This is a genomic window from Acetobacter sp. DsW_54 (assembly GCF_002153575.1).
Taxonomy (GTDB): domain Bacteria; phylum Pseudomonadota; class Alphaproteobacteria; order Acetobacterales; family Acetobacteraceae; genus Acetobacter; species Acetobacter fabarum.
This window is the reverse complement of sequence record NZ_JOPD01000007.1, coordinates 113,417-169,762: the sequence shown is the minus strand read 5'-3', so window position 1 is coordinate 169,762 and position 56,346 is coordinate 113,417. Positions and strand designations below refer to the sequence as shown.

General features: G+C 57.6%; 60 protein-coding genes and 2 pseudogenes (2 of these 62 only partly in view). 27 read left to right on the top strand and 35 right to left on the bottom strand.

What is annotated here, in order from left to right; genetic code table 11:
* The 3 genes from HK20_RS04930 to HK20_RS04920 form a co-directional block, all read left to right on the top strand.
* Positions 1–50 carry the final stretch of a BolA/IbaG family iron-sulfur metabolism protein gene (locus HK20_RS04930; protein ID WP_025825210.1) on the top strand. Its footprint begins 181 nt before the window's first position, so the window shows 50 of its 231 coding nt (coding positions 182–231); its start codon lies beyond the left edge, outside the window; the stop codon is at positions 48–50.
* Between the two features lie 39 nt (positions 51–89).
* Positions 90–428, top strand: a complete 339-nt coding sequence (gene grxD, locus HK20_RS04925) for a Grx4 family monothiol glutaredoxin (RefSeq protein WP_086645961.1) — start codon at positions 90–92, stop codon at positions 426–428.
* Between the two features lie 70 nt (positions 429–498).
* Complete coding sequence (locus HK20_RS04920; protein WP_086645960.1) at positions 499–816, top strand: hypothetical protein; 318 nt, start codon at positions 499–501, stop codon at positions 814–816.
* A 56-nt stretch (positions 817–872) separates the two neighbouring features.
* On the opposite strand, the gene HK20_RS04915 is transcribed toward HK20_RS04920, so the two are convergent.
* On the bottom strand, positions 873–1,325 hold the full coding sequence (locus tag HK20_RS04915) for a YraN family protein (RefSeq protein WP_086645959.1): 453 nt from the start codon (positions 1,323–1,325) through the stop codon (positions 873–875).
* Between HK20_RS04915 and cls the strand changes: the two genes are divergently transcribed.
* Positions 1,324–2,751, top strand: a complete 1,428-nt coding sequence (gene cls, locus HK20_RS04910) for a cardiolipin synthase (RefSeq protein ID WP_086645958.1) — start codon at positions 1,324–1,326, stop codon at positions 2,749–2,751. The two genes, HK20_RS04915 and cls, sit on opposite strands and share 2 nt — an antisense overlap.
* On the opposite strand, the gene HK20_RS04905 is transcribed toward cls, so the two are convergent.
* Entirely contained in the window at positions 2,742–3,449 is a 708-nt protein-coding gene (locus HK20_RS04905) for an endonuclease/exonuclease/phosphatase family protein (protein WP_086645957.1), read from the bottom strand. The two genes, cls and HK20_RS04905, sit on opposite strands and share 10 nt — an antisense overlap.
* Positions 3,446–4,534, bottom strand: coding sequence for an AI-2E family transporter (locus HK20_RS04900; protein WP_086645956.1), 1,089 nt, complete (start codon positions 4,532–4,534; stop codon positions 3,446–3,448). Before HK20_RS04900 ends, HK20_RS04905 begins: the two co-directional genes overlap by 4 nt.
* On the opposite strand from HK20_RS04900, the gene HK20_RS13065 reads away from it, so the two are divergent.
* Genes HK20_RS13065 through metC form a run of 3 tightly spaced genes read left to right on the top strand, consistent with a single transcriptional unit; the run spans position 4,468 to position 6,806 of the window.
* The gene (locus HK20_RS13065; RefSeq protein WP_198943885.1) at positions 4,468–4,725 is read left to right on the top strand and encodes a hypothetical protein; all 258 of its coding nucleotides are present in this window, start codon (positions 4,468–4,470) and stop codon (positions 4,723–4,725) included. The genes HK20_RS04900 and HK20_RS13065 overlap by 67 nt on opposite strands.
* A gap of 24 nt (positions 4,726–4,749) precedes the next feature.
* Positions 4,750–5,598, top strand: a complete 849-nt coding sequence (locus HK20_RS04895) for a sulfurtransferase (protein WP_143296449.1) — start codon at positions 4,750–4,752, stop codon at positions 5,596–5,598.
* Positions 5,595–6,806, top strand: coding sequence for a cystathionine beta-lyase (gene metC / locus HK20_RS04890; protein WP_086645955.1), 1,212 nt, complete (start codon positions 5,595–5,597; stop codon positions 6,804–6,806). The genes HK20_RS04895 and metC overlap by 4 nt, the downstream gene beginning before the upstream one ends.
* A gap of 3 nt (positions 6,807–6,809) precedes the next feature.
* Here the strand turns inward: metC and HK20_RS04885 are convergent.
* The 4 genes and pseudogenes from HK20_RS04885 to HK20_RS04870 all read right to left on the bottom strand — a co-directional run bounded on the left by HK20_RS04885 (position 6,810) and on the right by HK20_RS04870 (position 10,998).
* Positions 6,810–8,302, bottom strand: a pseudogene (locus tag HK20_RS04885) (YifB family Mg chelatase-like AAA ATPase).
* A gap of 22 nt (positions 8,303–8,324) precedes the next feature.
* Complete coding sequence (gene serA, locus HK20_RS04880) at positions 8,325–9,584, bottom strand: phosphoglycerate dehydrogenase (RefSeq protein WP_086645954.1); 1,260 nt, start codon at positions 9,582–9,584, stop codon at positions 8,325–8,327.
* Between the two features lie 107 nt (positions 9,585–9,691).
* A complete protein-coding gene (locus HK20_RS04875; protein ID WP_086645953.1) occupies positions 9,692–10,483 on the bottom strand; it encodes an inositol monophosphatase family protein in 792 nt (263 codons plus the stop codon).
* Positions 10,483–10,998, bottom strand: a complete 516-nt coding sequence (locus HK20_RS04870) for a cytochrome c family protein (protein ID WP_086645952.1) — start codon at positions 10,996–10,998, stop codon at positions 10,483–10,485. Before HK20_RS04870 ends, HK20_RS04875 begins: the two co-directional genes overlap by 1 nt.
* A gap of 108 nt (positions 10,999–11,106) precedes the next feature.
* Here HK20_RS04870 and HK20_RS04865 point away from each other — a divergent pair, with 108 nt between their 5' ends.
* From HK20_RS04865 to smpB, 4 genes are read left to right on the top strand one after another with little or no spacing between them, the layout of a single operon-like run.
* Positions 11,107–11,841 (top strand): 3-deoxy-manno-octulosonate cytidylyltransferase, encoded by a 735-nt coding sequence (locus HK20_RS04865; protein WP_198943884.1) that lies wholly within the window; start codon positions 11,107–11,109, stop codon positions 11,839–11,841.
* Positions 11,842–11,846: 5 nt separating this feature from the next.
* Positions 11,847–12,743, top strand: a complete 897-nt coding sequence (locus tag HK20_RS04860; protein ID WP_086645950.1) for a prephenate dehydratase — start codon at positions 11,847–11,849, stop codon at positions 12,741–12,743.
* Positions 12,744–12,754: 11 nt separating this feature from the next.
* Positions 12,755–13,645, top strand: coding sequence for a 4-hydroxy-tetrahydrodipicolinate synthase (dapA, locus tag HK20_RS04855; RefSeq protein ID WP_086645949.1), 891 nt, complete (start codon positions 12,755–12,757; stop codon positions 13,643–13,645).
* Between the two features lie 2 nt (positions 13,646–13,647).
* Positions 13,648–14,145, top strand: a complete 498-nt coding sequence (gene smpB / locus HK20_RS04850; RefSeq protein ID WP_086645948.1) for an SsrA-binding protein SmpB — start codon at positions 13,648–13,650, stop codon at positions 14,143–14,145.
* Positions 14,146–14,266: 121 nt separating this feature from the next.
* On the opposite strand, the gene HK20_RS13320 is transcribed toward smpB, so the two are convergent.
* On the bottom strand, positions 14,267–14,956 hold the full coding sequence (locus HK20_RS13320; protein ID WP_086645947.1) for a cold-shock protein: 690 nt from the start codon (positions 14,954–14,956) through the stop codon (positions 14,267–14,269).
* 810 nt (positions 14,957–15,766) lie between these two features.
* On the opposite strand from HK20_RS13320, the gene HK20_RS04840 reads away from it, so the two are divergent.
* The 8 genes from HK20_RS04840 to mltG all read left to right on the top strand — a co-directional run bounded on the left by HK20_RS04840 (position 15,767) and on the right by mltG (position 23,351).
* Complete coding sequence (locus HK20_RS04840; protein WP_086645946.1) at positions 15,767–16,123, top strand: hypothetical protein; 357 nt, start codon at positions 15,767–15,769, stop codon at positions 16,121–16,123.
* A gap of 194 nt (positions 16,124–16,317) precedes the next feature.
* A complete protein-coding gene (locus tag HK20_RS04835; protein ID WP_086645945.1) occupies positions 16,318–17,067 on the top strand; it encodes a glycine betaine ABC transporter substrate-binding protein in 750 nt (249 codons plus the stop codon).
* A 14-nt stretch (positions 17,068–17,081) separates the two neighbouring features.
* Positions 17,082–18,341: a bifunctional 2-polyprenyl-6-hydroxyphenol methylase/3-demethylubiquinol 3-O-methyltransferase UbiG gene (locus tag HK20_RS04830; RefSeq protein ID WP_086645944.1), complete on the top strand. Its 1,260-nt coding sequence runs from the start codon at positions 17,082–17,084 to the stop codon at positions 18,339–18,341.
* 381 nt (positions 18,342–18,722) lie between these two features.
* The gene (fabD, locus tag HK20_RS04825) at positions 18,723–19,667 is read left to right on the top strand and encodes an ACP S-malonyltransferase (RefSeq protein ID WP_086646063.1); all 945 of its coding nucleotides are present in this window, start codon (positions 18,723–18,725) and stop codon (positions 19,665–19,667) included.
* Positions 19,668–19,683: 16 nt separating this feature from the next.
* The gene (fabG, locus tag HK20_RS04820; protein ID WP_086645943.1) at positions 19,684–20,424 is read left to right on the top strand and encodes a 3-oxoacyl-[acyl-carrier-protein] reductase; all 741 of its coding nucleotides are present in this window, start codon (positions 19,684–19,686) and stop codon (positions 20,422–20,424) included.
* 289 nt (positions 20,425–20,713) lie between these two features.
* Entirely contained in the window at positions 20,714–20,953 is a 240-nt protein-coding gene (locus HK20_RS04815) for an acyl carrier protein (protein ID WP_025825175.1), read from the top strand.
* Positions 20,954–21,058: 105 nt separating this feature from the next.
* Positions 21,059–22,327: a beta-ketoacyl-ACP synthase II gene (gene fabF, locus HK20_RS04810; RefSeq protein WP_086645942.1), complete on the top strand. Its 1,269-nt coding sequence runs from the start codon at positions 21,059–21,061 to the stop codon at positions 22,325–22,327.
* Positions 22,317–23,351 (top strand): endolytic transglycosylase MltG, encoded by a 1,035-nt coding sequence (gene mltG / locus HK20_RS04805; RefSeq protein WP_086645941.1) that lies wholly within the window; start codon positions 22,317–22,319, stop codon positions 23,349–23,351. Before fabF ends, mltG begins: the two co-directional genes overlap by 11 nt.
* A 46-nt stretch (positions 23,352–23,397) precedes the next feature.
* Here the strand turns inward: mltG and HK20_RS04800 are convergent, their stop codons facing one another.
* From HK20_RS04800 to HK20_RS04715, 18 genes and pseudogenes are all read right to left on the bottom strand, one after another.
* Complete coding sequence (locus HK20_RS04800) at positions 23,398–24,234, bottom strand: lipid-binding SYLF domain-containing protein (RefSeq protein ID WP_086645940.1); 837 nt, start codon at positions 24,232–24,234, stop codon at positions 23,398–23,400.
* 88 nt (positions 24,235–24,322) lie between these two features.
* The gene (locus HK20_RS04795; protein WP_086645939.1) at positions 24,323–25,123 is read right to left on the bottom strand and encodes an inositol monophosphatase; all 801 of its coding nucleotides are present in this window, start codon (positions 25,121–25,123) and stop codon (positions 24,323–24,325) included.
* A gap of 176 nt (positions 25,124–25,299) precedes the next feature.
* Entirely contained in the window at positions 25,300–26,211 is a 912-nt protein-coding gene (locus HK20_RS04790) for a lysophospholipid acyltransferase family protein (RefSeq protein ID WP_086645938.1), read from the bottom strand.
* Positions 26,208–27,185: a tetraacyldisaccharide 4'-kinase gene (gene lpxK, locus HK20_RS04785; RefSeq protein ID WP_369823027.1), complete on the bottom strand. Its 978-nt coding sequence runs from the start codon at positions 27,183–27,185 to the stop codon at positions 26,208–26,210. Before lpxK ends, HK20_RS04790 begins: the two co-directional genes overlap by 4 nt.
* Before the next feature lie 2 nt (positions 27,186–27,187).
* Positions 27,188–29,179: a glycosyltransferase N-terminal domain-containing protein gene (locus HK20_RS04780; protein ID WP_086645936.1), complete on the bottom strand. Its 1,992-nt coding sequence runs from the start codon at positions 29,177–29,179 to the stop codon at positions 27,188–27,190.
* Positions 29,180–29,183: 4 nt separating this feature from the next.
* Entirely contained in the window at positions 29,184–29,675 is a 492-nt protein-coding gene (locus HK20_RS04775; protein ID WP_086645935.1) for a DUF934 domain-containing protein, read from the bottom strand.
* Complete coding sequence (locus HK20_RS04770) at positions 29,662–31,353, bottom strand: nitrite/sulfite reductase (protein WP_086645934.1); 1,692 nt, start codon at positions 31,351–31,353, stop codon at positions 29,662–29,664. The genes HK20_RS04775 and HK20_RS04770 overlap by 14 nt, the downstream gene beginning before the upstream one ends.
* Before the next feature lie 23 nt (positions 31,354–31,376).
* Positions 31,377–31,724: a DUF2849 domain-containing protein gene (locus HK20_RS04765; protein WP_086646062.1), complete on the bottom strand. Its 348-nt coding sequence runs from the start codon at positions 31,722–31,724 to the stop codon at positions 31,377–31,379.
* Between the two features lie 81 nt (positions 31,725–31,805).
* Complete coding sequence (locus HK20_RS04760; RefSeq protein WP_086645933.1) at positions 31,806–32,870, bottom strand: sulfate/molybdate ABC transporter ATP-binding protein; 1,065 nt, start codon at positions 32,868–32,870, stop codon at positions 31,806–31,808.
* A complete protein-coding gene (locus HK20_RS04755; RefSeq protein ID WP_086645932.1) occupies positions 32,867–33,670 on the bottom strand; it encodes a sulfate ABC transporter permease in 804 nt (267 codons plus the stop codon). Before HK20_RS04755 ends, HK20_RS04760 begins: the two co-directional genes overlap by 4 nt.
* Positions 33,667–34,518, bottom strand: a complete 852-nt coding sequence (cysT, locus tag HK20_RS04750) for a sulfate ABC transporter permease subunit CysT (RefSeq protein WP_086645931.1) — start codon at positions 34,516–34,518, stop codon at positions 33,667–33,669. Before cysT ends, HK20_RS04755 begins: the two co-directional genes overlap by 4 nt.
* Positions 34,519–34,639: 121 nt before the next feature.
* Positions 34,640–36,520, bottom strand: coding sequence for an adenylyl-sulfate kinase (cysC, locus tag HK20_RS04745; protein ID WP_086645930.1), 1,881 nt, complete (start codon positions 36,518–36,520; stop codon positions 34,640–34,642).
* A 26-nt stretch (positions 36,521–36,546) separates the two neighbouring features.
* Complete coding sequence (gene cysD / locus HK20_RS04740; protein WP_048853880.1) at positions 36,547–37,341, bottom strand: sulfate adenylyltransferase subunit CysD; 795 nt, start codon at positions 37,339–37,341, stop codon at positions 36,547–36,549.
* A 60-nt stretch (positions 37,342–37,401) separates the two neighbouring features.
* The gene (locus HK20_RS04735; protein ID WP_086645929.1) at positions 37,402–38,100 is read right to left on the bottom strand and encodes a phosphoadenylyl-sulfate reductase; all 699 of its coding nucleotides are present in this window, start codon (positions 38,098–38,100) and stop codon (positions 37,402–37,404) included.
* 837 nt (positions 38,101–38,937) lie between these two features.
* On the bottom strand, positions 38,938–39,273 hold the full coding sequence (locus HK20_RS13335) for an RNase A-like domain-containing protein (RefSeq protein ID WP_369823026.1): 336 nt from the start codon (positions 39,271–39,273) through the stop codon (positions 38,938–38,940).
* Between the two features lie 36 nt (positions 39,274–39,309).
* Positions 39,310–39,639: pseudogene (locus HK20_RS13330) on the bottom strand (hypothetical protein); the annotation flags it as partial.
* Between the two features lie 86 nt (positions 39,640–39,725).
* Positions 39,726–40,685, bottom strand: coding sequence for a threo-3-hydroxy-L-aspartate ammonia-lyase (locus HK20_RS04720; RefSeq protein WP_086646061.1), 960 nt, complete (start codon positions 40,683–40,685; stop codon positions 39,726–39,728).
* A gap of 148 nt (positions 40,686–40,833) precedes the next feature.
* Positions 40,834–41,718: a LysR family transcriptional regulator gene (locus HK20_RS04715; RefSeq protein ID WP_086646060.1), complete on the bottom strand. Its 885-nt coding sequence runs from the start codon at positions 41,716–41,718 to the stop codon at positions 40,834–40,836.
* A gap of 113 nt (positions 41,719–41,831) precedes the next feature.
* On the opposite strand from HK20_RS04715, the gene HK20_RS04710 reads away from it, so the two are divergent.
* Positions 41,832–42,896 (top strand): YeiH family protein, encoded by a 1,065-nt coding sequence (locus HK20_RS04710; protein ID WP_086645927.1) that lies wholly within the window; start codon positions 41,832–41,834, stop codon positions 42,894–42,896.
* Between the two features lie 32 nt (positions 42,897–42,928).
* Here HK20_RS04710 and HK20_RS04705 read toward each other — a convergent pair whose 3' ends face one another.
* Together HK20_RS04705 and HK20_RS04700 are read right to left on the bottom strand one after the other, a co-directional pair.
* Entirely contained in the window at positions 42,929–43,393 is a 465-nt protein-coding gene (locus HK20_RS04705) for a nuclear transport factor 2 family protein (RefSeq protein ID WP_086645926.1), read from the bottom strand.
* Between the two features lie 16 nt (positions 43,394–43,409).
* The gene (locus HK20_RS04700) at positions 43,410–43,688 is read right to left on the bottom strand and encodes a DUF333 domain-containing protein (RefSeq protein ID WP_086645925.1); all 279 of its coding nucleotides are present in this window, start codon (positions 43,686–43,688) and stop codon (positions 43,410–43,412) included.
* Between the two features lie 195 nt (positions 43,689–43,883).
* On the opposite strand from HK20_RS04700, the gene bioB reads away from it, so the two are divergent.
* From bioB to HK20_RS04680, 4 genes are read left to right on the top strand one after another with little or no spacing between them, the layout of a single operon-like run.
* Complete coding sequence (gene bioB / locus HK20_RS04695) at positions 43,884–44,882, top strand: biotin synthase BioB (RefSeq protein ID WP_086645924.1); 999 nt, start codon at positions 43,884–43,886, stop codon at positions 44,880–44,882.
* 10 nt (positions 44,883–44,892) lie between these two features.
* A complete protein-coding gene (gene queE / locus HK20_RS04690) occupies positions 44,893–45,531 on the top strand; it encodes a 7-carboxy-7-deazaguanine synthase (protein ID WP_086645923.1) in 639 nt (212 codons plus the stop codon).
* Positions 45,532–45,533: 2 nt separating this feature from the next.
* Complete coding sequence (gene queC / locus HK20_RS04685) at positions 45,534–46,262, top strand: 7-cyano-7-deazaguanine synthase QueC (RefSeq protein ID WP_086645922.1); 729 nt, start codon at positions 45,534–45,536, stop codon at positions 46,260–46,262.
* The gene (locus HK20_RS04680) at positions 46,255–46,776 is read left to right on the top strand and encodes a 6-carboxytetrahydropterin synthase (protein ID WP_086645921.1); all 522 of its coding nucleotides are present in this window, start codon (positions 46,255–46,257) and stop codon (positions 46,774–46,776) included. The genes queC and HK20_RS04680 overlap by 8 nt, the downstream gene beginning before the upstream one ends.
* Positions 46,777–46,836: 60 nt before the next feature.
* Here HK20_RS04680 and HK20_RS04675 read toward each other — a convergent pair whose 3' ends face one another.
* Positions 46,837–48,336, bottom strand: a complete 1,500-nt coding sequence (locus HK20_RS04675; protein ID WP_255375215.1) for a malate:quinone oxidoreductase — start codon at positions 48,334–48,336, stop codon at positions 46,837–46,839.
* A gap of 279 nt (positions 48,337–48,615) precedes the next feature.
* On the opposite strand from HK20_RS04675, the gene HK20_RS04670 reads away from it, so the two are divergent.
* On the top strand, positions 48,616–49,050 hold the full coding sequence (locus HK20_RS04670) for an OsmC family protein (RefSeq protein WP_086645920.1): 435 nt from the start codon (positions 48,616–48,618) through the stop codon (positions 49,048–49,050).
* 6 nt (positions 49,051–49,056) lie between these two features.
* Here the strand turns inward: HK20_RS04670 and aroC are convergent, their stop codons facing one another.
* Positions 49,057–50,130 carry a chorismate synthase gene (gene aroC / locus HK20_RS04665; protein WP_086645919.1) on the bottom strand — a complete coding sequence of 358 codons (1,074 nt, stop codon included), beginning with the start codon at positions 50,128–50,130 and terminating at the stop codon, positions 49,057–49,059.
* Positions 50,131–50,138: 8 nt separating this feature from the next.
* Entirely contained in the window at positions 50,139–50,978 is an 840-nt protein-coding gene (gene fabI, locus HK20_RS04660) for an enoyl-ACP reductase FabI (RefSeq protein WP_086645918.1), read from the bottom strand.
* 190 nt (positions 50,979–51,168) lie between these two features.
* Here fabI and pdxH point away from each other — a divergent pair, with 190 nt between their 5' ends.
* Complete coding sequence (gene pdxH / locus HK20_RS04655; protein ID WP_086645917.1) at positions 51,169–51,807, top strand: pyridoxamine 5'-phosphate oxidase; 639 nt, start codon at positions 51,169–51,171, stop codon at positions 51,805–51,807.
* A gap of 66 nt (positions 51,808–51,873) precedes the next feature.
* Positions 51,874–52,752: a universal stress protein gene (locus HK20_RS04650; RefSeq protein ID WP_086645916.1), complete on the top strand. Its 879-nt coding sequence runs from the start codon at positions 51,874–51,876 to the stop codon at positions 52,750–52,752.
* A 30-nt stretch (positions 52,753–52,782) separates the two neighbouring features.
* On the opposite strand, the gene HK20_RS04645 is transcribed toward HK20_RS04650, so the two are convergent.
* The 4 genes in view from HK20_RS04645 to HK20_RS04630 are tightly spaced (at most 18 nt apart) and all read right to left on the bottom strand, a layout consistent with a single transcriptional unit that may run on beyond the window.
* Entirely contained in the window at positions 52,783–53,589 is an 807-nt protein-coding gene (locus tag HK20_RS04645) for an MBL fold metallo-hydrolase (protein WP_086645915.1), read from the bottom strand.
* Positions 53,590–53,607: 18 nt separating this feature from the next.
* Complete coding sequence (locus tag HK20_RS04640; protein WP_086646058.1) at positions 53,608–54,396, bottom strand: TatD family hydrolase; 789 nt, start codon at positions 54,394–54,396, stop codon at positions 53,608–53,610.
* Between the two features lie 11 nt (positions 54,397–54,407).
* Positions 54,408–55,946, bottom strand: coding sequence for a methionine--tRNA ligase (metG, locus tag HK20_RS04635; RefSeq protein ID WP_086645914.1), 1,539 nt, complete (start codon positions 55,944–55,946; stop codon positions 54,408–54,410).
* A protein-coding gene (locus HK20_RS04630; protein ID WP_086645913.1) for a DNA polymerase III subunit delta' crosses the window boundary here: on the bottom strand, positions 55,943–56,346 show its 3' end. 556 nt of this gene lie beyond the right edge of the window; 404 of the gene's 960 nt are visible here — the last part of the coding sequence; its start codon lies off the right edge, out of view; its stop codon occupies positions 55,943–55,945. Before HK20_RS04630 ends, metG begins: the two co-directional genes overlap by 4 nt.

Here is a 56,346-nt window from a genome sequence, read left to right as displayed (position 1 = left end):
ACATGGGGGGCAAGCTGCATGCGCTGGCCCTCCGTACATCTGCTCCCTGACCAGAACCCGGCTTCCATACGACCAAGGACAACAGACAGATGACTGATTCCATCAAACAGACCATCCAGCAGGATATTGATTCCAACCCTGTCATGCTTTTCATGAAGGGGGATGCCGATTTCCCACAGTGTGGCTTTTCTGCCCGTGTAGTGCAGATTCTGCAGCAGATTGGTGTGCCGTTCAAAGCCGCCAATGTTCTGGCAGATTCCGCACTGCGTCAGGGCATTAAGGACTATTCCAACTGGCCCACCATTCCCCAGCTTTACGTCAAAGGTGAATTTGTTGGTGGGTGCGACATTGTGACCGAAATGTACCAGACCGGTGAACTGCAAAAACTGCTGCAGGAAAAAAACATCGCCTGTAACGCATCCGCCTGAATTATAGGTTGTCAGCCTGCAATTGCTTTGTATAGTTTCAGGCAGACATAAGATCAGGGGGCTAAGGTTAATGACGCGAGTTCCGTTTGTACGCGGGCTTTTTGCTCTGGCCGGTATCGGTCTGAGTGTAATGGCCACCAGTTCTTCAGTGCATGCGGAACGCGTTCTTTCCGATCTGGAAGCCAGCAAGTTAACCTTTGCCTCCCTGACTGCTCCCCCTCCTGTTGTGCATGTTCGCCATGTTGTGCGCCATGCGGCCACAACAAACCATGCCTCGCACAAGGTCATTCTGGCCTCTGCCCCACATGGTAAAATGGTGCATCTGGTTAGCTACCACCCTAGCGCGCATACCGTGGTACACAGCAACAAGCACCACCACCGTACCTGATTACAGTCTGGCTTTATGCGGGTTCTGCCCTTTGGGCAGAGTAACCTGTTCCTGACTTACATCTGACGGATAATATCTTCCAGCCACTCCATCTGGCCTTGTGCGTCCAGCATAAACAGGTCAAAGCGTAGGTTTTCATACTGCCAATAGGGGTGGCTCTGTAGCAGGCACTCCGCAGCCCTGTACAACCGCCGGGACTGTGTTACGGAAAGACATTCCGCAGCCCCCCGCAATGTCTGCCGTTGTTTAACCTCAACAAAACAGATGGTTGCACCATTTTGGGCAACAATATCTATCTCGCCCCTGCGTGTTTTTGCTCTTTGGAGCAGAATGTTCCAGCCTGCTGCCCGCAGCCTTTGACAGACAGCATCCTCCGCCGCCAGACCTCTCTTATAAGACTCATACCCTCTGGCCCGCTTTGTGGCAGAGGCAGGCACCTGTTGTGCAGAACACTTATTCGCTATGTTGTGGACGTCAGCCGCTTGTTGTGAAAGCCTTCTCTCCACCATGTTTTTTGATCTCCAGTTTTCCACAACAGCCTTTATTGTTGCGTGTATGCGCCTGAGCCTTGTTACGGGCGTAAGTTTGCATATTCTGCTTACAAAACGGAATACAGCATCTGCCATCGGGTGGATTGGCGTATGTGTTCTCATGCCGTTTCTGGGGACAGCTCTCTACCTCATGTTCGGGATCAACCGTGTCACCCGCCTTGCCAAAAAGCTGGTGGGGGACCGAACGGCACACAGACCGGATGGTGCGGACCTTTCCTCATGGAACAGGGAACTTGATGGCCAGTTTGCACCTCTGGCACTGATGGTGGGCAAACTGACAACCCGTCCCGTTGTGGGCAATAACAGTATTACCTGCCTGCATGATGGCGACGGTGCGTACCCGCATATGCTGGACGCCATAGAAAAAGCGACCAGAAGCATTCTGCTTTGTTCGTATATTTTCCGGCATGATGCCAGTGGCCAGTTATTTGCAGACAGGCTGATTGCCGCACATAAAAGGGGCGTCAATGTCCGTGTACTGGTGGACGGTATTGGCAGCGGGTATTTTTTATCCCCCATCTACCGTTACCTGAAAAAGGAAGGAGTCCCCTGTGCACGCTTCATGCATTCGCTCCTTCCATGGCGGATGCCGTTCCTTAATTTGCGGAACCACCGGAAAATTCTGGTTGTGGATGGCAGCGTGGGGTTTATGGGGGGGCTCAACATTGCCGATAACAATCTGGTCGCGCGCAAACCCCGGCACCCTGTGTCCGATACGCATTTCCGGATTGAAGGGCCTGTTGTGCACCAATTGGCACAGGTTGCAGCATGGGACTGGTATTTTACAACCGGGGAACAGCTGAACCGGGATCTCTTTTTACAGGAACATGCCAGTAAGGGGAGCTCTCTGGCCCGGATTGTCACAGCAGGCCCGGACACGGATCTGGAAAAAATTGAATACACCATGCTGCAGGCCATTACGCTTTCTCGCAAAAGCATACGGCTGATGACCCCCTATTTTTTACCGGGAGCGCGCTTTTTATCCGAACTTGGGCTGGCAGCCTTACGCGGCGTGCAGGTGGATATTATTATCCCGCTCCGCAGCAACCACCGTCCGCTGGACTGGGCCTGTGCGGCCAATATCTCCCCTCTGCTGGATACGGGGGCACGGGTCTGGCACGCCAACCCGCCCTTTAATCATTCCAAACTCATGGTGGTGGATAAGGCGTGGTCTTTTGTTGGTAGTTCCAACCTTGATATTCGCAGCCTGCGCCTGAACTTTGAGATCAATATGGAGACATATGACGTCACCATGGCGGAAATCATGGATGACTTCATATGCCAGCACCGTAACCACCGGCTAACGCATTATGATCTGGACAACCGGAACTTCCCCACCCGCATAAGGGATTCCTTTGCCAGACTGTTCATGCCTTACCTGTAAGCACTTGCCAGTGTGCGCCGGCCAATTTCTGGCTGGAGAGTGACCGCTATTGGCCGATGATCAGAGGCAAAAACAGGCAGGACCTGTGCGTCAGAACACACCATGCCTTCTACCAGGCAGCGGTCCAGACGAATGGGAAGCAGGTCAACCATACGGTGCGTTGGGGCTTTAGGCCCTACATCGGCAAACCCCGGCACAAGGGTTGGCCCCACCAGATTAAAATCCCCCAGAATAGCGCAGGGTGCAGAAAGCAGGGAGGCAATCCGCCGTAGCTGCCTGCGGTTAAGCATCTGCCCATGCGAAAGATGGACATTAGCCAAGGAAAACTGGGGATAATCTATTATCTGGGCATGTCGTTTGACAATTGGCCCGGATGGAATGGTGCATGCCCGTGGCGGCCGCGCAAAAGGCATGCGGCTCCAGCACGCTACACCGTGAATACGCCCCGGCAGGGGGGAGCGGGCATAGTGGCCACCAATCACATCTGGCAGCACGTCTATTTCCACCGTGGCTTCCTGCATGAGCAGGATGTCCGGCTGTTCCGCTTCAATCAGGGCGGCCACATCATGCACGGTCGCTCCTGTACGGCGGAGCAGGTTCCAGCTGATAATACGGACCCCGGGCGTATCATTGGCAGCTACATGCCTGCGCCGCCCTTTGGATGCAAGCTCAACAAACCGGGCCAGACGGCGCTTCATGGTACCATGTTCCTTGTATCATCCAATGGTGGCCGTGCCTGTTCGCCCTGCGCAAATTCCATGGTGAGCGTAAAACCAATAGCAAGCAGGACCGGCCCCAGAAAAATACCTACGCCCCCAAAAGCCAGCAACCCACCAATAACCCCCAGCACGGTCAGCAGATAAGGCAGCTTGGACCCGCGTGCGATAAACAGCGGACGGATCAGATGGTCCGCGCCGGAAATAAATGCAACACCATACACAATAAGCAAAATACCCTTGAGCTGGTGATGCGTTGCAAACAGCCACACGGCAGCCGGTATCCATACCAGTGGCGCACCAACCGGGAATACGGCCAGAAAGGCTGCAATCCCGCCCAGAATAACTGGCTCGGCCACTCCAAAAAACCACAGCCCGAAGCCGGTTAGAATACCCTGAATAATGGCGGTACCCAGAATACCATACACGGTACCACGCACCGTACTGGCAATGATGGAGAGATGCCGCCCGGCCTGTGGCCCGGCAATCCGCAGGATAACAGCCTGCAACGTGTCCCACAGGATGGAGCCACTGATCCAGAAAAAGAAGGAAATGAACAAAGCCGTTACAAGGTGCAACGCCCCGCTGGCCATCTGCATAAGCACACTGAGAACAGACTGGATAATGCCCCCCGCATACGGCCGCAGTTCGGCCGCAGCAAGCCCGAGGTTACGGCTCCATAACGCCCAGCGGTGATGAATATCCGGCCCAAAAACAGGCAAATTATCCAGCCAGCGCGGCAGGGGCGGTAACTGGTTGACCTGCCCGAACAGGGTAGTCAACTGTGCGGCCCAGCGCGGGCCAGATGCCACGCAGGCCGATGCTAAAAGTGCAAGCGGGAATACCACGCATACAGCGCACAGGACCGTCATGATCAGGCTGGCTGCATTGGCTCCCATGCTCCGCCGCAAATACTGGAAAAGAGGCCATGTGGTATAGGTCAGCACTCCCGCCCAAAGCAGGGCAGAGGAAAAAGGAACCAACACGGCTATGCAGCCATATGCAATTCCTGCCAGCAGTAAAAACCGGAGAATACGTTCAGCCGTCAATGTGTGACCATCTGTCATGCGCGCAACAAACCACCGAACGCCTTAATTTTGTGTTCCGCTTACAAGAACATGGCGTATCCGCTTTATGGTATGGCGCATTCCGCACCGAGTTTCCAGTCGGTTCGGATAAAGGCTTTGTGCTGCCCCCTTCACATATCATAACCCATTTGCCAGTTCCGAAGGACTATGTGATCGTTGTTGCCCTGTAAAAAAACTCCATGAGGCTTTTGGTCATGTCTCCTCTCATTCCCGGCAGTCTGTTACCCGCACTTACCAAGGACACCACGATCCGTTTTCTGGATGCCTCAACGCCTTTGCCGGGAGAGACATTTGACCCGCAGGCTGAATTCAGAGCCGGCCATATTCCGGGCAGCCAGTATTTTGACATCTCTATTTTTTCCGATCCACAGAGCATCCTGCCGCATACCGTGCCGTCTGCTGCACGCTTTGCCCATCTGTTCGGGCAGCTGGGCATTACACCGCAAACCCATGTTGTTTTTTACGATCAGGGCAATGTGGCTTCTGCCTGCCGGGCTTGGTGGATGGCCCGGTTGTTCGGGCATGAAAAAACCCAGATCATCCATGGCGGCCTCAACGCATGGCGGCAACAGAACCTACCCGTGGAGCAAGGGGAGGGCGCATCGCACGCTCCACAGGTCTATTACCCCAGAATAGAATATTCCCGTCTGGCCGGTCTTGGGGACATGCTGGAACATGTCCGGCTACAAAACCGCCCCATACTGGATGCCCGGAGTGCTGCGCGGTTTTATGGCACAGCGCCAGAACCACGTGCCGGCGTAAAATCCGGGCACATGCCCGGCGCGCGCAACATTCCCTACAAAACCGTGCTGGACGAATCTGGCTTGTTCCTTCCTGCCACGCAGTTGCAAGCCCTGTTTGTGCAAGCAGGAGTTTCTGCCACCACGCACCCCATTACCACGTGCGGCTCCGGCATGACCGCCGCAGTTCTGAACGTTGCGCTGGAACTGGCCGGTTTTCCCTCCAACGCGCTTTATGACGGCTCCTGGGCCGAATGGGGCAGCACACCCGATATGCCGATCACAAACGGACAAAACCCATGACAGACCGCAACAGTGTTGATGCCGGATGGCACAAACTTGGCACGTCCCTGACCCATACTGGCAGGGCTACCCCACCCGAGGCAGGTACATACGTCAACCCGCCGCTGGAACGGGGGTCCACCGTGCTCTTTCCCTCGCTCAAGAGCATGAACCGCAAGGGGCAGGAGCGTTATGACCACACCAGCATTTACGGTGCCATGGGTTCTCCCACCCAGCATGAGCTGGAAAAACTGATTGCACGTATAGAAGGTGGCACAGACTGCCAGATTGTCAGCTCTGGTCTGGCAGCATGCACCACACCTTTGCTGGCTTTTTTAAAAGCCGGTGATCACTGCCTGCTGGCAGATAGCGTTTATGGCCCAACCCGCCGCTTTGCTGAAAATATGCTCAAGCGCTTTGGTGTGGATATTTCCTACTTTCCTCCCTGTGCCAGCCGCGCCGAGGTGGAAGAGTACATTCAACCCAACACCCGCATTATTTTCACCGAAAGCCCGGGCAGCCATACATTTGAAGTGCAGGACATTCCCATGCTGGCCGAAGTTGCCCACCAGCATGGTGCGCGTCTTTTTCTGGACAACACATGGGGGTTTGGCATTTTTGCCCCGTTTGAACATGGCGTGGATGTTTCCATTCAGGCGCTGACCAAATACCCTTCCGGCCACTCCGATGTTATTGCCGGGGCTATCACCGTGGCGGATCAGACAAGCTGGCATATCCTGCGCGATGCCTCCATCCAGCTTGGTCAGGTTGCCGGGCCGGATGAATGCTGGCTTACCCTGCGCGGCCTGCGCACAATGGGGGTGCGTCTGGCGCAGCAGGCCCGCAGCGCCCTACAGGTTGCCACATGGCTTAAACAGCGCCCCGAAGTGGCGCAGGTCCTGCACCCCGCACTGCCAGACTGCCCGGGCCATAACTTGTGGAAGCGTGACTTTACAGGAGCAGGTTGCCTGTTTGGCGTGGTCCTGAACGCGCCTTACACATGCCAGAACATGGAACGCATGATTAACGCCATGCGTCTGTTTGGTATTGGTGCATCCTGGGGGGGGTATGAAAGTCTGGTGCTCCCGACCACGGGGGGCATAACCCGGAGCTTTGGCGCAGAACAGCCAGAATCCCCCGCCTTCAGGCTACAGATCGGTCTGGAGAATGCACAGGACCTGATTGATGATCTGGATCAGGCTTTTAACGCGCTGCATCACACAGCGTAAGCCTTACGAAGCGGCGCGGGCACGGAATGTAGCAGCCTCGGCAATATGCTGTGGCTCTACATCTGCCGCAGCAGCCAGGTCGGCAATGGTTCTAGCAACCCGTAGCAGACGGGTGTAGCCACGCGCAGAAAAACGGAACCGCTCCGCCACAGCCTGCGCCAGTTCCTGTGCGTCCTTGGTAAGCGAGAGACTATTCAGCGCTGCCTCGGCATTTTTTTGTACACCTTGCCGCTCCGTCTGGCGCATTCTGGCTTGCGCCACGCGCTGGGCAACAGTTGCTGTGCTCTCCCCATCCGCCTGCGTCATATAACCAAGAGGTTCATACGGCTGCATGGCGACATGCAGATCAATACGGTCCATGAGCGGGCCGGACAGCCGCCCCAGATAATCCGCCCCACAACGGGGCGCTTTGCTGCATTCACGCGGTGCATCGCCCAGATACCCGCACCGGCAGGGGTTCATGGCGGCAATCAGCTGGAAGCGGGCAGGGTAGGTGACATGCACGGCGGCACGCGCGATGCTGACCTGCCCTGTTTCCAGCGGTTGGCGCAAAGCCTCAAGTGCTGCGCGCGAAAATTCGGGCAATTCATCCAAAAACAGCACACCATGATGCGCCAGACTAATTTCGCCCGGTCTGGCGCGGGCACCCCCCCCACCAGAGCTGGCAGGCTGGCAGAATGGTGTGGGTCTCTAACAGGTGGTCTGCGAATGGGCCTGCCATCCGGCAATAACCCGGCCGCGCTGTAAATGCGTGAAACAGCGAGGCTTTCCGATGGCAGCAGATCAGGCAATAACCCACGCAACCGCGCCGCCAGCATGGATTTGCCAGCACCGGGCGGGCCGGAGAGCAGGAGGGAATGCCCACCAGCAGCCGCAATTTCCAACGCCCGACGCCCGATTTCCATCCCCTTGATGTCCGCAAGGTCAGGTTCAACGCCGGCAGAGGGAGGCTCAGGGCTGGAAAAAACCGGAACACTGAGGATTTGCAGACCCGTAAAATGATTGATCAGCGCCAGCAGGTCCGGGGCTGCGAGAATGGCAATATCACCACCGCACAGAGCCTCCTCCCCCTGCGGGGCTGGGCATACAAGCCCCAGCCCCATGGAGGCCGCCTCCAGAGAAGCCGAAAGCACGCCCGAAACAGGGTTAAGCCGCCCATCAAGCGAGAGTTCGCCAAGGGCTGCATAACGACCTACTTCCTCCGCAGGAATCACACCCATGGCAGCCAGCAGGGCCAGCGCAATAGGCAGGTCAAAATGCGACCCTTCCTTGGGGAGATCCGCGGGAACAAGATTAACAAGAATGCGCTTTGCGGGAAACGCTAACCCTATGGCCGTCAAGGCGGCCCGGACGCGCTCGCGCGCTTCACCCACCGCTTTGTCGGGCAGACCCACAACCAGAAATGCAGGTAAACCAGAGGATACCTGCACCTCAACCCATACGGGTCTGGCCTCGATACCCGAAAAAGCAAAACTGCGGATGCGGGAATAGATCATTCCCGCGCTCCGCAGCCCATGCTTAGCGACCCTTGTAAATCAGGCGGGCACGAACCGTGCCATCAAGTTCACGCAGGGCTTTGAGCAGACGATCGTCCAGATCGGTATCCCCACCCGTATCGGCTTCGATCACCACATAACCGATCTCTCCATCGGTCTGGAGGAACTGAGCCGTTACGTTGCAGGTTTCGCGCAGGAAGATTTCATTCAGCTTCATCATAACACCGGGGATGTTATGATGTGCATGCATGAAGCGCGTGCCACGCGGGCTTTGCGGCAGCTGAACGCCGGGGAAGTTGACCGCACCAAAAGTGGAGCCAACGTCCGAATATTCCACCAGCTTGCGCGCCACTTCCACGCCAATGCGTTCCTGAGCTTCCGCCGTGGAACCGCCGATATGGGGGGTGAGAATAACGTTATCCAGCCCCATGATCGGGGTGGACAGCAGATCACCCGGGCCTTTGGGCTCTTTGGGGTAAACGTCAATTGCGGCACCCAGCAGATGCCCGCTTTCCAGCGCCTTGGACAGCGCATCCAGATCAACAACATTGCCGCGGGCATTGTTGATGAGGAAGGAACCCTTCTTCATCTTGCTGATCTGCTCTGCGCCCATCAGGTTTGCCGTGGTTGGCAGTTGGGGCACATGCAGGCTGACCACGTCACTCTGGGCTAGCAGGTCATCCAGCGTGTCTACCGGCAGGGCGTTGCCGTGGCCGAGTTTGTCCACCACATCGTAATAGACCACCCGCATACCGAAGGCTTCCGCCAGAACGGAAAGCTGCGAGCCAATGGAGCCGTAACCCACAATACCAAGGGTTTTGCCACGCACTTCCCAGCTATTGGCAGCAGATTTGGTCCACTCACCTTTATGGCACTCAACCGAGCGGGGAAAAATCCGGCGCATCAGCATCACAATTTCCCCCATGACCAGTTCGGCCACGGAGCGTGTGTTGCTGTACGGTGCGTTAAAAACCGGAATCCCGTTCAGGCGTGCGGTTTCAAGATCAACCTGGTTGGTGCCGATGCAAAAGCAGCCAATGGCCATCAGGCGATCAGCACCTTCAAGCACTTCCTTGGTCAGCTGCGTACGCGAGCGGATGCCAACAATATGCACACCTTCCAGCGCTTTTTTGAGCGCATCGCCCTCAAGCGCGCCTTTGTGGCGTACGACATTCTCGTAACCACAGGCCTTGAGGAGGGCGACGGCACTATCGTGGATACCCTCCAGCAGAAGAATACGGATCTTGTCCTTGGAGAGGGACAGGTGCGTGCTCGTGCTCATATTGGACTGACCATCGCTGTTGTACCGAAGCGCAGACCTATCGCAAAACAGGGGCAGTGCATAGTCTGGGCCACCAGATTTGGCACTATTCCCACCAATAAATCTTGTTAACCCGCCTGCAGAATGCGCACTGCCTCGCGGTGCAGGGCAGGGGAACCGGCCGCCAGAACCGTGCGATCTCCACCCATCCGCAGGGGAGATCCATCCCATGCGCTCATAACGCCGCCAGCACCCTGCACAATGGGCACAAGTGCGCCCCAGTCCCAGGGGTTCATGTCACATTCGGCAATCAGATCAATCTGGCCCAGAGCAAGCAGCCCATAGGCGTAACAATCCCCACCCCATGTCATGCGGCGGGCCTGCTTCTTGAGCATTTTCCAGCGGTCATGCGGGGCCAGTTCCAGCATTTCGGGTGATGTGCACGACATTTCAGCCTCGCCCAGCGCAACATCCTGCCGCGTGTGAGCCTGCCCCCCCAAGGAGGAAGTAAACACAGTTGCGCGTCCCTTTACCCCAACCCAACGCTCGCCCAGAACCGGCTGGTCCAGAATGCCAAGCACGGGCTCCCCTTTGTGAAAAAGGGCAATCAGGGTGCCAAAGAGGGGGCGCCCGGTTACAAATGCCCGCGTGCCATCCACCGGGTCCAGCAGCCACTGGTAATCCGCCTGAGCGTTGTCCTGCCCAAACTCTTCACCAAACACACCATGCTCTGGCATACGTTCTGTCAGAATAGCCCGCATGACCCGTTCTGCCGTCCTGTCCGCGACCGTAACCGGGCTTGCATCTTTTTTGCTTTCCACCCCCACACCGCGCCTGAACCATGGCCGAACAACGCTCCGCGCCGTATCCGCCAGCATGGTTGCCACATCCACAAACTGGTCTGTTATCTGCGGGGTCATCAGGGTGCTCCTGTTATTGGGGTGGGGGCAGGGGTATGCAATGTGTGCAAATAGCTGATCACATCCGCCCTGTCCTGCGGGTCAGACAGACCCGCAAAAGACATACGCGTACCGGGGGCATATCTGGCAGGCGCCATAAGCCAGTCAGATAATTTCTGATCATCCCATATCTGCGTTGCATGCTGGCGCAACGCTGCGGAATAGGCGTAGCCGGGAAGCGTGGCGATATTCCGCCCCACAACACCAGCCAGAACAGGGCCTGCATTGCCTTCGCCCCCAAGGGCAAAACCATGGCACTGGGCACAAATACGCCCGGCCAGTAGCGTGCCATGAGCCAGACTGGCCCGCGGCATGTAAGGCTCAATAGAAACCGCCCGCAGGTCCGGCAGACGAAAAACCGGGGCCGCAGGGGCCGTGTCCGGCACAATAGAGCGTGCCGCCACCAGAGCACCGCCCATGGCCACCACACTTATCAGCACCGAAACCGCCACCCTGTTCAGGAACCTGCCATCCATCCGCACTTCTGCCCCTGCTGATCACTGGTTGCGTTTGCATTGCAGCTTTTCTAGACTGCGCGGCACTTTTCCACGCCTATAAGCCGCGCTGTATTCTGGAGCAAGCTGATCATGCCGCCCCTTGTTGTCATACCCGCCAGACTTGCCTCAACAAGGCTGCCCGGCAAGCCCTTGGCGGATATTGCTGGGTTGCCCATGATCGTGCATGTGCTTAACGCCGCACTCAAGGCCGAAATTGGTCCGGTTGTGGTTGCCGCGGCTGAACCCGAAATCTGTGATGTTGTTACCAACGCGGGCGGGAAAGCCGTACTAACCGATCCAGACCTGCCTTCCGGCTCGGACCGGGTCTGGCAGGCCGTGCAGACGCTGGACCCACAAGGGCAATATTCCACCATCATCAACCTGCAAGGGGACCTGCCTACACTGGCACCAGATGCCCTGCATACGGTGTGCGGGGTCATGGATAATCCTGCGTTTGATATTGGAACGCTTGTCGCCCCCGTTAGTACGGAAGAGGAGGCAACAGCTCCCTCTGTTGTCAAGGTTGCATGCCACTTTGCGCAGGCCGCACACCATGCGGTTGCCCTCTATTTTTCCCGCCAGCCCATTCCCGCAGGGCCGGGGCCTCTATGGCACCATGTCGGGATTTACGCATGGCGGCGGGCGGCTCTGGCCCGCTTTGTCCAGCTTCCTCCATCTGGTCTGGAACAGCGTGAAAGTCTGGAACAGCTCCGAGCGCTGGAGGATGGTATGCGTATTGGCTGCGCACGTCTTGCAATCGCGCCCTTTGGGGTTGATACACCACAGGATCTGGAACGGGCACGCCGCCTGCTTGGAGCTTAAAGGCCATGATGGACAAAGTTATAGCCTTTCAGGGCATGCACGGTGCGTATTCCGACATGGCCTGCCGCGCAGCGCGGCCCGGCTGGACCACCCTGCCATGCCACAGCTTTGCAGATGCCATAGATGCAGTACATGCAGGCAAGGCAGAGCAGGCCATGCTGGCATGCGAAAACAGTCTGGCAGGCCGTGTGCCCGACATTCATTCGCTCCTGCCCGCAGCAGGGCTGCATATTATTGGTGAGCACTTCCAGCGTGTTGAACACTGCCTGCTGGTAGTGCCCGGCACCCGCATGGAGCAAATCCGCCGCGTACATACGCACCCTGTGGCCATGGCCCAGATCCGCAATCTGCTCAAAAACAATAATCTGACGCCCGTAACCGAGTTTGATACGGCAGGCGCTGCAGAACTAGTCGCACTTTGGCAAAAGCCCGAAGAGGCTGCCGTAGCCTCCGCCCTTGCCGCGGAACTGTATGGGCTGGAAATCCTGCAACGGAATGTGGAAGACGCCTCCCACAACACAACACGGTTCTATATTACCGCGCGCACACCACAGGTGCCCACGCCACAGACACCCCATGTCATGACCACGCTGCTCTTTAGTGTGCAAAATAGCCCCGGCGCCCTGTATAAGGTGCTTGGGGGGTTCGCCACCAATGGTGTCAACATGACCCGGCTGGAAAGCTACATGTCGGGCGAAACATTTGCCGCTACACGCTTTTTGATGGATGTAGAGGGCCACCCCGGCGATTCCCGTCTAGGCAAAGCCTTGGCAGAACTTGAATTTTTTTCCAAAAACGCCACAATTCTAGGCGTCTATCAACAATCGCCGTTCAGGCACCAGGCTTCCACCCAAGGGCAGGACACCCCGCGTTCCGCTCCAGCAGATGCCATTCCAGGATAAGTGACCGCTCCATGCCTCATACATTCTTCTCCGGCTCCATTACTGCACTCATCACCCCCATGAACCGGGACGGAAGTCTGGACTTTGATTCGTTTGAAAAACTGGTGGACTGGCAGATCAAGGAAGGCACCGCAGGCCTGTGTGCCGTCGGCACAACGGGGGAAAGTCCAACCCTGTCACACACGGAACACCATGCCGTTGTTGAACGCACCATAAAAGTTGCCAATGGCCGTGTGCCGGTTATTGCCGGGGCGGGTTCCAACAGCACGTCCGAAGCGGTTGATCTGGCACGCCATGCAGAGCAGGCCGGGGCGGCCGCCGCCCTTGTTGTGGCTCCGTATTACAACAAGCCTACGCAGGAAGGCCTGTACCGGCACTTTATGGCTGTGGCAGATGCTGTTTCCATCCCGGTAATTTTGTACAACATTCCCGGCCGCTCCATTATTGACATCAATGTGGAAACAACGGCCCGTCTGGCAAAGCACGGCAATATTGTTGGGGTAAAGGATGCAACAGCAAACCTGTTCCGCCCTCTGCAGGTACGCCGGGCCGTGGACAAGCCTTTTAACCAGCTCTCGGGCGAAGATGGCACAGCTGTCGCTTTTCTCGCGGCCGGTGGGGACGGGTGCATTAGCGTGACATCCAACATTGCTCCCGCCCTATGTGCTGCCGTGCAGAGCGCATGGAAAGCAGGGAAGGCGCAGGAAGCCATTGCCATTCAGGACCGGCTGACCCCATTGCATGACACCCTGTTCTGCGAGAGCAATCCCGCTCCAGCCAAATACGCCGCAAGCCTGCTGGGCCTTGCGGGGGAAACCTGCCGCCTGCCACTGGCTCCCCTGAGCGATGAATCACGCCACAAAGTACGGCAGGCTCTGGTTGATGTCGGGTTGCTGGGCTGATCATGTCCGCAAAGTCCAGCAAAAGCACCATGATCTCGCACGGCATGGTCGCACAAAACCGTAAGGCCCGCTTTAACTACACCATCAAGGAAACGGTTGAGGCCGGGCTTGTACTTAAAGGGCCAGAAGTAAAAAGCCTGCGCTTGGGCCGCGCAACAATTGGCGAGGCCTTTGCTGGTGAGCGTAACGGTGAACTCTGGCTGTTTAACAGTTACATCCCTGAATATCAGGGCGGAGTACTGTCCCGCTTTGATTCGCGCGCGCCCCGCAAGCTGCTTATGCACCGCAAGCAGGCCCAGAAGTTTATGGGAGCCATTGCCAAGCAGGGGGCAACCCTTGTTCCGCTGGATATCCACTTCAACGACCGCGGACTAGCCAAGGTCACCCTTGGTCTGGGCGTTGGTAAAAAGAGTGTAGACAAGCGCCAGACCGTAGCAGACCGGGACTGGCAGCGCGACAAGGCCCGCCTGATCCGCAACAAGGGGAAGGGCGACTACTAACCCGCCCCGGCTGTTACACGCGCACAGCTCTGCGCAACTTTGTCAGATACAAATGGTCATAAAAAAAGCCTCGGTTTTATAACCGAGGCTTTTTTCTTACTTACCGCTAAAAAGCAGTGCCTCAGGCAGAGGTCACTTCAGCAGCTTCCGGACCCTTCTGGCCCTGAACAACTTTAACGTTCACGCCCTGACCTTCATTCAGGCCCGGCAGACCGGAACGTTCCAGAGCAGAAGCGTGGATGAAGATGTCCTTGCCGCCGCCTTCAGGCGTGATGAAGCCAAAGCCTTTAACAGCGTTGTACCACTTAACGGTACCGCGCGTATCTTCAGCATCAGACAGGTCAGGAGCGGGGCGAGCAGCAGGGCGCGCACCAAAGCCAGGGCGACCACCAGCGGGGCTACGCGGACGTTCCGGCTGAGCCGTGCTTTCATCAACAGAGATGACTTCGGCAACCTGGCGACCCTTGGGGCCCTGACCAATGCGCACAACCAGCGTAGCGCCGGGGTTTACACCCTGAACACCAGCCTGAGACAGCGCGTTGGCGTGCAGGAACACATCGCCCGATCCATCAGCGAGTTCGACAAAGCCGAAGCCTTTTTCGCCATTGAACCACTTAACGGATGCACCCACTTCCGGGCCGGAAGCGATAACCTGCGGACCGCCAGCGGGGCGACGCGGAGCAAACCCACCACGGTCACCACCACCATAAGAGGGGCGTTCACCGAAAGAAGGCATCGACATATAATTGTCGTCATCAAATCCGCCGCGGCGAGGAGAACGGGGGCTGCGGTCGGTCCTGTTACTTTTCAACGGTCTTGATCCTGGAGTGCGGAGAAGATGGAAACTTCTCCGGATATTGAAAAACGGGCAAACTGCCAGAATGGGTTGACAGGATTACGTGCTTTGAACAAAAAGCCCATCATTCCCCCTCCTGAATATTGCAAACATGCCCAACGCATGCGTAGCACAGTCATGAGTGTGCTGCTACAGCAAAGCATGAAAACCGCGCGTGCTTCACGCACTTTTCTTCGTATCACAAAGTTGTGATACCGAAGCCTTTCCATCCCGCCAGAATACCCCCTCGCACCGCCACAACTGATGCGCGCATGACATAATTCCGTAACGCTGCGGTGAGCAACCTTATCGATTATCCAGCCAAGTTTAAAAAGCAGGCATGACCGTCATACGCAGAATCGAACACGATCTGCGCTATGCCCCCATACCTCCCAAGCGGCAGCGCGGACGCCTTATATAGAGTGAGGCGCACATAACGCACCGCGCGCTTTACATCAGGCAGTCTGACAACTTGGACCATTCGCTTAGATAAGCCCGCGCATAATGCAGGCAACCCGCCTGCAATTCAGGCTTTATGTTTAATTAGAACTCACAGGGCAACGCTATCTCACCACAAATAATGCCTATTTTTTAATCATAAGATTTATTTTTGTGCATAAATTCCTATCAAACCGTGCGTTTCTGTGTTTTTTTCGTCACTACCCTATCAACCTGCCCGTTTATGAGGCGAAAGACCTCTCTTTCCTATAGCGCGGTAAGGAGTTTCGCCCTTACTCTCAAAATCAGAAAGAGCCACCGGGTTTTGATGTAGGGGATACAGAACTTATGCTGCGCCAGTCGGAAACACAGAACGTCTGTCAGATCATCCCGTTCCAGATGGAAATCATGTGTCGCCACCGCGACTATCTGGACCGCTGGATTGCGGCCAGCCAGCCCATGGGCATTTGCGATGCCGATATTTTCCCTGCTGAAGAAAAACAGGCTGGCGTTTCATCCGGTTACGTTCTGGTTTGGGTGCGCGAAACATCAAACCCGGCCTACAAGGTTTATTCCCGCGGCAACCGCTGGATTGTTATGGACGCCGTGCGTGACAACACGCTGGGCCAGTTTGCTTCTTTTGCCGATGCCTTGAACATGATCCGCCCCGTTCTGCCGATCAAACAGGATATTGTTGCCGCCTAAACGCCCCCAAGCCATTTTCTGGTGCTTTTCCGCCGCCATTCCCTTACCGGGGTGGCGGTTTTTCTTTATCCTGTGCCTGATAAAATGCCCGATGGAAGCAGATATTTCCATTTGAGGGATTGCCACTGCACTTTGCCGTGCGGCAAGGACAGGGCAGACATCTTGCTGTCCCGACTGATCCAGAGGAACCCGAAATGACATCCCTGACACTCGCCTATCCTGAGTCCACCATTCATGAGGCGACGGCGGCCACCATCATTCGGGTTCTCGAGGCCAACGATATTGAGCCCGAAATTGTAACCGGCCCCAAGCAGGCTCTGGCCGATCTGCTGCACAAAGGGGAAATCGACATCTATGTTGCCGCATGGCTGCCGGATGAGGATTCCGACCTCCTTGGCGCTGGCACCACGCAACTGGGCCGGCTGTTCCAGCCCGAAGCCTGCTGCTGCATTTCGGACGAGAACAGCACCCTCACATCCCTGAGCGATCTGGCGCAGGCAGGGCAGGGCATTGCCCGCACGATTGTAACGCCCCAGTCCCTGGCCAAACGCATGGAACAGGTTTTGCGCACCTACAATCTGGCAGAAGCAGGCTTTACCCTTGAAGTGCTCCCGGATGAAGAAGCTCTGGCAAGGCTGAATGCCGCCCTTGCCGCCGAGCAGCCCAGCCTTCTGCCCCTGTTCCAGCCCTGTTTTCTGTTCCATCAGGGGGGGCTGCGTATTCTGAATGACCCCCACAAAGCCATGGGCGGGGAGATGGAAGCAACCCTTCTGCTCCGCGATGGGCTGCGCGATGAGCTGGAAACAGATCTGGTGGACGAACTGGATGAACTGATGCTGAGCGCCAAAATCATCAGCGCCATGGACTACGCCATGCGGGTGGAAGGCATGAGCGCTGATGAAGCTGCCGAAGCATGGCAGCGCGGTAAGCTCCTACCACGCTAAAAAGGTGCCGGCCCATGACACACAACACAGCCGCAGATGACCGCGATGCCGGGCTAGCCGCCCAGTACGAGGCATACCCATACCCGGAGCGCGACCCGCAGGACGAAAACCGCCGGCTGCTCATTGGCAGCCCCAGCCATCTGCGCGAAGTGGATTACTGGGTTTTTGGCGCACAACGCCCCCGTAGTCAGGCATTGCGGGTGCTGGTGGCCGGGTGCGGCACGGGCGATGGCGCGATTATGCTGGCAACACAGCTGGCACGGGTTGCGCGCCCGGCGGAAGTTGTTTGTCTGGACCGCTCAGAAAAAGCCCTTTCCATTGCGCAGGCCCGCGCCAAAGCCCGCTCACTGGACAATATCCGGTTCGTTCAAGGCTCCCTGACCGAGCTGGAATCGCTTGAACTGGGACTATTCGATTATATTGATTGCTGCGGCGTACTGCACCATCTGCCAGACCCGGTCGCGGCACTCCAGACTCTGGAACGCCACCTTGCCCCCCATGGCGGCATGGGGCTGATGGTTTATGCGCCTTATGGCCGTACCGGCGTGTACATGGTGCAGGACGCACTGGAAAAACTGGCACCACTCGCGCAGTCACCACAGGAGCGGCTGGACGTGGCCCGCCGCGTCATGCGCACCCTGCCAGCAACGGCATGGCTGCACCAGAACGGTAATTTTGGGGATCATCTCTCTGGCGGGGATGCAGGGCTTTACGATCTGCTCCTCAACCCCAGAGACCGCTCCTACACCATTACCGATTTTTTGGCCCTGCTGGATCAGGCCGGGCTTGAACCCACGGCTCTTATGGAACCAGCGCGGTACGACCCGGGCCTCTTTTTGCCAGACCCACGCCTGCGTGCACGCCTGTCCACCCTGCCTTGGCAGACTCAGGCCGCCATTGCCGAGGATCTTGCTGGCAACATGGCAACGCATGTTGCCTATGTCGTACGCAAACACGCAGCCCCCGAAAAACCTGATCCACTGAAGCCAGAGGCAGTGCCGATCATGCGCGAAATTCCGGGCGCGGAACTGGCCAAGCAGATGACACCCGATAACATGCTGCCCTTCCACTTTGGCACGCTTGTTGTACCTATTCCGCTCCCGCCCCAGACCCGTGGTATTCTCCCCCTGATTGATGGAGAACGAACCGTGGGTGAACTGGCAGAGATCTTGGCCACACGCGGCGTGAGCGCAGAAAAGTTCAAGCATGTCTGGCAGGAAAGCTTTGGCATTCTGGAACGGCTGAATCGTGTGCTGCTCCGCTCTCCAGCCTGAGCGTATGTGAGCGCATAACTTTACCCTTCACATACGCTCACACTCTTGCACTGCTAGTATCGCCAGCACTACCGGTCTGCGCGCACCGCACCATTTTGCTCCAAGCTGGGCTGGTTTGCCTGAACCCTGCGCACAAAACCGTGCTGCGGCACATGCAAAACCTTTGCAATTCCGTGGGTTGTGCCGCTCCTTCTGGTCTGGCGTATTGTGCCCAGTTAACGCAGGCCCTATTCTGCCCGCACTTTTGCCTGCCGGAAGGGCAGAACCACTGGGCAGCATGCGGCCACCACGGCACAGATGGCCCGCTTTTTGCCGCGTTCTTTCCTTCCATTCCTTGCAATCTGTCCGCCTTTGGGCGTCGTTTTTGAAACAGTGAGTATCATGGCCGTTTACGCATTTACTTTTCCCGGACAAGGCAGCCAGTCCGTTGGCATGGGGCAGGAGCTTGCTGAAGCTTTTCCCGCCGCACGTGCAGTTTTTCAGGAAGTTGACGATGCTCTGGGCGAACATCTGTCAAAAACGATTTTTGAAGGTCCGATAGAAACCCTGACCAGCACCGAAAATGCCCAGCCTGCACTCATGGCTGTTTCCATGGCAGTTCTGCGCGTGCTGGAACAGGATGGTGGGCTGGATCTGGCGGGCCGCGTAAGCCTGCTTGCCGGGCACTCACTGGGCGAATACGCAGCTCTGGCGGCTGGTCGGGCTTTTGATGTTGCACAGGCAGCCCGGCTGCTGCGCCTGCGCGGGCAGGCCATGCAGCGCGCAGTCCCCGCGGGGGAAGGCGGCATGGCCGCACTTATTGGTGTCACGCTGGCTCAGGCGGAAGAGGTCTGCACCCGCGCGAGCGAGAGCGGCAGCACGGAAATTGCCAACGACAATGGCGGCGGCCAGATTGTAATTTCGGGCAAAATGGCCGGGATTGATGCCGCCATTGCCATAGCAAAGGAAATGGGGATCAAGCGCGCGGTCAAACTCCCCGTTTCTGCTCCATTCCATTCCTCGCTCATGAAGCCCGCTGAAGACGCCATGGCCGAAGCACTGGCCAAGGCGGATATTGCAGCACCGGTTGTGCCCGTGATCGCCAATGTGACCGCAGAGCGTGAAACTGATGCAGACACGATTCGCAACAACCTGGTCCAGCAGGTAACCGGGCGTGTCCGCTGGCGTGAAAGCGTGGCCACAATGACCGGTCTGGGCGTTGATACGTTTGTAGAAATCGGGGCAGGCAAGGTTCTGTCCGGTCTGGTACGACGCATTGACCCCGAAGTTTCGACCCTTTCCATCGGCACCCCGGCGGATATCGAAACCTTTCTGAAATCCCTCTAAAGCAGGTTTACACAACATGTTCCGACTGGATGGAAAAACCGCACTCGTAACGGGTGCTTCCGGTGGCATTGGCAGCGCCATTGCCAAAACACTGCATGCTCAGGGCGCCAAAGTTGTTCTGTCTGGCACGCGTGAAGCCGTTATCCGCGAGCTGGCGGAAGAACTGGGGGAAGGGGCATTTTATGCCGCTGCCAACCTGAGCGAGCCATCAGAAGCAGATGCCCTGATTGCAAAAGCAGAAGAAGTTGCCGGCGCACCGCTGGATATTCTGGTCAACAACGCAGGCCTTACGCGTGACACGCTTGCCCTGCGCATGAAGGACGAGGACTGGAATCAGGTTCTTAATGTTGACCTAGCAGCCCCATTCCGCCTTTGCCGGGCCACACTTAAGGGTATGCTGCGCCGCCGGGCAGGCCGCATTGTCAATATTGCCTCTGTTATTGGCACAACCGGCAATGCCGGGCAGGCCAATTATGCCGCAGCCAAGGCAGGCATGGTGGGCATGAGCAAATCTCTGGCGCAGGAAGCAGGCTCGCGCGGGGTCACGGTCAACGTGGTGGCTCCGGGCTTTATTGTCACCCCCATGACGGACGTGCTGCCAGATGCACAGAAGGAAAAGCTCCTGTCCTCCATTCCGCTTGCGCGCCTTGGCCAGCCGGAAGATGTTGCCTCCGCCGTGCTGTATCTGGCATCGGACGAAGCGCGGTGGGTAACCGGCGCTACGCTGCATGTTAACGGCGGCATGGTGATGGCCTGAGCACACGAAAAGCATATGCACCGCTAGAACAGGTGGTGCAAAATGCTTTAAGATGTGCCACACATGCAGCGCAACCACGCTGTTTTGGGCTTGCGACAGATGTATTTGTCCGGTTTGCCTTGGCGTGGAGAGATAAAACGTGCTAATCGCGCGCAACACCTTACTGCTGGACCGGAATGGGGCGGGCATCTACCCACCAGGTTCTCTACCAGCGACAAGGTCCATCGCGGATTAAACACCTGAACAACCTGCCATTTTCGGTAGGCAGGCATATGGGATAGAAAGACAGATGAGCGAAATCGCTGATAAGGTTAAGAAAATCGTGGTCGAGCATCTCGGCGTCGAGGAAAGCAAGGTCACTCCGGAAGCGTCTTTCATTGACGATCTGGGCGCTGACAGCCTTGACACCGTTGAGCTGGTGATGGCGTTTGAAGAAGCCTTCAATGTCGAAATCCCTGAAGATGCCGCTGAAAAAATCACCACGGTGAAAGACGCCATCGACTATATCGAAAAGCAGAAAGCCGCCTGATTTCAGGCCATCTGCCTTAAATTACAGGGTTATGGTCCCTCAGATGGCTGAGGGACCAGATATGTGTCGAATGGGGAGCGGGCTGGTTTGTTGCTTTCGGCCGGAATGAATTCTGGACGGAGACGCGTTGTCGTCACCGGCATGGGCATCGTCGGGCCTCTCGGCCTCGGTGTCGAAAACGTATGGTCACGTCTGATCGCAGGCGAGAGCGGGATTGGTAAAATCACGCAGTTCGATGCGAGTGATCTACCTGCACAGGTTGCAGGGGAGGTCCCGAACGGACCGCGGGAGGAAGGTAAACTCACGCTATCCGAGTGGGTGCCAACCAAAGACCAGCGCAAGATGGACCGCTTTATCCATATGGGCTTGGTTGCCGCAACGGAAGCGGTTGAGGATTCCGGCTGGAAACCTCAGACCGAAGAAGAAAAATGCCGCACCGGTGTTATGATCGGTTCTGGCATTGGCGGCCTGCAAACCATCTATGACGCCTCCATTACCGTGCATGAAGGGCGTGCAAAGCGGCTGTCGCCGTTTTTCATTCCTTCTGCCCTGATCAATCTTGTATCCGGGCACGTTTCCATCAAATACGGTTTTCAGGGGCCCAACCATTCGGTTGTGACTGCCTGTGCAACCGGCGTTCATGCCATTGGTGACGCAGCCCGTCTGATCATGTTTGGCGATGCTGACGTTATGGTTGCCGGTGGGGCTGAAGCCACGGTTTGCCCGCTGGGTATTGCCGGGTTCTGCTCTGCGCGCGCCCTTTCCACCGGCTTTAACGCAACACCGCAGCAGGCTTCCCGCCCGTGGGACAAAGACCGTGATGGCTTTGTCATGGGCGAAGGCTCGGGCATTGTTGTGCTTGAAGAATATGAGCACGCCAAAGCCCGTGGTGCCAAAATCTATGGTGAAGTCATCGGTTACGGCATGTCCGGCGATGCGTACCATATTACGGCACCCTCGGAAGGGCATTACGGTGCTTACCGCGCCATGCGCTCTGCCCTGCAAAGTGCAGGCCTGACCACGGCCGACATCAACTACGTGAATGCTCATGGCACCTCGACCATGGCAGATGATCTTGAGCTGGAAGCTGTGGAACGTCTGTTTGGCGATGACGCCAAAAAGCTGGCCATGTCTTCCACCAAATCTGCTACGGGGCATCTGCTCGGGGCGGCTGGCGCTGTGGAGGCAATTTTCTCCATTCTTGCCATCCGGGATAACGTGGCACCACCCACGCTTAACCTGGACAGCCCCTCGCGCGAGAGCGTGATCGACCGTGTGGCGCATACAGCGCAACAGCGTCCGATCAACATTGCCCTGTCCAACAGCTTTGGGTTTGGCGGGACAAATGCCAGCCTGATCGTGCGTGGCGTCTAAGCGTAAAAAAACATCTTCTCCTCCTTCAGGCCGCAGTAAACTTTCCTGTTTTCTCAAGTGGTCTGGAGGAGGCGTTTTTGTTCTTGCCGCAGGCATGGGGCTTACCGCCTTTTTAGGCTGGCAAAGCTATACCTGCCCCGGACCGTTATCCACTGATCAGGATATTGTGGTCCCACACGGCAATTATGCCACGACCTTATCTTCCCTACAAAATGCTGGCGTTGTTCCCACAAACTGGTGGAGCGGTCGCGTTTTTTTAAGTGCTGTTGCCCTGACCCGCCGGGATGGACAACTACATGCGGCGGAATTGCACTTCCCCGCCTATGCCTCCATTGCACAGACATTATGGATTTTGCGGCACGGGAAGCCTGTCCAGCATAAGCTGACCATCCCCGAAGGGCTGACAGCATGGCAGATTCAAGCTCTGGTCCAAGCTGCGCCGTTATTAACGGGGGACACTCCTCTACCAGAGGAAGGAAGCACTCTCCCGCAGACCTATACCTACCTGCGCAACAGTTCACGCAAGGACCTGCTGGCCCATATGCAAACCAGCATGGCGCAGACATTAAAACAGGTCTGGGCAGAAAGAGAGAGCGGTTTACTGCTTGGCAACCCGCAAGAGCTGGTTACGCTGGCATCTGTTATTGAAAAAGAAACAGCCCTGCCAGATGAACGCCCATCGGTCGCCCGTGTCTTTTACAACCGCCTGCAAAAGAACATGAAACTGCAGACGGACCCTACGGTAATCTACGCCATAACACAGGGGAAACCACCGCTGGATCGGTCCTTAACTCACACGGACCTCCAGACGGCCAGCCCTTACAACACCTATGTTTATACTGGCCTGCCACCGGGGCCGATCTGCTCCCCCGGCAAAGCTGCGCTGGAGGCTGCGGCTCACCCTGCAAAAGGCGATATGCTGTATTTTGTGGCAAATGGAGCGGGCGGGCATAACTTTGCAGCCACACTGGGTGACCACAACCATAATGTTTTGCTGTTACGCAAACAAAAAACCAGCCACTAATACCGCAAGGCGTAAAGTGGCTGGTGCAATCTGCGCAAGTATGTTGTTAGCGGGAGCCTGAACGGGCAGGGGAAAGATTTTCCTGCACAATCCCGCCACTTGGAGCGGTTACACCCGTGCTGTCACTATCAATGGCATCCGTTGTAGCGGCTGCACGAGGGGCTGTCGTGGTGGCAGTCTGCGCTCTGCGGGCATAACGCATCAGAATACTGCGCAGGGGGTCTGCATCCGGGTTGTTCACGCGCATGCTCACAACAATATCTTCCGGGCCAACGCTTTGTTTGTAATACGCCCGGTTTTCATCACTGTTAACAGTCAGTTTGCTCCCACCGAGTGATGCCCCGGCAAAAACGCCCTGAGACTTCTGTGCCACCAGAATATCCGTATTGCTGGCCCCAGCATTGGAACTGGCAACAGCAGAACTCATATTGGCAAAAGAAGCACCCGCATTGGTACCAAACTGGAACTGGCTGTCCAGCAGTGCCTGAAGGCCACGATCCGTCATGATGAAGAAAACGATCTGGGAACTCTGCACGCCAAACTGGATGCCAAAGGAAGCAGAACTCAGTTTGTAAAAGGCGGGGTCAGACCAGGAACCACGCGCATCTTTTGCCAGCAGCACGCATTCCCCATGTGCACCGCCAAATGCGATGGACATCCGGAACATGGACGGGCAGACCATAACCGCACGCGCCTTGGCCAGATTGCTCACCAAGGCGCTCTGGCCGGTTGCGCCCAGAAAAATATCCTGCACAGTCAGGGCTGCTTTATCAACAGTAGCCTGCGCAGTATCCGCTGCCTGCGCACACGCCCCCACGCCGGGAGCCAGCATGGTTGCGGCCAGAACCAGAGAAACTGAAGACAGCCGTTTAAATAAATGCATTCCGGGTTTCTCCACGATAAGTCCGGTAAATTAGCGTTTAAAAAAGCATGCTTTTGTGGCGCGAGAAAGGCCAGTTTTTGTTTTGTTTTTATTCCAGCGGAATGGACACAGCCTTGGCCAGTACAGGGCCAATATGCGGGTTGGCTGCCAGAATGGTCGCCCCACCTGTTAACCCGCCATTTTGCAGAAAGGGGGAAACAACTGCCCCGGCTTCGGCCAACAAGGGCAGGGCGGCGGCCACGTCCCACAGGTTGATAACAATTTCAATGTATCCATCAAGCCGGCCACTGGCCACGTCGGCCAGTGCCAGCGCGCCGCACCCGCCAGAACGGGGCATGGTACCCAGTTCCATAATGGCATCCATCTTGTCCATGAACACGGGTTTGGGCACGCGGCCACTCCACCCCATTTCGATCATGGAGCGGGCGGGGTCTTTTATGGGGGAAGCCTTAATGGGCTTCCCATTCAAAAATGCTCCGTACCCACGTAATGCCGTATAAACCTCGCCCAATGCCGGGGCATCTATAACACCGGCCACGGGTTCGTCCCCGTCCATCAGGCCGAGGGAGACACACCACCGGCAGCGGCCACGGGCGTAATTGGACGTACCATCAATCGGGTCCACAACCCAGCGCAGGCTCCCTGTGCGGCTTACGCCACCTTCCTCCCCCAGAAAGCCATCTTCGGGAAAAAGAGCCTGCATGCGCTGTGCAATAAAGGCCTCGACTGCACCATCTGTTTCCGTCAGCCAGTCCTGTGCGGACTTCAGCTCCCCCTGCGGTCCGCCCGGCGGTGGCCGCATGGACATGGCCAGGCGGGCGGCATCATGCACAACAGCCCGGGCGGCTTCCAGTCGGTAGGCTAGGGCGGGGCTGGGGAGGGCTGGCATGGAAATGGCTACTCCAACAAAAATTCACATGCGGCCACCATACCGCCAAGCCCGTGGCAGAGCGACCCGCTTTATGCGCCATCCGTTTGCATGTCAGATATTTTTATAAACAGCTCTTGTGGCAGCCCATCTATGGCAGCAATCATCCGAACCGCATGACCTGACGGCAACACCCCTTAACGGTACAGCTCTTTAGCCCAGCGCCTGTGCAACCAGAGCCAGCTTGATGGATTTTTGCGGATCCATTCTTCTAAGCGGTTATTCACCATCTGCACCAGTATCTGCAAATCCTGCCGTTTATCCCCTGTATCGGGGAGTTCCAGAGGCGCTTCCACAACAATACGCAAGCGGGCAGGCCCCAGACGTTCCACATAACCGGGAATAACCGGGCAGCGGTAACGTAACGCCATGGCGGCAAGTGCTGGGGCAGTCATGCTCGGGCGATTGAAAAATGTGGCTTCAATCCCGTCGTTCATTTTCTGGTCCACCAGCATGCCCACACGCCCTCCGCCAGACACATAGGCCAAGGCTCCCCGAGCACCCTTTGCCCCTTTGGCAAAAAGGGGAACAGGCGTATCGCCCATGGCTTTGTTCCGCAGCGAACGGAGCAGGGCATCAACCAGCGGGTTAGCCGCAGCACGGTAAAACGATGCAAAAGGCGTGCCATGCCGCGCCACAGCAGGGGGCAGCATTTCCCAGTTACCAATATGGCCTGATACAAACAGAACGGGCCCACCCCGCAACGCCTGCTGCGCCAGATGTTCCGCTCCCTGCACCTCAAACCCCGGCCCTGCGGGAGTGTTCTCCTGCAAGGCAGAAAGATGCGGCAGTTCGCCTATAGTCCGGCCCAGATTTTCCCACACACCGCGCACAATGCGCTTGTGGTCCTGTTGATCCAGTTCCGGCATGGCCAGTTCCAGATTACGCCTGATAATCCGCGATGTAGGAAGCCACGGGCCAAGAGCACGGCAAAACAGGCCAAGCAGACTGGAAGAATGGTCAGGGCGCAAACGCTCCAGCAGCCACAGCAGCGCAAATGCTACCCAGGCTTCCAGCCGGTACCGTACGGCCACGCTCCGGGCCTTCATGCCCGGGCGGCCAGAAACATATCCAGCAGGCGTTCAGGCACCGTTGGGTCCTGCCAGACAAGCCGCACACCGACCTCAGCCACATTTTTACGAAAATCGGGAGGCAGGCGCATGGCATCCTTGGGGGTTGTAACAAGTTGTGCGTCCAGCCCATTGGCCAATGCCAGAAGCCGCTCTATATCACGCCGTTTATACGCGTAATGGTCGGGGTAAGGAAGGGCGCGGGCAAGGCTTAAACCAGCCCCTTGCAAACCCTTAAAAAACTTCTCCGGCCGGCCTATGCCCGCAAACGCCACACATGGGCGGTTCACAACGCTTGGTGGAATAGCACACTGTTCCAGATCAGCCCATAAAACGGGCAGGGCAGCCATATGCTCAACGGCTCCGGTCTGGTCCGCCCCTATCACCAGCAGCGCATCGGCTCGGGCCAGAGCATCCCCGACCCTCTCACGCAGTGGGCCTGCGGGGAGGACGCGCCCATTCCCAGAACCCACTGCCCCATCGATGACCAGAAGCGAGAAGGTTTTCTGCAAAGACGGGTTTTGAAACCCATCATCCATAATCAGGCAATCTGCCCCGGCCTGCACGGCATGGCGTGCGGTAACACTACGGTCCCCACCAACCCAGACAGGGCAATACTCCGCCAGCAATAACGGCTCATCCCCCACCTGCCGCGCAGTGTGCCGGGCAGGGTTAACCCGGATGCCATTGGCCTCACGCCCGCCGTAACCGCGCGTCAACACATGCGGGTTACGCCCCCGCGCGCTCAGGCGCTGCACCAGATCAATAACCACCGTGGTTTTGCCCACACCCCCCACACTCACATTGCCGCAGCACAAGACCGGCACGGGAGCCTGCCAACCCGACCTGCGCATTCTGCGGCGCGCAATACCCGCAACACCCCATGCCAGGGGCGCGAGCAGCGTGGGCCAGAAGCGGGCCTGAGGATTGCCCCAGAATGCAGGAGGGGTCAGCCTTACCATATGAGTTCCAGAATCTGGTGGGCCAGATCATCGGGCAGGGTTGCGTTAACCGTTGCCACGGCCTGTGCCTGCTGTGCCAGCACAGCCCGCGCATCAGGGCAGGAGAGCATCCTTACAACCCATGCGGCCAGAGACTGCTCATCCTGCACATCCTGCACGCACTCATGCAGTGCCTGATAGGCTTCCTCAAAATTATGGACCCGCGGGCCTGTTGCCACCACACAGCCAAGGCGTGCGGGCTCAAACGGGTTATGTCCTCCACCGGGGCAGACCGGCAGGCTGTTGCCAATAAAGGTACAATCCCCCAGCCTGAAGAATAGTCCCAGTTCGCCCAGCGTATCACACACCCAAAAAGCATCTCGCTCTGTAGGCAGGGCATTCTGCGCCCGCCTTGGCGCTGAGTTTAAACGGGATGAAATGTCTGCCCCGCGCTCGGGGTGACGCGGCACAATAATGCTCAGCAGGTTGGGGTATGTCTGGCGAATAATGTGTGCTGCACGCGCTATGACCTCCTCCTCCCCCGCATGGGTGGAGGCGGCTACAAATACGGGACGTTCCCCTATGACTGCCCGCAAATCGGCCAGAACCTGAGCATCCACGGGCAAAGGAGGGGCCGCGGTTTTCAGGTCTCCCGGAGAGAGTTGTGAGAGCGCTCCCAAAGACCGCAGGCGCTGTGCATCCTCCTCCGTCCGGGCAGAAACCCATGCAAACGGGGCCAGCATGCGCTGCGCAACACCGGGCACACGCTGCCAGAACCGGAAGGACGATGCAGACATCCGCCCGTTGACCAGCACAACAGGCAGGTTACGGGCGTGGCATGCCCCCAGTACCGTGGGCCACAACTCACTCTCGGTAAAAACAGCGGCCTGTGGTGCCCAATGGTTTAAAAACCGCTGGCACCACCTTGGTACATCCAAGGGCATGAACTGATGTACAACCCGGTCGTGCGCAAAGCGCTGCGCCACAATGGTGCTGGCTGTAACCGTGCCCGTTGTCACCAGTACAGTAATATGTGCGTTCTGCCGCAAACAAGCCTGCACCAGCGGCAGAATAGACAAAGCCTCTCCCACACTGGCGGCATGAAACCACAAGAGTTTGCCAGACGGGCGAGGGCAGGTGGCAAAACCCATTTTTTCGCGCACCCGGCCGGCGACTTCCTTCCCCTTGCTCTGCCGCCAGCGCAGATAAAGCGGAAGGGCTGGTGCCAGCAACGCCCCCACACCTTTCCATATATGCGAAGGGCATGTGACCTGCGGCCGGAGAGCAATATGCCCGGCGGCTGCGTGCTGCTGCTCCACCCGAGCCTGCTCCATAAGGTTGTTCATGTGGGTTTGCAGGTTAAAGGCCGGATCCTGCATCTGGCAATCCGGAGTAGGCCATAAAGGTGCGCCGCTCACAAACACACCGCGCCCAAAAGGAAGGGGGAAAAACATTTTATCCCATGATTTAAGTCGTATGGCCCGGCAGGATGCCCCCATGGGAATAACAGGTTTGCCCACCAGCCGCGCTAGCGCTTCGGCCCCCTGCTGTGTCTGCCTACGTGGCCCACATGGCCCATCGGGGGTGATGGCAACCAGACAACCATGCAGCAGGCTGGCGCGCATACGCAACATGGCCGCAGCGCCGCCCTTGCTTTTACCTCTGGTATTTGATGAACCGGCTATGGACCAGATCCGCCACGGCGCAACCACATCGGCTATCACCCGGCCATCGCTGTTGCGGCTCACCAGAACCCGCAGATGCACTGCGGGATTCTGGCGCTCAGCCCACCACCACAAGGCGGGAGTTAGGGGCAGCACCTCATGCCAGAAAGCCACAACGGCTGTCCGCCCCTCCTGACTGGTCAGGTAAAGGTAGGATTGCGGGTCAATTTTAAAGGTCCATCGCGTGGTCCGCAATGCGAACCCGAGGTAGGCCCGGATGGCCCCCACAACAATGGAACGAAAAAGCCCGCTTGCACTCTTCCACACCCGTGGCACAGCCATACTCTCAGGGAGTCAGGAACCGCCTGAATGCAAATCCTTCCGGGCGTTCGTTCAGAACGGACGGCTGGTAGGCAACCGTTATCCGCTCATGCGCCTGCTGCCACACCGCCAGATCGCTCTGCTCGGGAATAACAAGCTGGCTAACACCACAGCGGAGCAGGAACTCATACTGATCCGGCAGAAAATGCCCCGTTACACGCACGGCACCGGCAAAATGCAGATGCTCGCGCAAGGAGCGGGCCTGTGTAAATGCCCGCCCATCCCGGAAAATAGGAAAATTCAGGCTGACAAGGTCAAGGCGGGGCAGGGCTTCCTTTAGGTCGCTCACCCGCTCGTCAGGCTTGAGCACAATGCCCAGACGCCCTTTGCCATTCCGCCCAAGCCCTTCGGACAACCGGGAAAGAGGCAGCAGAATGTCGCCATCAGGTAGGGGCTGGCCATCCTCAACCAGCGTCCATCCATCCTGTACAATCTGACCGTTCTCAAGCAGTGGCATAAGCTGCGTCCTTGAATGGCGCGGCGCCTAGGCGGCGGCAGGTTTCAATAAAACGTTCGCCCGGCTTGCGCTGGACCAGATAGGTATCAACAATTCTGGCAATTGCATCAACCGTTTCATCCTCCGACATGGCCGAGCCAATAATCTGGCCGATGGAAGCATCTTCCCCGCTATTACCGCCCAGAGTGATCTGGAACGCTTCTTCCCCACGTTTATCAACACCCAGAATACCAATATGCCCGGCGTGGTGATGACCGCAGGCATTGATGCAGCCTGAAATATTCAGCCGGAGCGCGCCAATTTCCTGCTGCAGGGCAGCGTTGGAGAAGCGCTGGCTCAGCTTCTGGGCAATGGGAATGGAACGGGCATTGGCCAGTGCGCAGTAATCCAGCCCCGGGCAGGCAATAATATCGGTTATCATGCCGATATTGGCCGTGCCCAGACCATTGGCGCTGAGCACCTGCCACAGCGCAAACAGGCTATCCTTGCGCACATGCCCCAGCACCACGTTCTGCAGGTGTGTAATCCGCAGTTCGCCGAAGCTGTACTGGTCCGCCAGATCTGCCAGCAGGTCCATCTGGGCAGATGTAACATCCCCCGGAATACCACCCGCAGGCTTGCACGAAATGGTTACACTGCAATACCCGTCCTGCTGGTGCGGGTGGGTATTGGTGCCTACCCATGCGGCAAAGGCTGGGTCCACCTTGGTCTGGGCTGCCAGCTGGGCAGTACCGGCAGAGGCATCCTCAAACACTGGGGTGGCAAAGCGGGCGCGAATGGCAGCCACGACTTCGGGCTGCAAACGGTACCGGCTGCGATCCATGGCCATGAACTCGGCATTGACCTCATCACGGAACGCGCCAAGGCCCAGAGCCTGCACAAGGATTTTAATCCGGGCCTTGTAAATGTTATCGCGCCGCCCGTACGCATTATAGACGCGCAGAACAGCTTCCAGGTACGCGATAAGGTCTTCTTCTGGCAGGTCATCGCGCAGTTTTACGCCAATAACCGGGGTACGCCCCAGACCGCCGCCAACATAGACCTCGAACACCGCACGCCCATTTTCTCCCTTGCGTGCGAGCAGCCCAATGTCATGAAAACGGGCGGCAACACGGTCCTGCGCACTGCCCGAAATGGCAATTTTGAATTTACGCGGCAAAAACGTAAATTCGGGGTGCAGGGTGGACCACTGGCGCAGAATTTCCGCATGTACGCGCGGGTCCAGAACTTCATCACGGGCAGCACCGGCAAACTGGTCGGATGTGACGTTGCGGATGCAGTTCCCGCTGGTCTGGATGGCGTGCATTTCTGCGTCAGCCAGAATATTCAGAATATCAGGCGTATCTTCCAGCCGGATCCAGTTGAACTGGATATTCTGGCGCGTGGTAAAGTGCCCGTAATCCCGGTCATATCGCCGGGCAATATGGGCCAGCGTGCGCATCTGGTTGGCACTGACAATACCATAAGGAATAGCCACCCGCAGCATGTAGGCATGCAGTTGCAGGTAAAGGCCGTTCATCAGGCGCAGGGGTTTGAACTCATCTTCACTCAGGGCGCCAGAAATCCGGCGTTGCACCTGATCACGGAACTGTTCGACCCGCTGTTTGAGGAATGTACGGTCAACCGCGTCATACGCATACCGGCCGACGTCTGCTGGGGGCTGGGGAGAGTGGGGCATGGTTTTGGTCCGTCGGGTTTTATTCAGGAGCCACTTGCAGCAGCGGGGGCGGGCTGCCAGAGGGGCGTAAATTCAGCATGAACACTCGGGCCTGCGGCACGGATACGCTCGCGCGTAGTGCGGGGGCGCGGGCCGTGCGCGGTCTCTTCCACCTGCACACCGTAAACCCCCACCACATTATCCGCCCCTGCACGGGCATTTTGGGAACGTAGCAGGTCTTCCATTCCGTCATTGGGGAACAGGCATGCCTGACCAATGGTCAACTGCCATTTTCCCTGCGCATCCAGCCAGACAATCCGGCCATCAAGCAGACGGTTGGCTGTAACAACACTACAGCCTTCACTATCACGACGATTATTCCTGCGATCCACGCTCATACCTTTCCGCGTATTCCACGACAGAAAATTACATAAATTTTCGTCTTTATCAACATATCACGCATCAGACGCGTATCATGCACACAAAAGTCCCTGACGGAACAGGCGGGAGCGGCTGATGTCCAGCGCGACACCCTGCACCTGCACATCGGCCTCATCCACCGGGCGGTAAAACGGCACAACCCGCTCCCCAAGCTGGAGCGTATAATGCCTGTAGCCATTCCGCGTGCCCCGGGGGGCTGCGTAAATGCTCAGCACGTCCTGTTCCGATGCCGGCTTTTGTATGTTCATTTCATACGGGCGGATCATGGCAACGGCAGGGCCGTCTGTCACACCCTCGGGAACAGCGAAAGGCAGGACCAGCGCGTCATCCAGGATCATGCGGCCATGCCGGACTTCCCCGGGGAAAGACACGGCTTCCCCCAGAAACTCCATCACAAATTCGGTCGCGGGCTGCTCATCCAGATCCATGGGGGAGGCATCCTGCACAATTCTGCCGGACTGCATGACCACAATACGGTCCGCCACCTCAAGGGCTTCTTCCTGATCATGCGTGACCAGAATGGTGGTCAGGCCCAGCGTATCGTGCAGTTCACGCAGCCATGTCCGGATAGAACGGCGTACAATGGGGTCCAGCGCACCAAAAGGTTCGTCCAGCAGCAGAACGCGCGGCCCTGTTGCCAGCGCGCGCGCGAGTGCCACACGCTGCCGCTGGCCACCCGACAGCTTGGCTGGGTGCTTGCCCCCCATGCCCTGCAATTGCATCAGTTCCAGCAGTTCTTCCACCCGCCGGGCAATCTGGGCGCGGGCAGGGCGCTCCGCACGGGGCTGCACATCCAGCCCAAAGGCAATGTTGCGTGCGACCGTCATATGCGGGAACAGGGCATAGTTCTGGAACACAAACCCCATGCGGCCCGCACGGTCCTTTACGCTGGTCATGGGGCTATCATCCAGCAGGATGGACCCACTGCTGCAGTTGTCCAGCCCGGCTATGGCGCGCAGCAAGGTTGTTTTGCCAGCCCCCGAAGGCCCGACCAGAGCAACAAACGCACCATCGGGCACTTTGAGGGACACGTTATCCAGCAGTGGCTGCCGCGCGCCCGGAACCAGACGAACCAGATTGCAGACCTCAATACTCACGCCTTTTTCTCCTGCAATCTTGCAAGCCATTCCGGTGCGGACCTGAGCAGAACCGCACTCATGGCCATAAGCGCCAGCAGAGCGGCCATGGTAAAGGCCGCGACTGACTGGTAGCCGTTATAAAGATTTTCAATATGCAACGGCATGGTTTCCGTCTCACCCGGTATATGGCCGGACACGACCGATACCGCCCCGAACTCCCCCAGAGCACGGGCAGTTGTCAGCAACACGCCGGAAAGCAGAGCCCCGCGTACACCCGGCAGGGTGACATGCCACAGAACCTGCCAAAACCCGGCTCCCGCCAGAACAGCAGCTTCCTCCGCATCACGCCCCTGCACCTCCATGACCGGCATGACCGTGCGCACGACATAAGGCAGCGTCACAAACAATGTGGCCAGAATAATACCCGGCACGGCAAAAGCGATATGGATATTCCACCGCTCCAGCAGCGGCCCAAACCACCCTTGGGCACCAAACAGCAGCAACCAGACAAGCCCCGAAACAACGGGCGAAATGCTCAGCGGCAGTTCCACCAGAATTTGCAGGAACTGCCGCCCCGGAAAGCGAAACTTGACCAGCACCCACGCTGCCAGAATACCAAAGAGGGTATTGAGTACAACAGCCACAACACTCACGCGCAGTGTCAGCCAGATAGCAGCCTGTGCATCGGGGTCCGACAACGTGGCCAGAGATGCCCCAACGCCATCCTTGAGCGCTTCGGTCAGCACCAGTGCCGGGGGGGTCACAAGCACGACAAGAATAAAAAGCCAGCTTGCAGCCCATACCACATAACGGGTCATGCTGGTTCACTCCACACGGCAAAGCGACGGCGCACACCACCGATCAGTGCGAGCGAAAGAAGTGAGACGCACAACAGCACAAGGGCAATGGCGGTAGCACCCGGATAATCAAACTCCTGCAACCTGACCACGATCAGCAGAGGTGCGATTTCGCTTTTAAACGGCTGGTTACCCGCAATAAAAATAACGGACCCGTATTCCCCAATGCCACGGGCAAAAGCCAGACCAAACCCGGTTATGAGCGCGGGTAAAACGGGGGCAGCAATAATGCGCACAAAAATCTGCCATGGCCTTGCCCCCAGCAGATGTGCGGCTTCCTCCAGTTCCTGCGGCAGGTTGCGCAGGACCGGTTCCACTGCACGCACTACAAAGGGCAGCCCCACGAACATAAGTGCCAGCACAATGCCAGCCTTGTTGTAGGAAACACTGACCCCGAAAACCGCCAGCAGGGACCCCAGCCACCCGTGCGGCCCATAGAGCGTTGCAAGCGTAATGCCTGAAACGGCCGTAGGCAGGGCCAGCGGCAGGTCGATCAGCGCATCTGCCAGACGGTGCCCCGGCAGGTTACCCCGCGCCAGAGCCCAGGCCAGCAGCAGCCCGCATGGTATGTTGCATGCCGCAGCAATAGCTGCGCACGAAAAACTCGTCCACAATGCCGCCAGCATGCGGCTGTCATGCAAGGCAGACAGCATGGAGCCGGTGCCGCCCTGCCACGGATAAACCAGCAGGGTAGAAAGAGGCAGAATGATAAAAAAGCCCGTCCACGCCAATGTTAGCGTGAGCGACAGCCTGTAGCCGGGCAGGGCAGAGCCGCCAGCCCTAAAAAAAGCAAGACGCGACAGAGTCATGACATGGCACTCATATATCTGCCTGCCCACCTTTTAAAAATCGTACCTTACAGGCGAACAAGAGCGCCTGAAAAGTGGCCACCACGACCTTTATGCCGCAGCGGCCATTCTTGCTATAATATCAGGACCGTGCGCGGGCGCTGCCACCGGAACGCACACTGCCTTCCACGAAGGAAACAAGCTGGGAGACCGCTTTTTCCACGCTCCCATTGCCTGTTGCCACACGCAGGGCAGGGGCCTGCGGGGCTTCATACGGAGCATCAATGCCCGTAAAGCCGCTAATTTTCCCTGCACGGGCCGCAGCATACAGGCCTTTGGGGTCACGCTGTTCGCAGGTACCCAGATCGGCATCCACAAACACTTCCTCAAACCCTTCACCAATAATCTGGCGGGCCAGTTCGCGGTCTGAACGCAGGGGGGAAATCAGGGCAACCAGCACCACCTGCCCGGCATCGCGCAGAATACGCGCGACCTCTGCCGCACGGCGCACGTTTTCGGTCCGGTCGGCTTCGGCAAAGCCAAGGTCCTTGCACAGCCCTGCACGCAGCGTGTCCCCGTCCAGCACGCTTACGTCCACACCTGCGGCAAACAGAGCATTTTCTGCAGCCCGCGCCAGCGTGCTTTTACCCGCACCCGACAGCCCGGTAAGCCAGAACACACTGCCTTTGTGGCCCTTAACGCGCTGGCGGTCCTGCGTGGTCACAGCACTGGCACTTGGGTGAATGGCTTTATCGCCCACGGCAATTTCTGCCGGGCCAATAAGGGGAGCCCCCCCTACAATACGCTGCTGCAGGTCCACCAGAACACCACGCCCGTCCGGCGTGCCCGGTGCAAAGGCATCGAACTGAATGTTCTCTGCTGCGGCAAGCGTGATTTCAGCAAAGCCTTCGGGTGGCACTTCCGTGCCGGGGTGCATGGTCAGATCGTCCAGATTAACAACGGACTCAATGCTGGTCACGGTCACCGCATGTTCGGCCGTGGCCAGCCGCAGGCGGAAGCTCTCACCCACACGCAAAGGCTCCTGCCGCAGCCAGAACAGGCGGGTCCGCACGCGTGATGCCTGAGTGGGCGGGGTGTCCACATGGTGCAGCAGATCGCCCCGATCGGGAATAACATCAGGCTCCAGCGTAACCGCAATGGATTGGCCTGCCGAAGCACTCACATGCGGGGCAGTGTGCCAGCCTTCAATCGAGGCAATGCGGGCAGGGGTTTTCTGGGTGCCAATAACAACCGTATCACCCACACGCACCCGACCGCGCTCAATACGGCCAGCCACGTAACGCTTGTCCCCAAAGCGATAAACGTCCTGCACGGGCAGGCGCAGCGCCAGTTCCGAGCGGGAAGCGGGCGTGGGCACACGTGCCAGTGCTTCGGTCAGGGTTGGGCCGTTGTACCAGGGCATGCGGTCGGAGCGGCTGGCAATGTTGTCCCCATCCCGGGCGGAGGCGGGAACAAAATAGGCAGCTTCCAGCCCCAGCTTGCCCAGAAGTTCGTTAACCGAAACCTCAACAGCTTCAACCTTGGCCTGATCGAACTCAAGCAGGTCCACCTTGTTGAGCAGAACAATAACATGCCTGATCCCGATCAGATGCAGCAGCATGGCGTGGCGGCGGGTCTGCTCACGTGCACCTTCCACGGCATCCACCACCAGCACGGCGGCCTCTGCATCGGCCGCACCGGTAATCATGTTCCGCAGGAACTGGCGGTGGCCGGGAGCATCCACAATAACGTATTCGCGCGAACCCAGCCGGAAGGGAATGCGCGTGGAATCAACCGTAACGCCCTGATCACGCTCGATCTGCAAGGAATCGAGCAGGAAGCTCCATTCAATCTTCAGGCCGCGCTTTTTGGAGGATTCAATGATCTGGGCAACCTTGCCGTCCTGCAGGTTATCCGTGTCATGCAAAAGACGCCCGATAAGCGTGGATTTGCCGTGGTCAACATGCCCCACGATAACGATAGGGGTTGCGGCATCCTGAGAGGAAGAAATCGTATCACTCATTTTCGTTTTTTCCGATCCACGCTCTATCAGAGATAACCAGCTACGCGCAGGCGTTCAAAGGCATCTTCGGATTCATGATCCATGGCCCGGCCCGAACGCTCAGACGTTTTGGTTGTTTCCAGCTCTGCAATAACTTCTGCCAGAGTTGCGGCATTGCTTTCCACGGGGGAGGTAATGTCCGCATCGCCCAGAGAGCGGTAACGCTTGCCGTTTTTGGCAAAATACAGGTCAACCAGCGGAATGCCTTCGCGCTCGATGTAACGCCAGATGTCAATCTCGCGCCAGGACAGGAGCGGATGCACACGGATATGCATACCTTCCTCGTGCGGGGTGGCATACTGGTCCCAGAATTCGGGCGGCTGGTTGCGAATATCCCATTTGTGGCTTGCACCACGCGGGCTGAACACGCGTTCCTTCGCACGGGTGCCCTGCTCATCACGGCGGATACCGGCAATAACACCCTGCAATTTGTGCTTTTCGATCATGGCGGCAAGGCCAGCGGTCTTGCGGGCGGCAGAACGGGCAGCAGGCGGCAGGGAGGGGTCCATTTCCTCTACCGGCGGGCAATCACCCAGCAGCAGGTCCAGTTCCCATTTTTTGGTATATTCGTCCCGGAACTGGTACATTTCGGGGAATTTTTTACCCGTATCCACATGCATGACAGGGAAGGGGACGCGCCCGAGGAACGCCTTTTTGGCCAGCCAGACCATAACATTGGAGTCCTTCCCCAATGACCACAGCATGGCAAGCGGCTTTAGCTTACGATAAGCCTCCCGCAGAATAAAAACGCTCTGAGCTTCCAGTTGATCAAGATGATCCATGTTCCACGACCCTGTAGTTTTAACGGGTAAGGCTGATGTTTTAGAATGCAGTACGGCAGGTTATCCTGCGACGTGAATCCCACATTCGGTTTTGTTCAGGCCAGACCAGCGGCCTGACCGGGCATCTTCATGCCCATCCACCGGACGCGTGCATGGCGCACACCCAATGGATAAATATCCCTCGGCCACCAGCGGGTGCGGTGGCAAGGCGCGGCGCTGCATTTCTGCAGCAATATCCTGCGCACTCCAGAAGGCCAGCGGATTGATGCGGATTTGGCCATCGCCACGCTCTTCCACAATCTCCATTGCCGCGCGTGTGGCGGCTTGCCCACGCTTGCGGCCGGTTACCAGCACGTCGTACGGCAAGGAGGCAACATTCAGCGGCTCTACCTTGCGCAGTTTGCAGCAGGCATCGGGGTCAAAGGCCCAGAGTTCTCCCGTTGGGTCACGATCGCTGACCTGTTCGGGGGACGGGCCAATATCCTCAACATTACTCAACCCCAACACGTCGGCCAGCTCGCGCCGGTATGTGAGTGTCTGGGGGAAGTGCTTGCCCGTATTAAGGAACAGCACCTTCATGTCGCGTTCAGCCTCCGCTACAAAGGCGAGCAGCAGGGCGGATTCCGCGCCAAAGGACGACATAACCGCCAGCCGGTCACCCAGCAGAGCATGGGCCGTGCGCAGCAGACGAACGGGGTCATCCTGCACGGCACGCAACTGCTCGATAACACCTGTATTGTCAGAAGACAAAATATCCACAACCCATCACAGTGAATGACAGAACCTTATATAACTACTCCTTATAGATATATTTCCGCAAAAACAACATATAAAAATAGACAATCCTCCCCATCACGCACCACATTGCACTATTTTATTTTGTGCAATTTTTGCTCCAAGCCCGCTCCGGGACGCTAACCGGACAACGCACAATCAGCTTGTAACCACGGCTTATTCATCAGCATGGCCGAGGGCATTGTCTGGGCGCTTGATATGGCCAAATCTCGGCCAGAACACCGCCAACAACCACTGAATGCCTCTCAATCCATCGGAACGATCACTTATCAGGGCAGAGTTAAGCTAAAAGACAGGATACTCGACGCCAAATTCCGGGTTTTCAGGCCCATCTGATGCGCATACATGAACACCACAAACGATCCGCAGCATCCCATTTACGCACCCATTTTTGTTGGCATAATATATCTTATGCGATATTTGGCTGTGCGCATAAAATTGGACAATCCCATTTTGCGGGGCGGAAATATCCTTCCTGCCATAGTCTCACTCCGCATCATCCTGCACCGGAAAGCCATCACAGGCATAAGCTGTTGGAATTGCGAGGTTGCGATTGCCCAAAATGGAACAAAAAGACCAGATCCACAGCCCCCTCCCGCACTGAGGCCCCTCCTCCCCTCATTAGGGCTGATTTTTTCGCCACAGTTTATCTTGAGAAGCAGATTCAAAATGCGTGCAGGATTACCCATCCCATGGGATTGCTCCGCATCTTCCTGTCCTGAGTTTCCAATGTGGTCAGACTTTTCAATATCCTTTGACCACATCAGACTCAAACACCCGCAAAACAGGAAAATACCAGACTTAATAAAGCCTAAACGTGTGGATATAATAAACCAGTCCGTTCCATTCTTCATTGACGATAACAATTTGTATGGATCGTGCGCGCCTGCGCTCCCGGTCTGTGGCACGGACAATAAACGCCCCTTCTTCCGAGACGCGCCCTTCGACCTCCAGCTTGGCTCCCTTTCTCGCGGTTTTGAGCCAATTATCAATCTTATGGCCGTTTTCGTGGAGCACCCGGCCAATCACATCCTCCGCTTCTTTCGCCGATGCGAAGCATGAGACAGCCGGTCGTTTTTCCACGGTAAAGCGATATGCAATGCGTTCATCCGTCAGAGCAACATGGTTGGACAGCACATAACCACCCGCCCCCAAGTGGTTGAGCGGTTCCAGATCAATCTCTTTTCCCGCTTCCACTTCAGGATCATTCTGGAAACTAAACAGGACCGCACACCAGAATGCCCACAGGTTGGGCAAATCACCCCAGTCAGGCGGATCTGTAACCTTAGCTGTCGGGTCTATACCCAGCACAACCGAACTGACCCGCTGCAAGTCCTCTTTGCTGTATGCCAGCAATGTCTTTAATTCGTGAACTGTCTGAACTTTAAACGTCAGATCCCGCGTGTACGGTTCATCGTGAATAACATCGTACAGCGTTTCACCAAAAGTGTCGGCATCTTCACCAAACGCGCTCGCACCAAGGTTTTTCAGGCGCGGGAACATATCAAGAATATCGTCATCGGTGTGATGCGATAATACTATTGTGGTGCATGGCCTTAACCAAGGCTCAAGTTCTATATCCATGCCTCTTAACCTACAAGCTGGGCAAATCGGGTAATATCGATGTTCCCGCCCGACAAAAGTACACCCACACGCCGCCCCTGCCATTGCGGGGCTGCGGCAAGGGCCGCTGCCGGAGCAAGGCAGCCAGTGGGTTCCACTATAATTTTCATCCGCTCTGCCAGCAGGCGCATGGTGGCGGCCAAAGCGGCATCGTCCACCGTCACAATGTCGCGGACATAGCGCTGCATGAGTGCAAATGTTATGTCACCCACGCTTGTTGTCTGCGCGCCATCTGCAATTGTACGCGGTGCGGCAATTTTTACGATATGCCCTGCAGCCATGGATTGCCGGGCATCATCCCCTGCTGCAGGCTCCACCCCTATTACCGCACAATCAGGTGCCACTTCATGCGCAACAAGCGCGCAGCCCGAGGCCAGACCGCCGCCGCCAACAGGCACGAACAAGGCGTCCAGCGGCCCTGTTTCCTCCATAAGTTCCAGTGCTGCCGTGCCCTGCCCGGCAATAATGTCCGGGTGATTGAAAGATGGCAGCAGCGTTCCACCCCGTTCGGCCACAAGGCGTGCCGCAATTTCTTCCCGGTCCTGGGAATAGCGGTCATAGGTCACAACCTCCGCGCCATAGCCCCGCGTTGCGGCCAGTTTTACGGCGGGGGCATCTTCGGGCATGACAATTACGGCAGGCACTCTGGCCTCACGCGCGGCGCAGGCTATGGCCTGAGCATGATTGCCAGACGAAAACGCAATAATACCTTTCTGCCGCACATCTTCGGGTAGAGCCAAAATCGCGTTTGTGGCCCCCCGAAACTTGAAGGCCCCAACCCGCTGGAAATTCTCAGCCTTGAAGAACAGTTCAACACCGCTCAGCGCATTCAGGTAGCGTGACCTCAGAACAGGTGTGCGATGAGCCTGCCCTTTTATCCGGGCCGAAGCCGCAACCACGTCACTGAAAGTCGGCAGAACTGTCATCTTCAATTTTCCGGTTTCATCCACCGCAATGCGCATACGCGGGGTAGTTGGAGACGACGCTTACCTAGCACAGATATGTCCCCACCGTTATGCCCCAAAACAGGTTCTGGCGACTGATTCCGCCCAAAAATGCTCCTGCCTACAGCAGTCATTCCGTTGCGTGTTGCTGCTTGATAAGGTCCAGCAAAGCATCTGCAGCACGGCTCCGGTAACGCTCCTTATGCCGCAGACCGTAAAATGAGCGGGGTTTCACGTCCTGCGGCACAGCATGGAGCGTGCCCGCCAGCAACGCAGGAGCGACAACCAGCGAGGACAACGCCCCTATCCCTGCCCCGGCTTCTATGGCTGTACGGACTGCTTCGTTCGAGGGAAGAACGAGGCTTATGGTCATATCCTGCGGCGCAACCCCGAACTGTGCGAGGTAGTCCTCCAATGCCGCGCGGGTGCCAGACCCCTCCTCCCGCATGACCCACTGCGCGGCGCAAAGCCAGTCCCGACTGATTTTGTGGGGAAGCTCCGCATCAGCCTGAATAATTGTCAGGTGGTCTTCCCCTATTGGCCATTGCGCCAGAGCGGGGTCGTCCACCAGACCTTCAACAACTCCAAGCTCCGCGTCTCCATCCCGCACACGGGCTGCGGCGTCCAGAGTGTTACTGATTGCCAGTTCCACCTCAATATCGGGGTAAAGCCGACGGAATGTAACCAGAATGGGCGGCAACCAGTAAGCAGCAATGGTCTGGCTGGCGACAAGGCGCAGTTTGCCCCGTTTAAGCCCGCCCACCTCCTCCAGCACGGTTTGCGCCATAGTAGCGCGGGCCAGAACCGCACGGGCTTCGGGCAGAAACAGGCGCCCGGCTTCTGTCAGCGCTATTCCACGCCCCACCCGGTGGAACAGCTTGACACCATGGCGCTCTTCCAATGCGGCGATGGCGGCGGATACGGCTGACTGCGTCACATGCAGGGCACGGCTGGCGGCCGTAACGTGCTCCCGCTCGGCTACCGCCACAAAAATACGGAGTTGCTCCAGTGTCATGCCGTATTGCTTAACATAACTAATCATTATTTACGATCAGAATAACAAAAACTATGAGTTGGATTGATGGATTGGGTTTTTCCTAAGTTCTGGTGGACTGAAGGAAAAACACCATGACAGCACACCCCACTCCCGCCTGTATGCGCCCCCTCAAGGCTATTAGTTTTTTACGCATGTCTGGGCCGGGAGTTCTGCTTTGCCTGCTGGTATCGGGACTGGCCATAGTCCTTGAAGGAGCGGAAACGCACCTACTGGGCAAGGCCTGGCTGGAAAGCCTTAATCTGGCCCTCCTGCTCGGGGTGTTGATCAGAGCGATCAAAACGCCCGGCCCCATATGGACCGGGGGGATCAGACTATGCGCCAGACCGCTACTAAACGTAGCTATTGTCTGTCTGGGCGCATCCTTCAGCCTGCATACCGTTTTTTCCGCCGGTCCCGCGCTGCTTTTGGGGGTGATGGGGATTGTCTTATTCAGCGTGGTTTTTACACTGCTCATTGGCCGCGCAATGGGGTTGCCCACGCATCAGCTCCTGCTGGTTGCCTGCGGTAACGCCATTTGTGGAAACTCCGCCATAATGGCCGCAGCCCCCGTTATTGGCGCAAAGGAGGAGGATATAGGCACCACCATTGCCTTTACCGCCGCAGGCGGGCTGGTGGTGGTATTGGGCCTGCCGTTGCTGGCACCAGCCTTGCTGGGCAACCCCAATGCACAGGGTGTTCTGGCTGGGTTAACCGTTTACGCTGTGCCACAGGTTGTTGCTGCAGCAGCGCCTTTTGGCCAGACGGCACTCCATGTTGGCACACTGGTCAAGCTTATGCGTGTGCTCATGCTGGGGCCGGTCTGCCTTGCCCTCGCTGTGTTTTGTGCAAAACCAAGCCAGACCCGGCAGGCCACCACGCATGGCGCCTCCATTCCCCGGCTGGTACCTTGGTATATTGCCGGCTTTGCCGCCATGATGACCGCCCGCTCGTGCAATCTGGTGCCAGATGCAGCACTCACACCCCTGAGCACTACCGCCACCTGCCTGACCACCATGGCCATGGCAGCACTGGGCCTGAGCGTGGAGTTACGGTCTGTACTGCACGCGGGCAGGCCACTAGCTCTGAGCGTATTTTTTTCTCTGCTCGGGCTGGTCGGGGCCAGTCTGATTCTGGTCAGGCTTCTGTTTGGAGCATAAGCCTGACCAAAGCCTTTGCAGCGCCTTACGGCCTACAGCCCCAGTTCGCTCAGGCCGGGATGCCCGTCCGGCCTGCGCCCCTTGGGCCAGAGGAACAGACGGTCCGCACTGGCAATGGCCAGATCGTTAATAGAGGCATGCCGGTTCTGCATCAGCCCAGCGGCATCAAACTCCCAGTTCTCATTGCCATAAGACCGAAACCACTGCCCCGCCGCGTTATGCCATTCATAGGCAAAGCGCACGGCAATACGGTTATCCTTGAAGGCCCAGACCTCCTTGATCAGCCTGTAATCCAGTTCCTCCGTCCATTTACGGGCTAGAAAAGCAATAATTTCTGCCCGGCCATGCACAAAGTCGGTCCGGTTACGCCATATGCTCTGCGGTGTGTAAGCCAGAGCCACTTTTTCCGGCACCTGAGAGTTCCATGCATCCTCGGCCATGCGGGCCTTGGATGCAGCACTTATGGCATCAAACGGGGGGAACGGGGGGCGGGACATCTGCCTTAAACCTTAATCAGTTACCCTGACGCGGATTATCCTGCCGGAACAGAACCCATTCCTCAATCACGCGGCCATCTGGCAGGTGGCAGTAACCGACCTGCCCTTTGTCGGTCATTTCCATCTTCAGTTCACCGCCTTTTTTCACGCAGTAAACAGAGGCCGGGTTAGGCATGCGCAAAAGCCCGACCCCACGGCCCGAGCGCTCCTGCGGGTAGTGTTGTTCACACGCACCCAGCGTTCCCAGCGCACCCACGGCCAGCACCAGCCCTACAACCGAGTTCTTTTTTGTCATCTTGTTCACCCTTGGGTTTTGTCTTCAAACGAACTTGGCGCCACTATGGAAGCACTTTGCGCCTGTTGTGAAGTGTGAAGATGGGGCGCGCATACAGGCACCTTTTGCCCCTCTGCTAAAAACTGGCTTTGACGGTACAAACACGATATGCTGCATTCCACTTCCCTCTAGCATATCTGGTTCGGTTCACATTCCATGCCTGATGGTTCGCCCTCCTTTTCCCGCCCTGCCACTCCAGCAATGGACATCCGCCATGACTGGAGCGTTGCCGAAGTGCAGGCGCTGCTTGACCTCCCGTTCCCGGAACTGATGTTTCAGGCACAAGCCATACACCGCGCGACATTTGATCCGACTGAGATACAGATCTCCACCCTTCTGTCGATCAAGACAGGTGGCTGCCCGGAAGATTGCGCCTATTGCCCCCAGAGCGCCCTGCACGAAGATGGCGTAAAAGCTGAAAAGCTTATGGCCATTGAAAACGTGCTGGCCGAAGCAAAAAAAGCCAAGGCCGCAGGGGCCAGCCGCTTTTGCATGGGTGCAGCATGGCGAACTCCCAAAGAACGGGACATGGAAACAGTCTGCGCCATGATTGAAGGCGTCAAAGAACTGGGGATGGAAACCTGCGTAACGCTTGGAATGCTTGATGATTCCCAAGCCCAGCGGCTCAAGCAGGCAGGTCTGGATTTTTACAACCATAATATCGACACCTCGCCCGAATATTATGGCCAGATCATCACCACCCGCACTTATCAGGAACGGCTGGATACTCTCTCCAATGTGCGCGATGCAGGGATCAATGTCTGCTGTGGCGGCATTGTCGGCATGGGCGAGAACGAGACGGACCGCGCGGGCCTGATTGCCGCACTTGCCAACATGCCCGCCCACCCCGAGAGCGTACCCATCAACCTGCTGGTCCGCGTGGAAGGCACACCGCTTGCCAAGGCAGATGAAGTCCGGCCTCTGGACTTTGTGCGTATGATTGCGGCAGCCCGCATTACCATGCCCAAAAGCCGCGTACGCCTTGCCGCGGGGCGTGAGAACATGAATGATGAAACACAGACCCTGTGTTTTCTCGCCGGTGCCAACTCCATTTTCTATGGCGAACGGCTGCTGACCACCCCCAACCCGCAGGCACAGCGTGACCGTGCCCTGCTGGACAGCTTGGGCATGCATACGATCGGGATTGGCCTGTAAGACTTTACAAATGGTTTACTCGGTCAAGGAAATCTTTCTTACCCTGCAAGGTGAAGGCGGGCAGGCAGGGCGCGTGGCCGTGTTCTGCCGCTTTACTGGCTGCAACCTGTGGTCCGGCCGGGAAGAAGACCGGGCTCAGGCCGTTTGCCAGTTTTGCGATACGGACTTTATTGGCACCAATGGAACCGGGGGCGGCCGGTTCCACAATGCAGCAGAACTGGCCGCACGCATTGCCGGGTTCTGGCCTGCATCCGCCTCTCCCGGGCGCCCCCTTGTGGTATTTACCGGGGGAGAACCGCTGCTCCAGCTTGACGCCCCTCTTATTGCCGCCATGCACGACAAAGGCTTTGCAATTGCGGTGGAAAGTAACGGCACCGTACTGGCCCCTGAAGGGATCGACTGGCTGTGCATCAGCCCCAAGGCGGGCGCGCCACTTGTGCAAACCAGCGGGGCCGAACTCAAGCTGGTTTACCCCCAGCCCGGGCTTGACCCGGCGGATCTGACTGGGTTGGATTTTGCCAATTTCTGGCTCCAGCCCATGGATGGCCCGGAGCAGGCAGCCAATACGCAGGCCGCTATTGCCTACTGCCTGCAAAACCCCAGATGGGCATTATCCCTGCAAACCCACAAGCTGACGGGAATACCCTGATCATGCCCCTGTCCTCCAAGGAACAGACCGAATCCGCCCTTGTGCTTTTTTCCGGCGGGCAGGATTCCGCAACCTGTCTGGCATGGGCTCTGGCGCGCTTCAAACATGTGGAAACCGTGGGCTTTGATTACGGCCAGCGCCACGCCATTGAACTGGAATGCCGCCAGAGCATACGCGAAGGCCTTGCAGCCCTGAACCCGCAATGGAAGGAGCGCCTGGGGCCAGACCATACGCTCCCCCTGCATGCCCTAAATGATATTTCCGATACGGCGCTCACACGCGATGCCGAAATTGCCATGACCCAGAACGGCCTGCCCAATACATTTGTGCCCGGCCGTAACCTGATCTTTTTAACGTTTTCTGCGGCTCTCGCAGCCCGCAGGAGCATGCGCCACATTGTAACCGGTGTGTGCGAAACCGATTATTCCGGCTACCCCGACTGCCGCGATGACACCATAAAGGCCCTCCAAGTTGCCCTTAATCTGGGTATGGACAGCCGTTACGTCCTGCACACCCCCCTGATGTGGCTGGACAAGGCCGAAACCTGGACGTTAGCAGACGAACTGGGCGGGGAACCTCTGGTGACGCTCATCAACCATGAGAGCCATACCTGCTACATGGGGGACCGTACCGTGCGCCACGCATGGGGGTATGGCTGTGGTACCTGCCCCGCCTGCCAGCTCCGCCGCGCGGGATGGGACGCTTACATAGCAGAAGACCAACATGCCTGACCTTGTTTTTACACGCCGTTTTTCCATGGGGCACCGCCTTATTCACGGTGCCAGCGAAAGCTGCGCCCTGCCCCATGGGCACAACGAATTTGTCACCGTAAGGCTTGAACCCACCAACCCCGCCCGGTTGGATGGGCGCGGGAACATGCCTGTCTCTTTTCAAAAAGCCAAGCAGACCTGGCACCGCTTTGTGGATGAACGGCTGGACCACGCGCTCCAGCTTGCCGGGGACGACCCGCTTCTGGCGTGGTTTAAAAGACATGAACCCGCACGGGCTGCACGTATTGTGGTAACCCCCGGAGACCCGACCACCGAGTTGATGGTTTGCCTGCTCATGGCCAAGATCAACGCCTTCCTGCTGGCCGAAGGAGGCGTTTTACGCTGCTCGGAACTCAGTATTGAGGAAACACCCACCAACACAGTCAGCTTTGCAGGCAACCCGGCTGACTTTATCCCCCACACCAGCTTACAGCAGAACTGGTGGAACCGGGCGGATATGAGCATAGCCGACTAACACCGCAGCTTTTAAGCTTGCCATCCCCCACATAAACAGCATGCGGGGGATGGGCGCAGTTTACTGGGTCAGGCCAAGCACCTGCGTTGTCTTATCAAAAATTTCCTCACACATGTCGGGATGCCGGGAGAGTTTCTGTCCGAATGAGGGGATGATCTCGCGCAGCTTATCCGTCCATTCCGGCATTTTGGTGGGGAAGCATTTTTGCAGAACATTCAGCATGATCGGGGCCGCAGTGGATGCGCCCGGAGATGCCCCCAGCAATGCGGCAACGGAGCCGTCCTCGCTGGCAATGACTTCCGTACCAAATTGCAGAACACCGCCTTTGGCAGCATCTTTTTTGATAATCTGCACCCGCTGGCCTGCAACAACCAGTTCCCAGTCCTTGGCCTGCGCGTTGGGAATAAAGTCCTGCAAGGCTTTAATCCGCGCGCCCTGTGTCTGCATGACCTGCTCGATCAGGTATTTGGTCAGGGCCCAGTTATCCCGCGCAACGGCCAGCATGGGGCCAATATTATCCGCCCGCACCGAGAGCGGCAGATCCATAAGGGAGCCCTGCTTCAAAAAGCGTGTGGAAAAGCCAGCATACGGGCCAAATAGCAGCGCCGGATTGCCGTCAATCATGCGCGTATCAAGGTGCGGCACGGACATGGGTGGGGCGCCGACCGATGCCTTGCCATAAATCTTGGCGTGGTGCTGGGCAATCAGGTCCGGGTTGGTGCAGCGCAGGAACTGCCCACTGACCGGAAAACCACCAATGCCACGCGCTTCGGGTATGCCTGTTTTTTGCAGCAGGGAAAGGGCTCCCCCGCCACTGCCGATAAAGACAAAGCGGGCATTGACCTCACGCTGGGTATTTTGTCGCAGGTCACGTATTTTCAGCCGCCAGCCATCACTGCCATTGCGAGTAATGTCGCTTACTTCGTGCTGCGTATGCAGCGTGCAGGCCGGGGTGCTGGCAAGGTAGGTAAACAGCAGGCGGGTCAATGCGCCAAAGTTGACATCCGTCCCCTTGAGGCTACGGGTCAGAGCCAGCTTCTGCCCGGCAGGGCGGTCCCGCATGATCAGCGGTGCCCACTGTGTGATCTGGGCCGTATCTTCCGTGTATTCCATACCGGAGAACAGCGGATGCTGGGAAAGTGCCTCGTAGCGCTTGCGCAGGAAGGCTACGTTATCCTCCCCCCACACAAAGCTCATATGCGGGACGGGCGTTAAAAAGTTTTTGGCGGAAACAATAATCTGGCGTTCTACCAGATAGGACCAGAACTGGCGGGAAATCTGGAACTGTTCGTTTACCCCCACGGCCTTGGAAATATCCACCGTGCCATCGGCCCCCTGCGGGGTGTAATTCAGTTCGCACAGAGCGGAATGGCCGGTCCCTGCATTATTCCACGCGTTGGAGCTTTCTTCCGCAACGCTGCCCAGACGCTCAAAAACGCTGATGCTCCATTCCGGCTGGAGCTGACGCAGCAATGTCCCAAGCGTAGCGCTCATGACGCCGCCGCCGATCAGGACAACATCAACAGAAGAAGCGGTATCGGTCGTGGTGGAACTCATTATGGTCTCCGCGTTATCAGCCTCGCCCGCCGCCGCGTCTGCGCATGGAAACGGGGCCAAAGATAATAAGCCGGAATGCCCCTACTCCTCCCTGCTTGCAAGGCTTTACAGAGCGTTCACAGCCATATTGTTAAATGCAGTATAGGCACATTCCGCCCAAAACGCCTTTTCATCTCTGCGAGAGCAGGCAGCCATGCATGAACTTTATCTACCGCCCCGGCGTTCGTGCAATACGATGCCTGCACCACCACTCAGGCGAACATAAAGACGGATACAGCGCATATGAGCAGCATTATCAAACATGGCAGCGCCCATTGGGAAGGTGCAATCAAAACCGGTAAGGGCACCGTTTCCACCCAGAGTGGTGCGCTAAACCAGCAGCCTTACGGTTTTAATACCCGCTTTGAAGGGCAACCCGGCACAAACCCTGAAGAACTTCTGGGCGCTGCCCATGCGGCCTGTTTTTCCATGGCCCTGTCGCTCATTCTGGGGGATGCGGGGCTCACTGCCACCAGCATTGATACTCAGGCAGATGTCAGCCTGAGCAAAAAGGATGGGGGCTTTGAAATTACGTCCATCGCCCTGACCCTCAAGGCCAAAGTGCCCAACGCAACACAGCAGCAGTTTGCAGAGCTGGCCAACAAAGCCAAGGAAGGCTGCCCTGTTTCCAAGCTTTTCAGGGCACCCATTACGCTGGATGCCACCCTGGTCGGGTAGGAGGCGTTAGCCCCCTACCTGCCCCCGATGGCGGAGCAGATGGTCCGCAAGCACGCAGGCCATCATAGCTTCCCCCACGGGAACAGCCCGAATACCCACGCACGGGTCATGCCGTCCTTTGGTAATAACCTGTGTTTCCACCCCATCTCTGGTAATGGAGGGCACGGGGGTTAGCATGGAACTGGTGGGTTTGACGGCAAAGCGGGCCACTACGGGCTGACCGCTGGAAATACCCCCCAGCACGCCCCCGGCATGGTTGGAGCCAAATTCCAGCGTGCCGTTGCGCATGAACAGGGCATCGGCGTTTTCTGGCCCCGTTAGGGAGGCAGAGGCAAAACCATCGCCTATTTCCACCCCTTTAACGGCGTTAATGCTCATGAACGCTGCGGCAATATCCGCATCAAGCTTGCCGTAAATGGGGGCACCCAGTCCGGCAGGCACACCTTCGGCCACAATCTCGATCACGGCACCAATGGATGAGCCATCCTTGCGGATGGCTGCCAGATAGGCCGCCCAGTCTTCCACCACTCCGGGGTCGGGAGCAAAGAAGGGGTTACGCTCCACCTCCGCCCAGTCCCAGCGGGTGCGGTCAATATCCTTGGGGCCAAGCTGGACCAAAGCCCCGCGTACACGCACACCATCCCCCAGCACCTTGCGGGCAACAGCCCCTGCAGCAACGCGGCAAGCAGTCTCCCGCGCGGAAGAGCGGCCACCACCACGATAATCGCGGATACCGTATTTCAGGTCATAAACAAGGTCTGCGTGGCCGGGGCGATAGGTCTGGGCAATATCCCCATAATCGCGCGAACGCTGGTCCGTGTTTTCGATCATCAGGGAGATGGGTGTCCCCGTTGTCTGCCCTTCAAACACACCGGACAGAATGCGAACCTGGTCAGGCTCCTGCCGCTGTGTGGTAAAAGCCGACTGCCCGGGCCGCCTGCGGTCGAGAAAAGGCTGAATATCAGCTTCGCTCAATGCAATGCGTGGTGGGCAACCATCAATAACACAGCCAATCGCGGGGCCATGGCTTTCGCCCCACGTTGTAACCCGGAACATATGCCCGAAAGTATTGTAGGACACGGCTGTGTTTAGTCTCCAGCAACAGAAATATCGGGAGCGGTCGGGTTTTTCATGCCTACAATATTGTAACCACAGTCCACATGGTGCACCTCACCCGTAACACCGCGGGACAGGTCAGAGAGCATATAAAGCCCTGCCCCGCCCACTTCTTCAAGCATCACATTACGCTCGAGCGGTGCGTTGTACTGGTTCCACTTCAGAATATACCGGAAGTCCCCAATACCGCTGGCGGCAAGCGTTTTAACCGGCCCGGCGGAAACAGCATTCACGCGAATACCATCAGACCCGAGATCCGCAGCCATGTAACGCACGGAAGCCTCAAGCGCTGCCTTGGCCACACCCATAACGTTGTAATGCGGCATAACACGCTCTGCCCCCAGGTAGCTGAGCGTCAGCAGCGAGCCGCCGTTCTTCATCAGCCCTGCGGCGCGGCGTGCAACTGCCGTGAAGGAGTAGCACGAAATATCCAGCGCGGTCAGGAATGCGGCACGGGGGGTGTCCACATAGCGCCCGCGCAGGAACTGCTTGTCTGCCCAGCCAATGGCATGAACAACAAAGTCAAGCTCGCCCCATTCACGTTCGATCGTGGCAAATGTTTCGTCTATGGCGGCATCATCGGTCACGTCGCATGGCAGGACCAGCTTGGCACCAACACTTTCTGCCAAAGGCTGTACGCGCTTGCCCAACGCCTCGCCCTGATAGGTAAATGCCAGTTCGCCCCCCTGTGCGGCCACTGCGGATGCAATGCCCCATGCAAGAGAGCGGTCATTGGCAACACCCATCACCAGACCTTTTTTGCCCTTCATCAGCGTACCTTTTGCGGGCAGCTCGGCGTTGGGAGAAGACATGTGGGAACCTCAACCTACTTGTTTCGGAAAAAATTCTGGGTTTTCTGTAGGCGTGGTCGCATACACCGGCGCGTGAAACAAGCCCAAACACGCATGGACACGCTTTAAACTCGTATCCGGCAGGAGTATGGAATCACACAGGAAAGCGCGCGCAGCCCCTTTCCATGACATTTAGACAAGAGTCCGAACCATGCCGGAAACAGACCCAGCCGCCCCCACTGTCCCCTTTGTTGATCATCCCCTGATCGACCTGAGTGCAGACCCGTTCGCACTCTTTGACGCATGGATGCAAGACGCCGAAAAATCAGAACCCTGTGACCCCAATGCCATGGTGCTCGCCACGGCCACAGCCGATGGCCGCCCCTCCGCACGGATTGTTCTGCTTAAAGGGCATGACCACAGGGGCTTTGTCTTTTACACCAACATGTTCAGCCGCAAGGGGCGCGAGCTTGAGGCCAACCCCTGTGCGGCCCTGCTGTTCCATTGGAAGAGCCTGCGCCGCCAGATCCGAATCGAAGGGAACATAACACCGGTCTCCCCCGAAGAAGCTGACGCCTATTTTGCGAGTCGGAGCCGTATGTCCCAGCTTGGGGCCATTGCCTCCGACCAGTCCCGCCCGCTGGCCGACCGTGACATTTTTGAACAGCGCCTGAAAAACGCAGAAAAGGAATTTGGCAACGGCCCCATTCCCCGCCCCACGAACTGGTCGGGCTACCGGGTCAGCCCGCAGCATTTTGAATTCTGGCAGGAACGCCCATACCGCCTGCATGATCGGGCCATATGGGAACACCACGGGAACGGATGGGACGTAACGCGGTTATATCCATAAGCGATCACGCCGAATCTTTGCACCCTTCAGCGCGCCGCGCGCACAGATATTTAAAGGAGCGACACAATGAAAGACGTCCGCAAAATTCTGCTTCCACTCCCCAGCACGTCCAATGCCGAGGCCGCTCTGGTACGTGGCGGCAATTTTGCCCGCCGCTTTGGCGCGCACCTTGCCGTCCTGCACGTACGCCCCGATGGGCGGGACATTGCTCCACTGGCCGGTGAGGGCATGTCCGGCGCCATGGTGGAAGACCTGATGCGCTCGGCTGACCAAGAAAGTGCTCGCCATGCCCATGACGTGCACACACTGTTCGAGCGCTACACCGCCGCCAACCCCGACATAAAGGTTGTGCCCCTGCACAGCGCCTACCCCGATGATGCCCCAAGCATCAGCTTTACCGTGGTCCGTGGTGCGGAAAGCGAGATCATTCCCGCGCAGGCTCGCCTGTCGGACTTCACTCTGGTGCCACACCCCGATTCCGGTGATGAGGTATCCTCTTCCGAAACACTACACGCCGTTCTGTTTGATAGCGGGCGCCCCGTGGTAATGGCCCCCCGTACCGCTCCGGTCGGGCTGATCAAGCGTGTCTGTATTGGCTGGAATGGCACGGCTGAGTCCTCCTCCGCCCTGCGTGGTGCCTTGGCCTGGGCACAAACGGCCGAAGCCGTGCGGGTGCTGCACTGCGGGGACTACCAGCGCCGTGGCCCCAGCGCAAAAGACGTGGTGGAGTATCTGGCAGCCCACGGCATCAAGGCCGATGCCGTTGAGTTTCAGCCTGTTGAGCGTGATGTCGGGAAAGGGCTGCTGGCAGCCTGCCGCGAGTTTGATGCCGATATGCTGGCTATGGGAGCTTATTCACACTCCCGCCTGCGCCAGCTCATTCTGGGTGGTGTTACCCGCCACGTGCTGGAAAGCGCTGACATTACAGTGCTGATGAGCCGCTAGACCGCTCCTGTGTAAAACAGCCTGCCCTCCTCACCCCGCGTGGGGAGGGTGAGGGAGTTCAAAGCTCATGCCGTCCCATGCGGCTTCAACCCCGGGGGGAAGGTGTTCACGCATCCAGCCCCAATCCATTTCTGCTCCCATATGGGTCAGAATAACGCGCTCTGGCTGAATCAGGGCTTTCCATTCCAGCACCCGGTCGAGCCAGGCATGCGCGCCATGTGGTGTTTTTTGAAAACAGTCCACCATCCATGTACGGACGCCACGCAGACACGCGACAGACTGTTCGGGCAGTTCCACCACATCCGTACTATAGGCAAACGTCCCACACCGTAGTCCCGTGGACGTGACGTAACCGTGGTTCTGTTCAAACAGGGTAAAGGCGTATCCGCCAATATTGACCTGTTCTCCCCACAGAATGGGTTGGGCATCCAGCACCGCCCGAAAAAAATACGGCGTTGTGTGGGGTTTGAAAACGTAAGCAAACCGCTCCTGCAACTCCCCCAGCACTTCTGCGGTACCGTATGCGGTAATGGCCTTGCCAATCTGGCGGTTAATGCCCCTTAACTCGTCCAGACCAGAAACATGGTCCGCATGGGTATGGGTGTAGATTACGTTCTCGAACGCGCTAATACCATGTGCAAGCAACTGGGCGCGCAGGTCTGGCCCGGTATCGACCAGAACGCCGCATCCATCTTCCATCCGCAAAAAAATGGATGCACGGCTACGCCTGTTGCGGGGTTCAGCCGGGTCGCACGCGCCCCACTGGCCATGCCCGTCTGGCCCACCGAGTGCAGGCACGCCAGATGACCCACCACACCCAAGCACACTGACCTTCATACCCGGCTTACTCCCGCTTTAGCGCACCTTACGAAACAACCTGTGGAAGTTCTGCGTTGTCTGCTCGGCAAATGCAGCCACATCCATCCCCCGCTCCTGCGCAATGCGGCGCGCTGTATGCGCCACAAATGCAGGCTGGTTCCGTTTACCCCGCTGCGGCACAGGGGCCAGATAAGGGGCATCTGTTTCCACCAGAATACGCTCTATGGGCAGGTCACGCGCAACACTGCGGACTTCCTCACATTTGGGGAAGGTCGCAATGCCGGAAAAACTGACATACCCACCAAGGGCCACCACCCGGCTGGCCAGTTCGGGGCCAGAGGCAAAGCAGTGAAGCAGGATGGGAAAAGCACCCTGAGCGCTCTCATCCTCCAGAATGGCCGCCACATCCGCATCAGCCTGCCGAGCGTGGATGATAACGGGGATCTCCAGCGCACGGGCAGCCTGAATATGCCTGCGAAAGCTCTCCTGCTGGAGCGGACGAACTCCTTCCTGCCCATGGAAGTAGTCCAGCCCTGTCTCCCCTATGCCAATCACTTCGGGGGTGTCGGCCAGTGTTACAATATCCTGCACCTGCGGTACCGGGGCTTCTTCCACATGGTCGGGGTGCGTGCCAATTGTGCACCATATCCGCATATCCGGGCGGGCAAACTGCGTCAGGCGCTTCTGCTCCCCCGCATTGGACAGGCGTGTGCCAATGGTAACCATGCCGCCCAGCCCCGCCTCTTGGGCAGCATCAAGCAGGGCGGGCAGTTCCTCGTCCGAAAAATGATCAAGATGGCAATGGGAGTCGATCAGCCCGGGCATGGTGACATCGCTCATGACTGTTCCGGCTCAACATAACGGGGGAAGATACCCTGCGGGGCGGGCAGTTGCCGCCCACCGGGCAGAGCCACCTCAAGGGCTGCGAAGGTCCGTTCGTCCTGCGTCACACCAAGCTGGTCGAGCATACGGGCCATGCTGTCCGGCATAAAGGGCTGGAGCACGGTGGCAATTCCGCGTAGGGCATCCAGCAGAACACGCAGCACATCCGCCATGCGCTCCACATCGGTCTTGCGCAGCGCCCATGGGGCCTGATGGTCGATATAGGCGTTACAGGCGCGAATGACCTTCCACACATCTTCCAGCGCATCGGTAAGCGCACAGCGCTCAAACTGCGCGGCCAGCAGTTGCGGCAGAACCACAACCTGCCCCAGAAGCTTTTCATCCTCTTCCGTCAGCGTCCGGCGTTCTGGCAGAATACCGCCACAGTTCCGCGCGACCAGAGAGAGGGTCCGCTGCGCCAGATTACCCAGATCGTTGGCAAGTTCCACGTTATTGCGTGTGATCAGCGCCTTGCGGGACAGATCACTATCCCCGCCAAAGGGGACCTCCCGCAGCACAAAAAAGCGAACCGCATCCAGTCCGAACTCTGCAACCAGTTCCCTGGGGTCCACCACGTTGCCCAAAGACTTGCTCATCTTCTGGCCTTCGATGGTCCACCAGCCGTTGGCAAAAACCTTTTTGGGCAGTTCAATACCCGCAGCCATAAGGAAGGCAGGCCAGTAAATGGCATGGAAGCGTGCAATATCCTTACCCACAAGGTGCAGGCTGGCAGGCCAGTATGCCATGCGGGGGGCGTCTGCATCCGGGTAGCCCAGCGCACTCAGGTAATTGGCCAGCGCATCAAACCACACATACATGACGTGCTGCTCATCACCGGGAACGGGAATACCCCATTTAAAGCTGGTACGGCTGATGGACAGGTTACGCAGGCCCTGTTTGACAAAACTGATGATCTCGTTGCGCGCACCATGCGGGCCTAAAAACTCGGGGTGCTGCTCATACAGTTCGAGCAGACGGTCCTGATAGTCGGACAGACGGAAGAAGTAGGATGGCTCCTTGACCCACTCTACCGGCGCGCCGGTAGGGGCAACCTTTTTACCGTCCGGCCCTGCGACCAGTTCATCTTCGCCATAAAAACATTCATCACGCAGGGCGTACCAGCCCTCGTACGCATCCAGATAAATAGCGCCGTTATCCGCAACCTTGCGCCACAGGGCCTGCGCGCTGGCAATGTGCCGGGGCTCGGTCGTGCGGATAAAATCATCGTAGGAAATGGCCATGGCATCGGCCATGGCGCGGAAATTGGCCGAAACGTTATCCGCAAATGCCTTGGGGGCAACGCCTGCCGCCTGCGCGGCCTGCTCCACTTTTTGCCCGTGCTCGTCCGTGCCCGTCAGAAAAAAGACATCATCCCCCGCCAGACGATGAAAACGCGCCATAACATCCGCTGCAATGGACGTGTAGGCGTGGCCGATATGCGGTGCTCCGTTCACGTAATAAATGGGGGTAGTCACATAGAAACGACGGGTCATTCTGGGCTCGCAATCGTCATGGCTTCAATTAGGGCTTCCTGTTTATCCAGATTAAAGCGTTCCGTCTCGGTGTGAACGCGCATAATCTGCTCCCATGCAGCAGCAAGGGCCATACACTGGCGGTTTCCTGCCTTTGCAGCCTGGCGTGCCGTGCTTTGCAACTGGTCCGCCAACAGGGCAAAGAAAAGGCTGAAACCGTAATCCTTGCGTAAAACGGCCTCTGCAATTTCGTAACCCCGCAGGGGGGGCACTCCCTGTAACACCTCGGCAACCAGAGCGGCCATGTTACCGCCTGTGTCTGCCAACAATGCCACAGCCTTGCCCGGCGCTCCATGTGATTGTGACACAATCCGTGCAAAATCCTGCGTGGGCAGGTCCGGCCACAAAAGCTGGAGCACAC

Coding starts and splice junctions, on each gene's coding strand:
- grxD (WP_086645961.1), top strand. CDS start 90: ATGACTGATTCCATCAAACAGACCATCCAGCAGGATATTGATTCCAAC.
- HK20_RS04920 (WP_086645960.1), top strand. CDS start 499: ATGACGCGAGTTCCGTTTGTACGCGGGCTTTTTGCTCTGGCCGGTATC.
- cls (WP_086645958.1), top strand. CDS start 1,324: ATGTTTTTTGATCTCCAGTTTTCCACAACAGCCTTTATTGTTGCGTGT.
- HK20_RS04915 (WP_086645959.1), bottom strand. CDS start 1,325: ATGGTGGAGAGAAGGCTTTCACAACAAGCGGCTGACGTCCACAACATA.
- HK20_RS04905 (WP_086645957.1), bottom strand. CDS start 3,449: ATGAAGCGCCGTCTGGCCCGGTTTGTTGAGCTTGCATCCAAAGGGCGG.
- HK20_RS13065 (WP_198943885.1), top strand. CDS start 4,468: ATGCAATTCCTGCCAGCAGTAAAAACCGGAGAATACGTTCAGCCGTCA.
- HK20_RS04900 (WP_086645956.1), bottom strand. CDS start 4,534: ATGACAGATGGTCACACATTGACGGCTGAACGTATTCTCCGGTTTTTA.
- HK20_RS04895 (WP_143296449.1), top strand. CDS start 4,750: ATGTCTCCTCTCATTCCCGGCAGTCTGTTACCCGCACTTACCAAGGAC.
- metC (WP_086645955.1), top strand. CDS start 5,595: ATGACAGACCGCAACAGTGTTGATGCCGGATGGCACAAACTTGGCACG.
- serA (WP_086645954.1), bottom strand. CDS start 9,584: ATGAGCACGAGCACGCACCTGTCCCTCTCCAAGGACAAGATCCGTATT.
- HK20_RS04875 (WP_086645953.1), bottom strand. CDS start 10,483: ATGACCCCGCAGATAACAGACCAGTTTGTGGATGTGGCAACCATGCTG.
- HK20_RS04870 (WP_086645952.1), bottom strand. CDS start 10,998: ATGGATGGCAGGTTCCTGAACAGGGTGGCGGTTTCGGTGCTGATAAGT.
- HK20_RS04860 (WP_086645950.1), top strand. CDS start 11,847: ATGATGGACAAAGTTATAGCCTTTCAGGGCATGCACGGTGCGTATTCC.
- dapA (WP_086645949.1), top strand. CDS start 12,755: ATGCCTCATACATTCTTCTCCGGCTCCATTACTGCACTCATCACCCCC.
- smpB (WP_086645948.1), top strand. CDS start 13,648: ATGTCCGCAAAGTCCAGCAAAAGCACCATGATCTCGCACGGCATGGTC.
- HK20_RS04840 (WP_086645946.1), top strand. CDS start 15,767: ATGCTGCGCCAGTCGGAAACACAGAACGTCTGTCAGATCATCCCGTTC.
- HK20_RS04835 (WP_086645945.1), top strand. CDS start 16,318: ATGACATCCCTGACACTCGCCTATCCTGAGTCCACCATTCATGAGGCG.
- HK20_RS04830 (WP_086645944.1), top strand. CDS start 17,082: ATGACACACAACACAGCCGCAGATGACCGCGATGCCGGGCTAGCCGCC.
- fabD (WP_086646063.1), top strand. CDS start 18,723: ATGGCCGTTTACGCATTTACTTTTCCCGGACAAGGCAGCCAGTCCGTT.
- fabG (WP_086645943.1), top strand. CDS start 19,684: ATGTTCCGACTGGATGGAAAAACCGCACTCGTAACGGGTGCTTCCGGT.
- HK20_RS04815 (WP_025825175.1), top strand. CDS start 20,714: ATGAGCGAAATCGCTGATAAGGTTAAGAAAATCGTGGTCGAGCATCTC.
- fabF (WP_086645942.1), top strand. CDS start 21,059: ATGAATTCTGGACGGAGACGCGTTGTCGTCACCGGCATGGGCATCGTC.
- HK20_RS04800 (WP_086645940.1), bottom strand. CDS start 24,234: ATGCATTTATTTAAACGGCTGTCTTCAGTTTCTCTGGTTCTGGCCGCA.
- HK20_RS04795 (WP_086645939.1), bottom strand. CDS start 25,123: ATGCCAGCCCTCCCCAGCCCCGCCCTAGCCTACCGACTGGAAGCCGCC.
- HK20_RS04790 (WP_086645938.1), bottom strand. CDS start 26,211: ATGAAGGCCCGGAGCGTGGCCGTACGGTACCGGCTGGAAGCCTGGGTA.
- HK20_RS04780 (WP_086645936.1), bottom strand. CDS start 29,179: ATGGCTGTGCCACGGGTGTGGAAGAGTGCAAGCGGGCTTTTTCGTTCC.
- HK20_RS04775 (WP_086645935.1), bottom strand. CDS start 29,675: ATGCCACTGCTTGAGAACGGTCAGATTGTACAGGATGGATGGACGCTG.
- HK20_RS04770 (WP_086645934.1), bottom strand. CDS start 31,353: ATGCCCCACTCTCCCCAGCCCCCAGCAGACGTCGGCCGGTATGCGTAT.
- HK20_RS04755 (WP_086645932.1), bottom strand. CDS start 33,670: ATGACCCGTTATGTGGTATGGGCTGCAAGCTGGCTTTTTATTCTTGTC.
- cysT (WP_086645931.1), bottom strand. CDS start 34,518: ATGACTCTGTCGCGTCTTGCTTTTTTTAGGGCTGGCGGCTCTGCCCTG.
- cysC (WP_086645930.1), bottom strand. CDS start 36,520: ATGAGTGATACGATTTCTTCCTCTCAGGATGCCGCAACCCCTATCGTT.
- cysD (WP_048853880.1), bottom strand. CDS start 37,341: ATGGATCATCTTGATCAACTGGAAGCTCAGAGCGTTTTTATTCTGCGG.
- HK20_RS04720 (WP_086646061.1), bottom strand. CDS start 40,685: ATGACAGTTCTGCCGACTTTCAGTGACGTGGTTGCGGCTTCGGCCCGG.
- HK20_RS04715 (WP_086646060.1), bottom strand. CDS start 41,718: ATGACACTGGAGCAACTCCGTATTTTTGTGGCGGTAGCCGAGCGGGAG.
- HK20_RS04710 (WP_086645927.1), top strand. CDS start 41,832: ATGACAGCACACCCCACTCCCGCCTGTATGCGCCCCCTCAAGGCTATT.
- HK20_RS04705 (WP_086645926.1), bottom strand. CDS start 43,393: ATGTCCCGCCCCCCGTTCCCCCCGTTTGATGCCATAAGTGCTGCATCC.
- HK20_RS04700 (WP_086645925.1), bottom strand. CDS start 43,688: ATGACAAAAAAGAACTCGGTTGTAGGGCTGGTGCTGGCCGTGGGTGCG.
- bioB (WP_086645924.1), top strand. CDS start 43,884: ATGCCTGATGGTTCGCCCTCCTTTTCCCGCCCTGCCACTCCAGCAATG.
- queE (WP_086645923.1), top strand. CDS start 44,893: ATGGTTTACTCGGTCAAGGAAATCTTTCTTACCCTGCAAGGTGAAGGC.
- queC (WP_086645922.1), top strand. CDS start 45,534: ATGCCCCTGTCCTCCAAGGAACAGACCGAATCCGCCCTTGTGCTTTTT.
- HK20_RS04680 (WP_086645921.1), top strand. CDS start 46,255: ATGCCTGACCTTGTTTTTACACGCCGTTTTTCCATGGGGCACCGCCTT.
- HK20_RS04670 (WP_086645920.1), top strand. CDS start 48,616: ATGAGCAGCATTATCAAACATGGCAGCGCCCATTGGGAAGGTGCAATC.
- fabI (WP_086645918.1), bottom strand. CDS start 50,978: ATGTCTTCTCCCAACGCCGAGCTGCCCGCAAAAGGTACGCTGATGAAG.
- pdxH (WP_086645917.1), top strand. CDS start 51,169: ATGCCGGAAACAGACCCAGCCGCCCCCACTGTCCCCTTTGTTGATCAT.
- HK20_RS04650 (WP_086645916.1), top strand. CDS start 51,874: ATGAAAGACGTCCGCAAAATTCTGCTTCCACTCCCCAGCACGTCCAAT.
- HK20_RS04645 (WP_086645915.1), bottom strand. CDS start 53,589: ATGAAGGTCAGTGTGCTTGGGTGTGGTGGGTCATCTGGCGTGCCTGCA.
- HK20_RS04640 (WP_086646058.1), bottom strand. CDS start 54,396: ATGCCCGGGCTGATCGACTCCCATTGCCATCTTGATCATTTTTCGGAC.
- metG (WP_086645914.1), bottom strand. CDS start 55,946: ATGACCCGTCGTTTCTATGTGACTACCCCCATTTATTACGTGAACGGA.